Below are 57,671 nucleotides of genomic sequence, written 5' to 3'. Positions count from 1 at the left end.
TTTGTTCATCGCCTTTAAAACCTTTGGCGAATCCCAAATCATCTTCCATTTAAAATTTTTTCCTTTTTCGGCATAAGTAATTTTGTAAGACGATAATTCAAAAGAAGGCAAGTCTGGAAATTCTTTTTGTAGCAGTTGCAAAGCAACCCCATCAGAGGCTATGTAGGGTTGGTGGCCATAATCTAGTAAAGCGTGTATAATAGGAATGCATCTGGTGGCATGTCCTAATCCCCAATTTAAAGGTGCTACTAAAATTCGTTTTCCATTTTGCATAATTTACAAAGAAAGAAAAGCCAGTCTAGTGTTTGATTTCCTTAGTTTTGCCAAAACATTAATTTTTTGTTTTGGGTAGCAAGAATAAATTAAAACGATTTAAAGAGAACGAAACCTTTGGCAATGTAATACAACCTACCAGAGAAGAGGTGGTTGGCAATTTTGAGCATAAGGGCAAATGGAAAGATTTTTTTAAAAATGACAATCCAATAGTACTAGAGTTGGGTTGCGGAAAGGGAGAATATACCGTGGGCTTGGCCAAACGCTATCCAAACAAAAATTTTATTGGGATAGATATAAAGGGGGCTCGTTTTTGGCGTGGGGCAAAAACGGCTATAGAGGAGAACCTTAAAAACGTGGCGTTTTTACGTAGCCAGATAGAGCTGGTAGATTATCTTTTTGCAGCTCAAGAAGTTTCAGAGATTTGGATTACTTTTCCAGATCCACAAATTAAATACAAGCGTACCAAACATAGAATGACCAATGAGGCTTTTTTAGCGCGTTATGCCCAAATTTTAAAGTCAGACGGCATTATGCACTTAAAAACAGATAGCGAATTTATGCATGGGTATACCTTGGGTCTTTTACATGGTTTAGGATATCCCGTATTATACGCAAACCATAACGTATACACCAATGAAGGAGCGCCAGATGAAGTTACTAGTATCCAAACCTATTATGAAAATCAGTATCTTGAAATCGGAAAGGCTATAACCTATATCCAATTTCGACCAACCAACTAATGGAACATTTGCTGATTTTATTTTTTGCCACTTTTTCTGCGGCATTCATGGCTACAGTACCACCTGGGTTATTGAATATGAATGCAGCTAAAGCTAGTGTAGAAAAAGGAAAACTCAGCGGAGTAGTGTTTAGTTTGGGTGTTGCATTAATGGTGCTTATACAAGCCTACATAGCTGTTAATATCTCTCGCTTTCTCTACAATAATCCAATAGTCATAGATTATTTATTAAAAGCAGCCATCTTTGTTTTTGCCTTTTTTGCTATCTATTTTTTTGTAAGTGCTAAGCGCGAAAAAGAAAAATTAAATCAACTAAAAGAACCAGATGTTAAAAAACGAAATAGCTTTTTTCGTGGTACTCTTTTAGCAGGGCTCAATTTTTTAACCATTCCATATTACAGCAGTTTAAATGCTATGTGGAAACAAGCAGGGTGGATTAAATTTGAAGCTACAGATATCGCCATATTTGTGCTAGCAGCATCCCTAGGTACTTTTGCGGCGCTTTATCTTTATGTATTCTACTTTAATAAGTTAGAGATGAAAACAAAGACGTTTTCTAAAAATTCTAACTACATTATTAGTGGTTTAATGTTGGTATTGCTAATGATTACCTTAATTCGTATTTTCTATAAGTAATGGAAGAGGTTAGCTTTTTTGATAAGGTATATGATGTAGCACGATTAATACCCTATGGTAGGGTCACCTCCTATGGTGCAATTGCCAAGTATCTTGGAGCGGCTCGCAGTGCCAGAATGGTTGGTTGGGCTATGAATAATAGTCATACAAAAGATGTTCCCGCTCATAGAGTGGTTAATAGAGTGGGCGTTCTAACGGGTAAACATCATTTTGAGGGGACCAACCTTATGCAACAACTATTGGAAAACGAAGGGATTAAGGTAGAAGATAACCAGGTGGTCGACTTCAAAAACTTATTTTGGGATCCTGCTCAGGAATTAAGATAAGCAAAACAAATTAAGACATAAGTAAACCTGATACCAAAACTGCCCCTACTATACTGCACAATTTTTACGATTGCCGTATCTTTGTAATTTAGAATCAGTTTAAAAGACTGAATAGCCAAAAGATAGAGCATGAAATTGAACAAACAGGATATTTTAAAAGCGTTGGAGCTTATAACTGTACCAGGAGAAGGAAAAAACATGGTAGAAAGTGGTGCAGTGACCAATGTACAAGTATTCGGGGATGAGGTAGAGGTAGATATCACTATAAAAAATCCAAGTTTACAGGCCAAAAAGAAGACTGAAGTAGAGATACTAAAGGTGATACACAAAGAGGTGTATGAAAAGGCTAAAATAAAAGTAAACATAAAAGTAGAAGCTCCTACGCAACCCAAAGCGAACTTAATTAAGGGAGAGCCTATACCCGGCATACAAAACATAGTTGCCGTTGCCTCTGGTAAAGGTGGTGTAGGTAAATCTACCGTAACCGCTAATTTGGCAGTAACCTTAGCCAAAATGGGTTTTAAAGTAGGTTTGTTAGATACAGATATATATGGGCCATCCATGCCTATTATGTTTGATGTTGCTATGGAAAAACCTTTGGCAGTGAATGTAGAGGGCAAATCTAAAATGAAGCCTGTAGAAAATTACGGGGTTAAAATTCTTTCTATCGGGTTTTTTACCCAACCCAACCAAGCAGTTATTTGGAGAGGACCTATGGCAGCCAAAGCATTGAACCAAATGATTTTTGATGCGCATTGGGGAGAGTTAGATTTTCTATTGTTAGACCTGCCTCCAGGAACTGGGGACATCCATTTAAGTATTATGCAGTCATTGCCAGTAACAGGAGCCGTAGTGGTAAGTACACCCCAAGAAGTTGCCCTAGCAGACGCACGTAAGGGGGTGGCTATGTTTAACCAAGAGGCTATACAAGTACCTGTGTTAGGTATCGTAGAAAATATGGCGTATTTTACTCCTGCAGAACTGCCAGACAATAAATATTATATTTTTGGACAAGACGGAGCCAAGCATTTGGCAGAAGATTTAGAAATCCCGTTTTTGGGAGAAATCCCGCTAGTTCAAAGCATTCGCGAAGCTGGTGATGTTGGTAGACCGGCAGCACTACAAACGGCCTCACCAATAGAACAAGCTTTTGAGGACCTCACTAAAAATGTGGTGCAAGAAGTAGTAAAAAGAAACACAGATTTGCCCCCTACAGTGGCAATCAAAATAACAACAATGGCAGGTTGTTCCGCCGTAAAAAAGAAGTAAATGACATCCGAAGAAGTTAGGCAAAATGTAGAGAAAGCCCTGGAGGAAATCCGTCCGTTTTTACAAAGTGATGGTGGGGATATCTCTTTGGTATCTATAGATAATGATACCTCTGTAAAAGTTAGGTTAGAAGGCAATTGTATAGGATGTAGCGTTAATCAGATGACGTTGAAAAGTGGTGTGGAAATGACCATCAAAAAATATGTTCCACAAATAGAAGAGGTAGTTAATCTTAGTTGATAACACCTCTTACTGTGCCATTTCTGCAAGCAGCTAAATTGAGCAAACAAACTAATTTTTCATGATTAAGACCGATATTTTAATTATTGGAGCTGGCCCTACAGGATTATTCACTGTTTTTGAGGCTGGACTCTTAAAATTGAAATGCCATATCATTGATGCGCTACCACAAGCAGGTGGGCAGTGCTCAGAATTATACCCTAAAAAGCCCATTTATGATATTCCTGGTTTTCCAGAAGTATTGGCGGGCGATTTGGTGAGCAATTTAATGCAGCAGATAGCGCCTTTTCAACCCGGATTTACGTTGGGTGAGCGTGCAGATAGTATAGAGAAATTGGAAGACGGCACGTTTATAGTAACTACCAATAAAGGAACAAAGCACCAAGCGCCTGTTGTGGCCATTGCTGGGGGCTTAGGTAGTTTTGAACCTAGAAAACCCATACTGGACAACTTGTCTAAGTTTGAAGATAAGGGCGTTGCTTATATGATAAAGGACCCAGAGGTCTATCGTGATAAAAAAGTACTGATTGCTGGCGGAGGTGATTCAGCCCTAGACTGGTCTATCTTTTTGGCGGATATTGCCAAAGAAGTTACTCTTGTGCACCGTAGAAATGAGTTCAGAGGGGCTTTGGATTCCGTAGAAAAAGTACAGGAGTTAAAAGATAAAGGTAAAATAAACCTTATTACCCCTGCAGAAGTTGTTAGTTTAGAGGGCAAGGATGCACTAGAAGCGGTTATTGTGCGTAAAAACAACAATCCAAAAGAAGACCAAAAAATAATAGTAGACAATTTTATACCGCTATTTGGGTTAAGTCCAAAATTGGGACCCATTGCCAATTGGGGATTAGAGATAGAGAAGAATGCCATTAAGGTAGATAATGCGTTGGACTATCAAACCAATATTCCTGGTATTTACGCTATTGGAGACGTAAACACCTATCCTGGTAAGTTAAAATTGATACTTTGTGGTTTTCATGAAGCTACTTTAATGTGCCAGAGTGCTTACCAACGTATTTTTCCAGATAAAAAATACGTTATGAAATATACCACAGTAGGTGGCGTAACCGGTTTTGATGGTAGCAAAAGAGAAGCCCCAAAAGCGGTAGTAAAAGCTATTAATTAATTTTGCTAGTACCCTGCTGTCATTTCGTGAGTAAAAGCTGTTTCAAAGTAAAAAGTACCAAGTATTAAGTGTGGTCTTAGTTCGTTATGCTGAACTTGTTTCAGCATCTCACTCAATTCAAGTTTTAAGGTCATTGCATTCTTTGGTCATTTCGATAGGAAAAGCCGTGCTTTGACTGAGAAATCTCTTTTTATGTACAAATAGCAAAGTCAAAAATGAATTGTCCAATTAATTTTACTTGATTACCATCAACCATCAACTTCATTTATAAATAAAACATAAAATTCGCTTAGATTGATATTCTTACTAAGCTAGTGTAAGGTCTATGTGTTAATTTTGACCTTTTTTACACAGCACAAGCAAAACAGACATGAGCGATATTAAATTAAAGATTATCGATAGGGACGGGAAATTGCATGAGGTAGATGCCCCAACCGATATGAATATGAACCTAATGGAGGTAGTACGTTCTTATGAATTGGCTCCAGAAGGTACTATTGGTATTTGTGGTGGTATGGCCATGTGTGCTTCTTGTCAATGCTACGTGCAATCAGAGCACGACTTACCAGAAAAATCGGATGATGAAGAGGCAATGCTTGCAGAAGCGTTTAATGTAGAAGACAACAGCCGTTTGGGGTGCCAAATCCACATTACGCCAGAATTGGATGGCTTGCAGATAGAACTAGCGCCAGAGGAGCTATAATTTGCACTGTAAACTTGTTTTTAAATCCTAGCTTGGTAGGTAAATAGATTGTAATAACGGCCTTCTACCGCTATCAACTCATCATGCGTTCCGCGTTCTGCTATCTTACCATTTTCTATCACGAGTATTTGGTCTGCTTTACGTATAGTGCTTAAACGGTGCGCAATTACAAACGTAGTTCTGCCCTCGGTAAGGGTTGCCAAACTTTTCTGTATCAATGCTTCACTTTCTGTATCTAGATTGGAAGTAGCTTCGTCTAATATTAATATTTTTGGGTTGGCTAAAATGGCCCTGGCAATAGCAATGCGTTGACGTTGCCCACCGGAAAGTTTAACCCCACGTTCTCCTATTACGGTCTCCAATCCTTTTTCAAAACGGTCGCTGAACTCGTTCACATAGGCAGCATTTACGGCATGTTGCAACTCACTTTCTGTAGCATCTGGTTTAGGAAAAAGAATATTTTCTTTAATGGTCCCTTCAAAAAGAAAATCGTCTTGTAAAACAACCCCCAGAAATTGTCTAAAGCTCTTTAAGTCCACTTTGGCCATATCTAGACCATCAATAGTAATGGTGCCGCTATCGGGATGCAAAAAACTAGCGGCCAAACCAGCAATAGTAGATTTTCCAGAGCCTGAACTGCCCACTAAAGCAATAACCTCGCCCGCTTTAGCACTAAAACTAATACTATGTAGTACTTCTTTGTCTTCTTCGTACGCAAAAGAAACGGAATCAAAAACCATGGTGCCGGCAACATCTTCTAAAACTATGGTCCTGTTTTCATCATCGGCCTCTGCAGCTTTGTTCATTAATTCTTCGGTACGGTCAAGTCCAGCTAAAGCTTCGGTAAGCTGGCTACCAATATTACTCATTTGTACTATAGGCGCCACCATTAGGGCTAAGAGTGTGGTAAACTCAAAATATTCCCCCGTGGTCAAATCGCCCTGTATCATTAAATAACCACCATAACCCATCATAATCCCGGTAGTGGCCAAGCCTAATAAAAAGGTAGAAGAACTGGTCAAGGTTGCCTGTGCGGTTAAACTCTTTTTAACGTTGAGGAATAGCTTGTGTACGCCTTTTTCGAACACCAAAGATTCTTGCTCTTCGGCATTAAAACCTTTGATTACCCGTATACCGCCTAAGGTTTCGGTAAGTCTCCCTTTAACTTCGGCATTTAATTTACCACGTTCCCTAAACACGGGGCGTATAATTTTAAATGCTTTTAGCGCGATGATTGCAAAAAGAATCAAGGGCACAAAAGTAAGCAACGTCATAGTTGGGCTAATGCGAAGCAACAAAATAAGGGAAACTACGGCTGTAATGGAGCCGCCAACCAGTTGTACCAAGCCGGTACCAATAAGGTTACGCACGCCTTCTACATCACTCATTATGCGGCTTACCAAAGAACCAGATTTGGTATTGTCAAAAAACTGTATGGGCAGGGATAAAACCTGTTTTTGCACTTGTGCACGTAGTTCCGAAATCATGTATTGGGCTTGTATGCTCAAAACTTTGGTAAGCAAAAAAGACATGACAGCTTGTACTAAAAAAGACACAATCACTGCTATGACCAAAAGCTTTAACAGGGATACGTCTTTGTTGGGTACCACATCATCCATAAAATACCTCAGAGAAATGGGTGCAACAAAGCTTGCGCTCTTGCTTACGGCAATAAGAAAAAGGCCAATGAAAACGAGTTTTCTTCTGGGCCAAATAATAGTTTTAAATGCTTTTAATATGCTTACTTTTTTTTCTGCCATGCTGTTCCGTAAAATGGATTTGCAAGTTACCCCAAATCTTAGGAAAGCCAATTGTATTAACTAGGTTTTAGAATTTGATTAGCAGCTTAGGTTTAAAGCTATTATTTTTGAAAAGAGGACCATGCCAACCTAATTATGACTAGGAAAATATGTTTTGTACTACTTTTTGTTTCCTTTTTTGTGCGTTCTCAAGAGCAATACTTTCAATTGCGTGATTTTGTAACAGACAGTGCTGCAGTCTTTACGGTAAATGATAGCCAAAGTCTAAATCAACGATTGATAGAATTTGAACAGGAAACAACCAACCAAATAGTGGTGTTAACCATCCAGCGTTTAGGGTCAAATACCATAGAATCGTATGCCAATGCTGTTTTCAACGCTAATAAGATAGGTCAAGCAGAAAAAGATAACGGTATTCTCATCTTATTTTCCAAAGCAGATAGGGAAGTACGGATAGAGGTTGGTTACGGATTGGAACCTTACATAACCGATGCTGTTGCTTCTAGAATTATAAGAAACACTATGATTCCCTATTTTAAAGAAGCAGCGTATTATACTGGAGTTGAACAGGGTACGGAACAACTCATAACATTTTTAGAGGATCCAGAAGCCTTAGCGGAGTTTAAACAAGAGATTGAAGCCGAAAACAAAACGCCAGTTTGGGCTTATCTAATAATTGGGTTGCTCGGATTAGTTTTTGTAGGGTATGGAGGCTATATTTTTTATAAACAGTACAGCCAGGTTATCGAAATATGTAGAGGTTTACTTTTGGGAAAACTAGGCTTGCTTACAGGTATATTATTGTTGTTACCTATGGCGATTAGTAGTTTGTTAGGTTTGGTTTTTGCATTAATCCCTATGGTAATTTTAATGCAATTAGACCCGCAATTAGATAAACTTGTAGATTTAGATTTTAACTCGTTGGCTAACGTTTATTGGCTAGGGTTACTATTTCCTTTTTTTGGCTTAGCCTACTTCATTGCATTTATAAAACTTAAACGAGCAGGGAATACAGACTTTAAGTTGTCTTGGTATAAGAATGACAAAAAATACATGTCTAAGACTTTTTCATCTTTTGGAAGTGCTTCTGGCTCTAGTGGTTCTTATTCTGGAAGCAGCAGTAGTTCTTTTTCTAGTAGCAGTAGTTCCTTTTCCGGCGGTGGCGGTAGTTCTGGTGGCGGTGGTGCTAGCGGTAGTTGGTAAATTCTAGTTACATTTATAGAGTGAAGGGTCGTAATAAAACACACCCAAATACAAATTCTTTTTTGAGAAATACAGCAATCTTATGAATCACACAAAATTTCTTTCTTTTTTACTACTGGCATGGTTATTTATTTCTTGTTCCGATACAGTAAAGCCAACGACTGAAATAGATGAATGGAAAGCACAGGCGGAACGCGTTACCATAATTAGAGATGATTACGGCGTGCCACATATTTATGGTAAAACGGATGCAGACGCTGTTTTTGGATTGTTATATGCCCAATGCGAGGACGATTTTAATCGCGTTGAGCAAAACTACATTTGGGCAACAGGCCGTTTGGCAGAGGTAGATGGAGAAGATGCGTTGTATAGTGATTTGCGTGCCAACTTATTTATGACCCAAGAAGAGGCCATAGCCAAATACGAAGCGGCTCCTGGTTGGTTAAAAGAGTTGTGCCAAGCGTTTGCAGATGGTGTTAATTATTACCTGTATACCCATCCAGAAGTAAAACCTAAATTATTAACACGTTTTGAGCCTTGGATGCCTTTGTTTTTTAGTGAAGGTAGTATTGGGGGCGATATAGAGCGTATCTCTACCAAAAAGATAAAATCTTTTTATGAAGAAGGCATGGAGCTGCCCATAATGCAATTGCTACAAGAGCAGAAAGAAGAAGAATTGGCAGAACCACAAGGGTCTAATGGTATTGCTATATCTGGCGATTTAACCCAAAGCGGTAATGCCATGCTATTGATAAATCCGCATACCTCTTTTTATTTTAGGGGAGAAGTGCATGTAGTATCCGAAGAGGGTTTAAATGCATATGGAGCAGTTACTTGGGGGCAGTTTTTTGTCTATCAGGGTTTCAATGAAAAAACAGGTTGGATGCACACCAGCACTTATACGGATGTCATGGACGAGTTTAAAGAAACCATTGTATCTAACCAAGGTAAGTTATTGTACCAGTATGGCGAAGAATTACGCCCTGTAGATTCCTTAAAAATTAAACTGAAATACAAAGAAGGTGATGCGCTATTTGAAAAAGAATTTCCTATGTATAGAACGCATCACGGACCTGTAACGCATAAGGTTGATGGGCAATGGACGGCTTCTGCCATGATGTGGGAACCGGTAAAGGCATTAGAGCAAAGTTATATACGAACCAAGCAGAATGGATATGCTGGTTTTAGGGAGATGATGGACATCCGTACCAATTCGTCTAATAATACGGTGTATGCAGATGCAGACGGAACTATCGCTTATTTTCATGGTAATTTTGTTCCAAAAAGAGATACGATTTTTGACTACACTAAAGCTGTGGATGGTAGTAATCCAAAAACGGATTGGCAAGGGCTACATACGGTAGATGAAAATATTTTAATTAAGAATCCGGCAAACGGCTGGATACAAAATTGCAATTCAACCCCATATACCGCGGCTTTGGAGTATAGCCCAAAACGCAGTAATTACCCCAAATACATGTCTCGGGACCAAGAAAACTTTAGAGGCATACATGCCATTACCCTTTTAACGGATAGAAAAGGCTATACTTTAGATAGTCTAATCAGCTTGGCTCACGACCCCTATTTGCCTGCGTTTGATGCCTTACTGCCTAGTTTATTTACAGCATACGAAAATAAGCACGACAAAAACCCAAAACTAGCGGAACCTATTGCGGTATTAAAAGCATGGGATTTTAAAACTAGCAAAGAATCTGTGGCAATGACCTTGGCACATTATTATGGCATGTGTTATTACAGGGAAGGAAAATACCCAGAAGGATTGAATGCGATGGAGCGTATACAGCATTGGGGCTCCGTAGAAGGTGAACAATTGCAGCTTTTTGAAAAAACCATTGACCAATTGGTATCCGATTTTGGTACTTGGAAAATGCCTTGGGGAGAAGTAAATAGATATCAGCGGCTTAATGGAGACATTAGGCAAGCTTTTGACGATGCAAAACCGAGCATTCCTATTGGGTTTGCGAGCGGTACATGGGGTGCCTTGGCAGCCTATGGCGCTCGTTACCATAACAATACCAAAAAAATCTACGGTACACGAGGAAACAGTTTTGTAGCGGCAGTGGAATTTGGAGAAAAGGTAAAAGCAAAATCTATTTTAGCAGGTGGCCAGAGTGGTGACCCTAACTCGCCCCATTTTGATGATCAAATAGAAGGTTATGCCAATGGGCAATGGAAAAATATAGCCTTTTACAAAGAAGATGTGTTAAAGCGTGCCACGCGAACCTATCATCCAGGGGAATGATATTGTTTTAAAAGATTGCAAAAATTATATAAGGCTTTTTGTAGGTTTTCTTTACCATTTGCCATTGCAGTGGGCAAATCTACAACCTCTGTGAGTATGGCATTTATATAAGTTAAACCCAATTTTTGTTGTTGCTCTTTACTTAAACGTACCGCACCACAAAAAGCGGCTACCGGTATGTTTTGTTTTAAGGCCGATGCTAAAACGCCATTTATGGTTTTTCCAGAAAGGGTTTGTGCATCCAATTGTCCTTCTCCAGTGATAATCCAATCTGCATCGGTGATTTTTTCATCAAACTGTGCCATTTCTTTGAGTAGATTAACACCAGAGACCAATGTGGCATCTAAGAAAATGTGTGCTCCGCCGCCTATGCCGCCCCCGGCACCTGCACCCAGCAATTCTTGTACATCTGTCCCAAAAGTTTGTTTCAGAACGCTCGAAAAATGCTGTAATCCTTGATCTAGAAACGCTACATTTTCTGAAGTAGCCCCTTTTTGCGGTCCGTAAACAAAGGCGGCGCCATTTGGTCCATAAAAAGGGTTGTCTACATCACAAGCTACCTTAAACATGCATTTTTTTAGTAGCGGATTGCATTTAGAGGTGTCTATGTTGCTAACTTGGAAAAGATTTTTACCAATAGGATTTATAGGTTTGTTTTGTGCATCTAAAAATTGGTATCCTAGAGCTTGCGCCATACCCAAGCCGCCGTCATTAGTAGCGCTACCGCCAATACCTAAATATATAGTGGTGGCTCCCCGTTTCAAAGCATCTAAAATAAGTTCTCCTGTCCCTATAGAGGTAGTTTCCATACAATTTAGCTCCTCGGTAGATAGGAGATGGTGGCCAGAGGCTTCTGCCATTTCTATATATGCCGTTTGTATGCTTTCAGACCATATGTAGCTAGCACTAATGGGCCTGAATAAAGGGTCATTAACCTGGGCGATAATTCGTTCACCGCCTAAATAATGCTTAACAATTTCTATAGTACCGTCACCGCCATCTGCCAAGGGTAGTTTTAAAATAGCTGCTTTAGGGAAATGTTCTAGTAGGACCATTTCGGCTAGTTCACAGAATTCAAAACTGGATATAGAACCTTTAAATTTATCCGGAGCAATTACAAATTTCATCTTCTTAGTTTAGAAAACTCGGTAAGGCCAAACTAATACCAACTATGGCAATAAAATAAAGTAGTAAAAGTGTTACCTCTTTTTTACTACTACTGTATTGTATGGCTAGGCCTGGCTTGCTCTCTTTTTTAATGATTAAACTAGTAACGTAAGCAATACTCATGGTTACCAAACAACCTATAGCATTCCACCAAAACCAAAATATTTCGGGTACATACAACCACAAATAAATATTAAGGGCTACTCCTGCAACGATACCTATGTTAGCTCCAAGCGCATGAGTTTTCTTGGTCATGATTGCCAAAATAAATGCCGCTAAGATGGGCCCATAAAAAATCGACGATACTTTGTTGATAACCTCTATGACGGTACCCTCAATGCTGCCAGCAAAAAAAGCAAAGAATAAACAAACAACTCCCCAGAACAGCGATAACAACTTGGAGGCAGCCATATATTTTTTATTGCCCATGTCTGGCTTAAAGCGTTTCACAAAATCTTCCATTGTAACAGCAGATAAAGAGTTTACTGTAGAACTTAAAGAAGACATGGCGGCAGACATGATAGCGACAATTAAAATACCGATGACGCCGTTGGGTAAATAATTGATAATAAACACAGGAACCATCAAATCTGCCTTTTTGCCTTCTAAATAGGTAATATTGTTCTCATAAACATTCGCTAAGGTTTCTTGAAAGCCAGTATCTTGCAAAAACAATGTGCCTAGCACTAAACCCATAATACAATAGGTTAGGGTTATAGGAAAACGAAACAGACCATTGGCCAAAAGTAATTTTTTAATGGTTGGCAACCCATTAGCAGAGAGTAGCCGTTGGGATTGGGATTGGTCTGTGCCATAGTACGAAGCGTATAAAAAGAAACCACCAATTACCATAGGCCAAAATCCAAATTCATCTTGCTTGTCTGCATTGTTAAATCCCCATTTGCTAAAGTCTACCGTGGCAATGCGGTCTTTATCTACATGGGTCAAGAAATTTTCAAATCCGCCCAATTCGCTTAAGCCGTATACCAAACAGATAACAATACCTAAAAAGAGGATGGTCATTTGGATAACATCACCCCAAATCACAGCTTTCATACCGCCTTGGTAGGAATAGGCAAGTGTAATAACACCGATTAAAAGCACGGAAATCCAAAATTCTATATTTAATGTGGCCTGTAAAATAAGGGCCATCGTATAAACCATAACTCCAGTAGCTACAGACCTACTAATTTGAAAAACAAAACTGATTAGTAACCGAGAAGAGGCATCAAAACGTTTTTCTAAATATTCATACACACTTACGATTCCCGATTTGTATAGCGTAGGGATTAAAGCCAACATTAAAAAAGCCATGGCCAGGGGTACTCCAAACTCGTAGGTAAGCCATTGCAGTCCGCCACCTTGTTTTATACCTACAAAGGCTGGTGCAGAAATAAAACTTATGGCAGAAAGTTGGGTAGCCATGGTAGATAGGCTTAATGGTAGCCAGCCCATACTTCTACCGCCTAAAAAATAGTCGCCAGAATTTTTATTTTCCTTAAAAAAATACCCAAGGCTTAAAAAACCTACTAGGTAAACAACAATGATGATGTAATCTAAATAGTTCATGGGTAGTTATGTTAGTTGGTATGTGATGAATTGATAAGCTGGAATTAGCATGCTAACTCCAGCTCATGAGTATATATTTGCAACGCTTATTTTTCGTTGACAAAATCTAAAAATAGGGCGGCGCTCCAAGAAAAATTATCGCCTCCATAACCGCCAAAGGCATCATCTGGTACTTTTTTACGTGCATCAAAATACTCGTAAAAGCCATAACGCTCTAAAAGCGTTAAAGTGTCTGCCTTAATACGAGCTGCTAAGGCTGTTTTACCTGCTCGTTTTAAACCCAAATATAAAATCCAGTTCATGTTAATCCATACGGGTCCACGCCAGTATCTTTTTGGGTCGTACCTTTCACTCGATGGGTCAAATGAGGCACATAAATATAAGGATTCATCTCCAAATTTATGCTGTAACGTATTCACCAATATCTCAGCACGGTCTGCATCTACAATGGGAGCGTATAATGCCGCAAAAGAAGAAGAGCACACAAAGGGTATTTGTTGGTCTGCTTTTAAATCATAATGTACAAAAGCGCCCAACTCTTCATTAAACAATTTGCTATTAAAAGACGCTACGGACTGTTTTTGCCATGTTTCTAGTTGTTTAATTTTATCGGCATGCCCGCCTAATTTTTTATATAAGTTAATTAGGGATTCATTAGATTTTATAAGCATTGCATTAAACAATGGGTCTAACACCAAAAAAGGAGAGTGCTCCGCTATTTTAGCATCCTTGTAATTGTATTTTTTTGCAATATCTATCAAGTACAAATAGTGGTCATACTCTCTATTGCTCGGTCTTTGAGATGCATCTACATGGCTTGTGTCCTTTCTTTTAAATGTGTACTGTGGAGGGTTCATAGTTGCCCAAATATCATCCCAAATAGGCGAGTTATCCGTGCCAGATTCCCAATTGTGATAGATGTACACTAAGCCTTCGTTAGTAACATCTCGCTCCTTATAAAAATACTCATGGTTCCAAAAAACTTTGTCTATCTGTGTGCTTATAAATTGAAGCATAGCTTTTTTATCCTCAACCACGTTGAGCATGTGTTCTAACACAAAACCAAGTACGGGTGGTTGTACCATACCTGTGGAAGGATAATCTGGATTAGATTCTTTGCTGAGGTGCGATTGATGAAAATCGGGACCTGGAAAATAGGTGTCACTTTCTGTATGGAACACAATGTGCGGAATGAAACCGTTTTTCCATTGTGCGTTTAACAAGGTTTCTATTTCTTTTTTGGCCTTAACCACATCATAATGAGCAAAACCTATGGCGATAAACCCGGCATCCCATTTCCATTGAAACGGATATAGACCTTTACTTGGAATGGTGAATCCACCTGGTTGAAAATTAGTATCTAGGACCGTTTTAGCCTTTTGTATTAAATCGTTGTACATATTTATGTGTAAAAAATGCTTGGGGGCTGCGGGCTTGTAGCCCCCAAGGCTAATTAAACTAAACCAAACTATATGAAATTATTACACTAAAAGTTAAAAGTTGCTGTTAAAAACAGTCTTCTAGGCAATACAGGTCTACCCACAAAGAATTCGTTTTCTGCCTGGCCAGCAATACCTGCTCTAGGATTACCTTCTGTTAATCCTTGGCTATCAAATAAGTTGAATACAGAACATCCTAATCTTACAGAGTTTTCATTTTCTAAAGCAAAGGTGTATCCTGCTCCAATACGTGCTAACGTAATGGCATCTAATTCTATGTCATTAATGTCAGAAGTAAATTTTGCTCCGGTGTGGTTTAAGGTAAAGTTTGCATCAAACTTTCTGTCATCATAATTTAAACCAGCACTACCTAAAAAGTTAGGCTGTCTTTGCAGCTCATTACCTTCATTAACAGTAGTACTTTCTCCTGTAACTAAGTTTTGCTGTATGTTCTTAGTTATTTCATGGTCTTGGTAGGTTGCAGTACCGCTAAAACTTAAGGCATCTGTAAATCTATATTTCCATGTCGCTTCTAAGCCTATAGTAGAAGTATTTTGTTCTGTACGGGCCTGATCCACCAACTCGCCATTGCTTATAGCTTGGTCAATTCTAATACGATCACTTAAACCCACGTAATACCCTGCAAGGGAACCAGAAAATTTAGCAGTACCAAATTTAGCACCAGCTTCAAATTGAATAATGCTTTCTGCATTATAGTTGGTTTCTCTAATACCTGGTGTTGGTACAAAACCTCTCTGTTGCGGAAAAAAGAAACCTCTACTAAAGTTAGCATACAGGTTGGTTGCCTCAGTAAGTTCATACAAACCAGCTAAAGAAACAGCCCAATCTGTGGCATCAATTTCTGCTGTAGTAAAGCTACCATCTGCAAATCTAATGGTGTTTAAGGCGGTTGTAAGCGAAGCATCTTCATACACCTGAAAATCTTGCAATCCGCCATTTTGGAAGGTACCCTTGGTATTTTCTACACGAACGCCAACATCAAAACGCCATCTATCTAAAACCATTTCATCTGTCAAGTAAACCGCGGTTCTATTTTGTGATAAAAATCTATTGGCGGTCATACCTATTCTATCATACAAACCACCTGTAGCGTAGGTAACATCTGTTCCTGTTGCATCTGTGTAGCTAAGATTTACCAACCTTGGATTGTTGTTAAATTCTGATAAAACACGGTATTGGTAGTTTACATCTTCCGCTTCTGTTCTAGAAAGAAAAGTACCCAAAGTAAATGTATGTTTTCTATCTTTTGATTTTAAAATAAGATTAGCCTCTCCGGAATAGTCGGTCATAGGGCGTAAACGGTCTACATGAAGGTTTTCTACCACTAAATCTCCGCCATTAATCTGCGTGTCACCACCACCTTGATAAATGGCAAAAAAGCCTTGGTTGCCAGGCGCAACATTTGCAATGTACTCATTTAAAGCAATTGGATTGCCACTACCACCCACGTACAAAGCAAAGTTGTGCTTGTAATTGGCATATTTAATTTTTGAAGTAAATTTTAAATCTTCTGTAAGAAAATAGTTAAAATCTCCCATTACATAACCCCCTTGGGTAGACACCCCATCTTCTATAGGGCTATTGTAAACACCACCAGGTGTTAAGAAAGAGGTGTTGGCTAAATCTCCAGAAAGCAACTGTTCTACATCTTCCCCGTCATTACCTGCTAGGCGTTCTCTAGAACCACCAGCTAATGGTAATGGCAAATAAAATTGTGCATTATCATTAATAAACTGACCAGAAATGGTAAAAGAACCTTTGTCAAACTTCTTTTTAATATTACCTCTAAGCTGTGCCCCTTTTGTTGGTAAGCCTGTATCTATAGGACCATCATCTTTACGGATAAATCCGGTTAGGGCATAAAAAGTGTTACTATTTTCTTCACCCAACTTTCCTCCAGAGTAAAAGTCAGTTTTTAATCTGCCTCTAGTCCCATATTCCATGTTTATGATATTCCCAGGATTGGTATCGCCGGTTTTACTGGTATAGTTAATGATACCAGCAACAGACCCTGCGCCGTAAAGTACAGCCGCACCACCACGCACAAATTCTACACCTTTAAAGCCAATATCTGGTCTTGCGTACACATCATGTGCAGAAGAATTAAGCCCGAATGTGCTCATTAGGGGCATGCCATCATATTGTAGCGGATTAAAAACATATTGTCCGCCAGAGGGTAAACCTCTTACAAAGAGGTTGGTTGCTGTTTCACCACCACCACCTTCTGCAGTAATACCAGGAACATCTCTTAAAATATCTGCCTGGCTGTTAGCAGAGAGCTTAGTAATTTCTGCCATCTTTTTGGAGCTAATAGAAAGTGGCGCTTGCTTTTGAGACCTAAAAGTAGAAGAAGCTGTAATGACTACCTCGTCTAATTGCTGTCCGCTTTCTGCTAGTACAACTTTAAGATTATTTGCATTGGTCATGTCTACAGACACTTTTTTGGTCTCAAAACCTATAAAACTAAAGACCAAGGTTTGTGTCCCAGTCTTACTAGTAGTTAAAGTAAAGTTTCCGTCAAAATCTGTAGTGGTACCTTCTGTAGTCCCTTCTATAACCACGTTGGCGCCCAAGACAGGAACGCCACTGGTGTCCGATACGTTACCGGTAATATTTGTCTGTGCATACGTAAATACACCTACAAATAATGCCAATACCTTAAAAATCGACTTTTGCATTGGATTTAGTTTTTAATTAATTGAATAATTGCAGTATTGAGTTATTATTAAATATGAATCAATATTATTAGCAATTTCTTCAAATACAATTGGTATTTATGAGAAAATATTACGCAAACGTTTCCGCAATCGTTTGCAAATTGTATTTTTGTAATCACATTAGTTAATCAAAAATGAAAAAGAAACGAAATATTACCCTTAAAGATATTGCTAAAGAACTAAATCTTTCCGTTTCAACTGTTTCTAGGGCGTTAAATAATCACCCAGACATTAGTGAAATCACTAAAGTACAAGTCCAGGCTTTGGCTAAGCAATACAATTATGTGCCCAATCTATTTGCAAAAGGATTTAGAACTAAACATACCCATATAATTGGTGTTGTGGTGCCAAACATATCGCACTTTTTTACCACGACCATTTTAAAAGGAATTTTAGAACAGGGAGAAAAAATGGGATACCAGGTTATTGTAGCCGAATCTCAAAATGATGTAAATAAACAACTCGCCATGTTAAATACCATGATACAATTTGGAGTGGATGGTATTCTTTTAAGTATGGCAAGGAGAACATATGATGTTTCTAGTATTATAAAAATAAAGCAACGTGTACCCTTAGTTTTGTTTGATAAAGTGTCAAATAAGGTGCCATGCACACAAGTAGTTATAGATGAGGTAGATGCGGCATACGGGGCTGTTGAGCACCTAATTAACATCGGAAAAAAGCGAATTGCCATCATTAAAGAAACAGAGAATTCCTATAATTCAGAGATGCGCTTTAGAGGGTACCAAAAAGCTTTGGAAGACCATAATCTAGAGGTGGACCCAAAGTTAATAGTGAGTACAGAAGATATTTCTTTGGATAAAGGACGCATAATGGCTAGCGCTCTTTTAACCTTACGGAACAAACCAGATGCTATTTTTGCCATTACGGATGCAGCAGCTATTGGTGCTATTAAAGCATTAAAAAAATACAAGGTAAAAATACCAGAAGATATTGCCGTTATTGGTTTTAGTAATTCTGAACATGCTACTATCATTAGTCCGGCATTAACCACTGTAGACCAACCTGGAAATTTAATTGGCAGTACAGCTATTACCTATTTAATTAACGAAATTGAGAAGGAAGAAGAGTCCTTTTTAAAAACAGTAGAAGTAAAGACTCACTTGATAATACGGGATTCTACTTTTACTACGGTAAAGTAATTATTCTTGGGGTTCTGGCTCTTTTACCACAATTAACGTAGCGGTAGATCCAGTAGATAAATTCCAACGATTGTTGTGGAGCACTTTACCCTCAGCATCTGTAACTACAACTTGTGCGGTGTTTGGTCCAGAAGAACCTTGATTAAGGGCAACAAATTCTATTTTATTAAACCCTTCTACTAAATCTACGTTTACACCTTTAAAGGAGCCAGACAGTAAAAGATTGTATTCTACCACTTGGTCGTTTACTAGGACTTTTACGCGGTCTCCATCTATATATTCGTGGTCTCGTGCTACAATACCAACAAATTTTGTATTGGTTTTAAAATCACCCAAATACATATCACCAAAATAGGGTACAGAGCCTTTATGTTCTTTTTCGTTAATTCTTGGGCTAATTTTTAAATCGTGACCTGCTTGCACAAGCTGCCTATCTGGTAACATTTTTATAGGATTATCTTTACTAATTAAGTCCTTATCTAAAACCGATGGCATACGCAATACAGTACCTTGGTTGCTGGGTAGTGCATCCAAATTATTTTGCCTACCCACTTCTAAAGGTTTAGTAGTAGGTATATCTCCTTGAGCCCATAGCGTATGGCTTATAGCAATAGTAAAAAAGAAAAGTAAAAGTCTTTTCATAGCACATGAGTCGTTAGACAGTACTAAAGTTAACAAATACCTTGCCATCTATTTAATAACTAGACGTTAAAATCGATGTTTGGTTAATACAATGGATAAATCCGCATTGGTATCCTACAGGTTATGATATGCTTTAAGTTGTTCAGGACCTTCTAGCAGAACTCTTACAATTTGTAATGTGCCGTCTGGTTTGGTGCTAATGTGCCATTTAATCAGAGAAATTTCACCATTAACTATTTCTATCCCCGTTATACTCCTTGGGTGTACGCAGCTACCATCGTTAAAAAAGGGAATCTGCCCTGGTTCTGGAAATCTAGGTCTATGCGTATGCCCAACAATAGTGAGCTTTAACTGATTGTTTAAAATCCATTTTTTTATACGCTTTTCTATACGAATAAGTTCTTTGTAATTTTTTGCTGGGCTCGTAGGGTCTGCAATGCCCACTACTTGCAAGGGTTTCCAAAGAATACGAACTAAAAATCTACCTACCTTCCAAAAGTTATAATTCCACCAGTCTGCTTGATGGCCATGAGTACAAAACAATTCTTGTCCGGTATCCTTATGTTGTAGCACTAAAGCCTCATGATATGTAATTCCTACAAAGAGGGATTTGTCTTCCCCATCAATGGGCTCAAAATAGCTAGAGAGGTGTTTTTCCACATATTTTGGGTCTCTATACACCATGTCATGATTGCCCCAAACCATATGTAAGCGATTTTGTAAGTGAAATTGGCGCAATAACTGATATACGTTTTTGTGAGCTTCAAAAATGGATTCAAAATTTATATTTTCCCATAGTTCATCGCCATCGCCTAATTCACAATACTCAAAACCTTCCCTGTAATAATAATTAAGAGCATGAAAGTAGATGTTTCTATTGTTTGCAAAATCGTCTGCAAAGCTATTGTCACCCCTGTGGCAATCGCTAAAAATGACAAACTTACTTTTGTCATCAAAAGCTATTTTCTTGGCGTTTTTGTATGCTCTGTTAAGACGTTTAGTAGAAGACATGCTATGCTTTCCTTAAAGGCCTAAATATAGCCCACTTTTATATAAAGAATATGTTAACATTTAACAAGCTTCAATTTTGTAATTTTACTTATTAAAGTAAGACTAATAGGGATATGGAATCAATGTTTCCTTTAGAGAGCCCCATGAAGCAGCTTATTAGCTTTAACAAACTGTTAGGGTACTATGAGCAGCAGTTAAAGAACAAAGACGCTTCTTTGGCGCAACGGGCTAAGCATATTTTGGATGCTGTGGCACCTTATCCCGAGTTACGTGACGGTTTTGAGGATGTTGCAGTATTAGAAAAACATAGCGATATTATAGCACTGCTGTTGGCAGATGTGTTCCCTACTGTACTAACACAAAATGAGATTAAAGCAGCAGCAATTCCCTATTGTAACGTAGTCTTTAATCAATCTAAACGCTTTGAGCAATTAGTAAAAGATGCTGGTGATAACTTTTCTTTAGAAATAAGAAATATGCCAGATAAGATGCAGTACATTGTACAATGCTCTGTAATTCTCAATTTTTTCTATGGTTTTAATATAGATTTTAAACGTCCATTGTTTTACGATATTCCAGATAAAACCGGACTCATGAGGCATTATAGAATATTATATAATGCAGACTTCATGGAGATTACACCAACCGATAAGGCGTTGAAAAAGTTTACGCAAGACGATATAGATGAGTTGTTAGAGAATTTTGACGATTTGGAGTATTGGAAAACTAAGTTTCCGCCCAACAGTTTTGTAGTCAAAGGTTTTGTGATTGCTAACATGTTTGATGTTACTGCAGAACATTCAATATCGGAAATTAAGTCCACCTTAATCGGCAACAATAAGCGGGGTAGTGAAAACTACATGGAGGATTTTGAGAATACTTTTAAATCGCTTTTTAATAACAAAGACATACAAGTTGGTTTTTCTGGGTATGACCAAGATTCCAATAGATTTTTAAAAATTTACGGTAAAGGCATTGCAAGTTTTATCTTAAAAGATAGGGAAGATGAATCTTGTGATACCTTATTATGTGAGTCTTCTAAAGGAAAGTTGTTTAAAGAACAAAACTACTTTGCCGTCTCTAATATTAAAAAATACTACGAGAAATCTGGCCACAGCCAACCGTACAAAAACTTATACGACCAAGGTTTTAGAAGCTGTATTCTAGCACCTATTTCTGATGGTGATAAACTTTTGGGGGTACTAGAATTGGTGTCTCCTAACCAAAACGACTTAAATAGTATTAATGCTACTAAGTTGGTAGATGTAATGCCATTTATTGTTTCTGCCGTATTACGTTCTATAGAAGAAGAAAAGAATCTTATAGATGCTGTAATACAGCATGAGTGTACCACGGTGCACGACTCTGTGTATTGGAAATTTCAAGAAGAAGCAAAACGTTTTATTGCTAGAGAAGCGGTAGGCGGTCAGCCTTCCTTTAAAGAAATTGTTTTTAAAGACGTCTTTCCACTATATGGGCAAATAGACATTAAGGACTCTTCTACAGAAAGGAATTTAGCCATCCAGAGAGATTTAATGATTCAGCTCGCAGAAATAAGAGATATTCTGGTAGAAGCTTTCCGTCTACTGCAACTGCCTATTTATGAGGAGTTAATATTTAGGGTAGAAAGTAATTTAGACGAAATAAAAGAAACGCTACACACGAATAGCGAACAAGCGATTTTTGATTTTATTTTAGAACATGTTAACCCTGTACTGCATCATTTAAAAAGAGAAGACTCGCGTCTTGAAGCTTTAATACTTAAGTATGAGTCTAGCATAGACATGGGTACAGAATCGTATTATGACCATAGGCGTAATTACGATGAAAGTGTCACAGAAATTAACCGCAGATTAGCGGCAGTTTTAGATAAAAAACAGGAGCAAGCACAAGCTATGTTTCCGCATTATTTTGAGCGTTACAAGACAGATGGTATAGAACATAACATGTATATTGGTAGCGCTATTGCTCATGAACGCGAATTTAACTCTCTTTATTTGAGCAACTTAAGGTTATGGCAGTTACAGGTAATGTTAGAGATGGAAAACGCTTATTACGGATTTAAATCTCAATTACCAGTAAAATTAGATGTTGCATCGTTAATGTTAGTGTACAGTACTCCATTGTCTATTCGTTTTAGAATGGATGAAAAACGTTTTGATGTAGATGGCACTTACAATGCACGGTATGAGATTATTAAAAAAAGAATTGATAAATCTTATATCAAAGGCACCAATGAACGTCTTACCCAGAAAGGCAAATTAGCCATAGTCTATTCCCAGAAAAAAGATGAGAGGGAATATCTAAGGTATGTTCGTTTTTTAAAGAGCAAAGGGTATTTTACCAACAATATAGAAATTGTAGAGCTAGATGGTTTACAAGGAGTTACGGGGCTAAAGGCCATACGTGCAGAAATTCTATATCGTCATGAAAAGACTCCGGAAAAAACGTACACCTATAAAGATTTGATGCAAGAAATTTCCGGATAAATTTTTAGGACCACTAAGGGGTTGTTAACTGGTCTAGAACACGTTCTGGACCATAGAATTTTAGGGCTATAATAAAGGCAATTACTGAGAGTACCATGCCAATTGCAAATATGGTATACGTTAATCTTAGTAATTTGTATTTTTTCTGTAGAACAACTCCTAGATAATACAAATCTTTGGTAAGATTAGAGTAAACAAATGCCTTGTCTTTTATTAATTCTTGTATAGCCCACTCATAATCTGGCAAAGCCATTTTATGAAAGTTGCCAAAGAATAAAAGATTAACCTTTTTCTGTTCTACGTCTTCCTTACTAAACTCACCACTGGTTACATTGGGCCTTGTGGCTAGTATGGCAAATATCATACTCACAATACTGAACAGTAAAAATATAGAAGTTGGTATTATTAGATACTGGTTATACGGATTATCTAGTTTTGGAATAAGGTTGGCTAAAACCAGAGAAATAATAATAGCATTTACAGAAAGTAAGATGTTTGCCTTGGTATCTGCAATATCACTTAATTTTAGGTGGTTACGCATGGTAACGCGGAACATAGTTTGTATGCCACGTTCAGGACTTTCACTCTTAAATTTTGCTTTAAGCATTTCCTTTTTGGCAATATCCTTCTCGTTCTTTTTGCGCTTTACAAGTTTTTTAATGTTTTTATCCTTGCGGGCTTGCCAATTTTCTTTAGCGTAATCCGTATAATAAAAGTGGTCTGCACGGAACATTTTTATGTTTTCTTCTCGCCATTCAGACGGGGAGTACTCTGCAATACCCAGTTGGGACAACTCCATGCGGAGTAATTCTGTGGTATCTGGGTAGCTTTTTTGTCCTAAGTGGGATGCATCTGCATCTCTAATTATCTGTTCTTCTAAATTTTGTGGCTCGTATCCTTTTTCCGTGGCCATGATATAAGCGCAAATTTGTTCTATTTGGGCATGGTCTACTCCTTCTTTTTCCAGAAATTCGCGTGCTAGTATACAGCTGTTTTTCTCATGTTCCGTTACGGACTTGGTGTAACCAGTATCGTGAAACCAAGCAGCAAGCAGCAACGCTTCTTTGGTTTTTGCTTTAGGTTTATAATGTTCTAAAAGCTCTTCTAAACTCTCTACTACTCGCTGCGTATGTCTAAGATTATGGTAGAGAAAATTAGGGTCTAATTCATTGGTTAATAAATCAGTAACAAAAGATTCAGCTTTTTGAAGTATTTGCGACATAGTTGTATATTGAATAGACAAAGTACAAAAATTAAAGATAAAGGAACGCTATGAAAAAATTAATGCTAACGCTATCCATTTCTGTTTTACTAATTGGCTGTGCCACATACCGTTCCAAATATGCAACTGGCTACACAGATGCGCCAATAACTGTGGATAAAGAGGTTTCTCATACTTTTTTTCTAATTGGGGATGCAGGTTTGTCGCCCATGGGAGATATGAATAACACGTTGAAAGCGTTTAAAAATCGTCTAGATAATGCGCCAGAAAATAGTACGGCGTTGTTTTTAGGAGATAACATCTATCCTGCAGGTTTGCCAGATAAAAAAGATTCCACCATAGCTTGGCTCACAGCAAAAAATCATTTAGATGCCCAGTTGGCTACACTGAATAACTTTAAAGGCAATAAAATATTTATTCCTGGTAATCATGATTGGTATAACGAAGGACTAAAAGGATTGGAACGCCAAGAAGAATATATACAAGAGGTATTGGGGAGTAAAGATGTGTTTTTTCCAGAAAACGGCTGCCCTATAGAAGATATAGAAATTAATGAAGATGTTACCCTTATAACTATAGATTCAGAATGGTTTTTAGTCAATTGGGATAGACATCCAACTATTAATGATGATTGTGACATTAAAGATAGAGAACAATTTTTGTTGGAGCTAGAAGATAAAATAAAGGATAATAGAGATAAAACCACCATTATTGCATTACACCACCCTATGTTTACCTATGGTTCTCATGGCGGACAATTCTCGTTTAAGCAGCATTTAAAAGCAACCTCTAAAGTCCCACTTCCTATTTTTGGAACCTTGGTAAACGTACTACGTAGAACTTCTGGAGGATCTATAGAAGACCAAAGTAATAAGCGCTATAACGAATTGAAAAAGCGTATTGTAACCTTGGCGCAATACTCAGAAAAAGTGGTATTTGTCTCGGGTCACGAGCATACTTTACAATACATTGTAGAAGAAAATATACCGCAGATAGTAAGTGGTTCGGGTGCAAAAAAAGGATATACAAGATTGCTTAATGGTAGTAAGTTTACAACGGGTAGTCGTGGTTATGCTATAATGGAAGTTTATACAGACGGTTCTTCTAAAGTAGATTTCTACGGGGCAAATACTACTCAAGAACAACACCTTTTTAGTAGTTTGGTATTACCTCCAGACAGACAATATTTTAAATATGAGGGTGATTTAGACTTTCCTGAATACGTAAATGCATCGGTCTATACAGAAGAAGAGGTAGAGAAGACGGGTTTCTTTAAAACCTTGTGGGGCGAGCGTTACCGTAAGTACTATGCTACTCCAGTAAAGGCAAAAACAGTAGATTTAGATACCTTGTTTGGCGGATTAAAACCAGTGCGTAAAGGGGGAGGACATCAATCTAAATCCTTGCGTTTAGAGGCGAAAGATGGTAGGCAGTATGTTATGCGTGCCTTAAAAAAGAGTGCAGAGCTTTATTTACAAGCTTTAGCATTTAAAAATGAATATGTTATCGGGGAGTTTGAAAACACTAAAACAGAAGAAATTCTTGCCGATTTTTACACAGGCTCTCACCCATATGCTCCCTTTACTGTGGGCGAATTGTCTGACGCTGCAAATCTGTTCCATACAAACCCCAAACTGTATTATATCCCTAAGCAAAAGGCCTTAGAAGATTTTAATACCGATTTTGGGGACGAATTGTATATGATAGAGGAACATGTGTCAGAAGGGCATGATATACCCAGTTTTGGATACGCAGAAAAAATAGAAAGTACAGATAAGCTTTTTGAAAAATTAAGAAAAGACGAGGAATACAAGTTAGATGCGGATAGCTATGTCCGTGCACGTTTGTTTGATATGTTGATAGGTGATTGGGACCGCCATAATGATCAATGGCGCTGGGCGCAATTTAAGCAAGAAAATGGCGATAAAATTTTAAAGCCAATCCCAAGAGATAGAGACCAAGTGTATTCCATTATGGGCGATGGGGCTTTAATGTCTGTTGCAACCAAAATTATTCCTGGTTTACGCTTGTTCGAAGGTTTTAAAGAAGAAATAACCAGTGTTAAGGGTTTTAATTCTAGCCCTAAAACTTTTGCTTTAGATATGGCTTTATTGTCAGAAACTACGCTAGAGCAATGGGAGGAACAGGCTCGTTTTCTACAAAAGAACATTACAGAAGAGGTGATAAATCAAGGGTTGTCCAATTTTCCAGAAGAAGTAAAGGATGAGACTGTAGCAAAAATAAAACACACTTTATTAGAACGTAAAAAAGGGCTGTGGCATACAGCGAGAGACTATTTTAAAGTTTTAAATAAATACAGTGTAATTACGGGAACTGATAAGGATGATTATTTTGTAATACAATCCTTGCCAAATAATAAAGTAGACGTTAAGGTATATCGTAATAAAGGAGGTCAGAAGAAAGACTTGTTTTTTGATAAATTGTATGACCCTGAATACACCAAAGAGATTTGGGTTTATGGTTTAGATGATGATGATATTTTTGAAGTAAACGGAAAGGGAGGTAAAATTAAAATTAGGCTAGTAGGGGGTCAGAATAATGATATTTATAAAATTAATGAACAAGCTAAAGGCGTACATGTTTATGATTTTAAAACTAAGAAAAATACATACGATGAAGCCTTTGGTGGGCATATTAATAAAATAAATGATTATGATACCAATAGTTACCAATTCTTAAAAATAAAAGCAAGTACAAATCAATTATTACCTGCGGTTGGCTTTAATCCAGATGATGGTGTAAAAGTTGGCTTTACCAATACCTACACCTATAATGGTTTTAGGCAGAATCCATTTACCCAACAACACGTGTTAAATGGGGCATATTACTTTGCTACCAGTGGTTTTGAGCTAGGTTATAGAGGTGAATTTCAAAATGTACTAGAAAATGTAAATCTAGAAGTAAAAGCACAATTTACCAGCCCTAATTTTACCCAGAATTTCTTTGGTTTTGGTAACGAAACAGAAAATTTGGATGATGATTTAGGTTTAGACTATAATAGGGTAAAATTAAGAACCCTAGCAGTTTCACCCTCTTTTGTATGGAGAGGGCCATTGGGGTCTAAAGTACGCTTAGGGAGTAGTTTTGAAGATATTGAAGTAGAAGAATCTGAAGGCCGATTTGTAAACGAATTTTACGTGGCTAATGGAGAGGAGAATAAGTTGCAATTTTTAGGCATAGAAGGGGAGTATAGTTATGTCAATACAGATAATGAAGCCTACCCAACAATGGGTATGGCATTCAGTTTGGTTAGTGGTTATAAGGCTAATATAACGGAGTCCGAAAATACGTTTGGGTACATAATTCCCAAAATTGCGTTTGACCATAGAATATCTTCTAACGGGCAATTGGTTCTGGCTACAGAATTTAAAGGGCATTTTAATATAGGTAATGGTTACGAATTTTACCAAGGGGCAACCTTGGGTGCAAGCAATGGCTTAAGAGGCTATCGTTTTCAACGTTTTACGGGTAAGACTGCCTATTCTCAAAAAACAGATTTACGATTAAGTTTTAGAAAAAGGAGAACTAGTATTTTACCAGTAACGCCTGGCTTATTTGCCGGTTTTGATTATGGGCGAGTATGGCAACCTAATGATGCTTCTGGTCAATGGCATAATAGCTATGGAGGTGGATTTTTTCTAAATGGGTCCGATTTAATTTCTGCGAATGTGAGCTTATTTAATAGTACAGATGGTATGCGTTTTGCTTTTGGTATAGGCTTCGGGTTTTAATTTAAGCTAAAAGAATATAAATTACCGCCCATACCGTGGCTACGTTCATCTGAAAGAAGAAGTGTATTGTCGTCATAAAACACTACAGATTCTAACTGGCCGTTATACCCTAAATCAATTTTTTCAATATCACCTTGGGTAAAATCATCCAAGGTAAAATTGGTGATTAACCACAAATAACCATAGCTAATCAGCGCAATCTTAGAACCATCTTTAGAAATGGTTGCGCTAGTTATAGAGCATTTTTCTTGGTCGTCACAGGTATTCCACGTAGCTATCAAATCTGCTTTATAGTCACCGGGAGTATCCAGTACTTTAAAAACAAAGGTTTTACCATCGTATGGCCTTGCTCTATTTTTAGTGATAATGTAAAGACTATTGCCCCAGTGGAAAAAAGCTTCGGCATCAAAATGACGGTCTTTTTTTTTGGAAGGAATTTCTAGTTGGTTGGGGTAACTAAATTTAATCTTTTCCGCATCAATCTTATCCCCAGGTTCATCTTCTGGGTTAGGAAGTTTGTAAATCACTAAATCTTCTCTGTCGCTACTATTATTGCCAAAATCACCTATGTAAAGATTGCCAGAGTTATCTTGAGCTAGGTCTTCCCAATCTTTATTTTTTGCATTTTTCACCTCCAAATCCTTAAGAATTTCTCCTTTGAGGTTCATTTGGGTAATTTCATCTTTATTTCCACTATCTTCTATAAGCCAAAGATTATCACCATAAATAGCCAAACCAGAGTTCTCTTTTTGGCTCGATGGTAAGTCTGTTAATACCTTTAAATTACCGCTGTTTTGGCAATTAGCTAGGGTGATACTAAAAATAAGTAATAAAAAAAGCTGTTTAACCATTTAATAAATTTTGTTATTAAAGTTAAACAGCTTTAGTAAGAATGACTCTATAGTTGTTGTTAGAGTTTTTATAATCTTTATATTAATCTACCTTCATTTTAATATTATCTACAAGGAACTTACCTAAATTCCGTCCTTGTTTAACACCAACTTCAACTGCGGCTCGATAATGTATGCCGCCGTACATACGGCTTATAGCAGCTTCTTCTGCAGCAGAGTTGAAGGAAGTAAATGAGCGCACGGGCAAGCCATAGGGTATTTCTGTATCATCATCAAAAGCAAAATTGTCACCATAAATGCTTGTTAAAGCTGTGCTGGCAGCACCAGAAACCACACTGTGACCGCTTGTGTATTCTGGAAAAGGAGGGGTTTGTAAAACAGGCACCCAAGCTTCATCAAAATATTCGTTTATTAATGTTTCTGGTCTAATAAGGTTACTTCTATATTTCTCATCCCAACAACTGATAAAGGCATCAGCTATAGCTAAGGAAGTTTTGGTGTACGCATGCACGGTTTCTATTAAATTAGATTTGGTTTTTCTGGCAGCTATTTTAGTTATACCAATCCAATGAGCGCCCGGTGTAATTTTCTTTGTCGCAAACATAAGGTGTCCACGAGTTACAGAAACATACGGATTACAATCCCAAAATTTAGCAATGGCCACTTCTTCTGAATCGTCTCCTTTAGCAGTAATTTCATTGCTAATATCATAAACCTCTTTAACTTCTTTGTAAAAATCACTTCCTTCTTCCATGGAAAATGGCGGCGGTGGAATAGGTTTAAATTGCGCCGCGCTATCAATAACAAAAGGTCTAATCTTGTTCCAATGTGGTTCTATGCCGTCCATGTACGCTGGTGGAGTAGGTTGCCAACGGGTAGGGTCGTCAGAATCTACCGTAAATTTAGGCATGGTACGGGTTTGGTTGTAGTTGTCTTTATTCATCCAATCCGTGATATGTTTTGCAACACTAAGCCCGTATTCTTTAGAAGCAAAAAACTCCTTTTCGTTTTGGTTTTCCCATTGTGTGTAAAGACTATCAATCAAAACATCATATTTGGCTTCGGAAAAAATCAATTGTTTGCCTAATTGCATATGTGCAATTAAGGCGGCCAAATCATAATTAAGGTTTTCTTCGGAATTTGGTTCTGGTATGGCATTCAAATCAGTTAATTGCCCGGCCAGCGATAGGTAGCTAGAGTCGTTTTTGGCTAAAATCTCATAAGCAGCTATGTTGGGGTAGGTAAAAATACGGCTGGCTACTGGTGGTGAGAAGATATCATGAATCATAATTTCTGTTACCTTATCAACGGAAGTATGAAAATCTTCTGGAGAAATTGTTATGGGTTTCTTGTTTGTGTTACATGCGGATATCAAAGCCGCAACAAGCACAAATAGCTTTAATTTATTCATTCTGAAATTTATTGTTGTGGTCGTACTTAATACGAAACAAAAATAAGATAAGATAGCTAAATAGCGTTAGCGACGGTAAATAAGTATTTAGATATATCTGTTGTTTGTTAAATAATGCGTATTAAATTCCAACATTCTTAGAAAATTCTAATTCTTTTTCTGTTTTTTTTAAAGACCTGTATATTTACAAGAATATATTCAAAATAGACAATTAAATGCTTGGAATAATCTCTTTTGTTGGCTTCACCGGACTCGTGGCACTTATTGCCTATTTATCAACTAGGTCAACTAATGAAACTACCTCGGATGGCTACTTTTTAGGAGGTAGAAGCTTAACTGCAGGGGTAATAGCAGGCTCACTTTTATTAACCAATTTATCTACTGAACAAATAGTGGGTTTAAACGGTAGTGCTTATAAAGATGGATTATCCGTTATGGCTTGGGAAACGTTGGCAGCTATTGCAATGGTAGTGACAGCTATATTTCTATTACCAAGGTATCTTAAAAGTGGTTTAACTACGGTGCCTCAGTTTTTAGCAGACCGCTTTGATGTTTCTACCAAAACAATTACTTCAGGTCTGTTTTTAACAGGTTATGTAGTGGTATTATTACCTGTAATTTTATATTCTGGTTCAGTAGCGATAAGTGGAATGTTTAATATACCAGAAATGCTAGGTGTTTCCGATAAAACTGCATTAGTAATCTGTATATGGGGTATAGGTATTATTGGTTCTATTTATGCCGTATTTGGAGGTTTAAAAGCTGTTGCGGTTTCTGATAGTATTAATGCCATAGGTTTAATGATAGGAGGTATTTTAATACCGGTATTTGGTTTAATGACTATTGGCGATGGTAGTGTTTTTGGAGGTTTAGATACTTTAATGAATGCGAATCCCGAACGTTTTGATTCTACTGGGAATAGCGGACAAGAAGTACCTTTTTCTACAATTTTTACTGGGATGATGTTAGTTCAATTATTTTATTGGGGTACTAACCAACAAATTATACAGCGTGCACTTGGAGCCAAAAATTTAGCCGAAGGGCAGAAAGGACTTTTATTAGCTGCCTTTTTAAAGATCCTTGGTCCCTTAATTTTAGTGCTTCCGGGTATGATTGCCTTCTATTATTTTGAAGGAAATCTTGATAGTAGTGACATAGCATATCCAGAATTGGTAAGAGCGGTACTGCCTGATTATTTAGTTGGTTTTTTTGTGGCTGTTTTATTTGGAGCCATTTTAAGTTCTTTTAATAGTGTTTTAAATAGTTCTGTAACCTTATTTGGTATAGATATTTATAAACAACACATTAATAAAGATGCAGCGGAAACAACAGTGGTTAAATATGGAAAAATATTTGGGGTAGGTTTGGCACTATCCGCAATGTTTATAGCGCCATTAATTGCGAATGCAGGCAGTTTATTTAACTATTTGCAGGAGATTAATGGTATTTATAGTATACCAATTTTTACCATTATTGTGGTAGGCTATTTAACCAAAAGAGTCCCTGCAATCGCTGCCAAAATTGGAATAATTGCTGGAAGCGTAATGTATATTATAAGTCAGTTTATTGTAAAACCAAAATTAGTTGCCAATGCTCTTGATGAAGCAGCAAAAGCTGGAATTACAGATCCTGTGCAACTTAGCTTAATTGAATCAGAGGCTTATCCGCATTTTTTGCACGTATCAGCATCACTCTTCCTATTTAATGTGATTTTGATGTTAATAATAGGATATTTAAAGCCTAGAGAAACACCTTATATTCAAGAGTACAGTAAACAAGTAAATATTACGCCGTTTAAATATGTTAAGCAGTTTGGCGCAATAATCTGTATAATCGTAATTGCTATATATTGGTATTTTGCTAAGTAAATCTTGAAAGAAAAAAGTAAGCAAAGGGCTATCGATAAATATATCGATAGCCCTTTTTAATTTTAATTTCTTTGTTTTAATATATAACTACTGCCGTTGTTTACTAATACCAGATAATCTGTTTTATTTAGAGGGATAATCTTTCTCGCATTTATAAATGGGGGTAGTTCTAAGTTTTCTTTATGTTTTAAATCCAATGTAGTGGTATATTTGATAATACCGCCAGCATTGGCCTCAGTATTGCCGAGTTCATTTACAAAACCAGAGTAATTACCAACGTAAAGAATCTGCTTTTTTTCAAGGTCAATGGAAAAATCTTCAATGGTACTAAATTGCGCCTGTACAGGTAAAACGGTGCCGGTATATTTACCATTCTTTAAGTTGAATAACATAGACCTTAATTCTTTAATTTCCTTTATCTCCAAAACCGTTTCTTCTTTATTAGGAAATAAATCATTTAGACTATTTACGGACGCGAAAGAACTATAATCTGGAAATCTTTTTTTAAGACTAGGTATTTGGCTAGAAAGGTTGTCTTTGTTCGCGAATGGAACGTACGACCCAAAGAAGTCATAAAAAATAATTGGGTCTAATTGCGTATTCTTATCAAAATCATCTAGATAAAGTTTTACAGGTTTTTCTTTGGATGCTTTCCATTTATGGTTAAGGCCGGTGTTTCCTGCTAGTATTTCTAAATTTCCATCTTTATTTAAATCGATTACTTTTACTGTGTTCCACATTCCGTTGGTGTTCTCCAATCCAAAATCTTGAGTGGCATTTTCAAACTTGTTTTCCCCTTTATTCAGATAAATAGAAACTGGCATCCAATCGCCCACTACAACTAGGTCTGGAAGTCCATCTTGATTAATATCTGCCCATTGACTGTCAGTTACCATTCCCATTCTTAGTTTTGCTGCAACGTTGAATTGTCCTTTACCGTTACTTGCTAGAATGTAACTAGATGGTGATAGGCCGTAACCGCCTGGTATAGACCTATTGCCTATAAAGAGGTCTAAATGACCATCTTTATTAAAGTCTATGGTAGAAACACTCCCTCCATTGTTCTTAAGCATATCTAACGGTAAGCGTCTAAAATTGGCTGCACCATCATTGATGTATATTCTGTCTTCAAGATAATCGCTTCCTTCTGCATTATCATTGCCTCCGCTCATAACATAAAGGTCTAAATCTCCATCATTGTCAATATCCAAAGCAACAGCATCCGTGTCTTCATAAACCCCATCTTTTAATAGGCTTTCTACTTTTTTAAGCTCAAAATCACCATTGCCAGCGTTTATAAATAAGGAGGGAGATTGATATTTAGCACCACCAAGATATAAATCTGGAAGACTATCATTATTAAAATCCGCATAAACGACACAGGGGCCTTCTGTAGATAATTTTTCTGGAATTAAACTTTCTCTTTCATAATCTAAATAGTTGTTTTCTAAATGAACATAAGGGAAAGTAGTAAAAGTATGGCTAAGGGATTGTGGCGTACTTTGTTTCTTGGCTTTTAATGTCTTATTAAGTACGGTTGTTTGGTTTAAAGGAACGTTTAGAAATACATCTTCCGTACCATCTAGCCATTTAACCTTTACAGAATCTATCTTATTGCTTTTACCTAGACCAAAGCTTAAAATTCTAGTTGAGGTGCTCTGAAAACCTTTTACGGTAGATAAATCTTTTCGTTGTACTTTATTATTGGAATATAAATATACTTTAGCGCCATTAGTATTATGCAATAATTCATTGCCATCTAATTTTAAACTGGAGTAATTATAATTATCTCGTTCACTGGTATTTTCTAGAATACTAACTGGTTGGTTTATGTTATTTACCACAAGATCTAAGTCGCCGTCATTATCCAAGTCAGAATATGCTGCTCCATTAGAATGGGAGGGTTCTTGCCCCGCTTCTAGCGTAAAGGGTTCAAAATTTAAATTGCCATTATTTTTAAACACCGTATTGGGTAGTTTAATCGTAGGCATTTTTTCTATTAGCTCTTTCTTTATATTGGTGGTTTCCTCCTTTGTAAATGAAGAAAAATCTACATTACTTAAGTATTTAATATAGTCTAAATCGTTAGGGCGCTTATATATTCCATTGGTAATGTATATATCATTTAGGCCATCTAGGTCAAAATCTTGTAGCAAAACACTCCAGCTCCAATCCGTAGCAAAAGTATTGGTAAGCAATGCAACATCTGTGAAGTGGTCTCCTTGGTTTAGTTGAAAGGTATTACGTGCATACTGTTCTCCAAACCCATAATTCTCTTTTATTTTTGCAACCTTATCCGAGTCTTCACCGCCTGATTTCAAGAAGATTTCATTATTGTTGGGCATCATATCTAGCGTAAAAATATCTAGCTTGTTGTCCATATTCATATCCATTACATCTACCCCCATGGTAAAGCGTGTAGTATGCCCTAAATAGTCCTGACCTACCTCTTTAAACGTTTTATCACCTTGATTGAGATACAAATAGTCGTTCTCATGAAAATCATTCCCTACATATATATCAATATAGCCATCGTCATTTATATCCGAAGTATTCAAGGCTAATCCATATCCAAGAGGACTTGAATATATCCCAGATTTATCTGTAACATCCTTAAAAATTTGCTGGCCATCACTAAGAAGATTTTCATACAAGCGGTCACCTGAAATAGGGTCATTGGTATCTCTAGCGCTAATATTGTTGTAACTACGTGTTGTGTGGGTAGAATGGTTCATTAAATACATGTCCATATCACCATCATTATCCATATCAAAAAAAGAAGCTTGTGTAGATAATCCACTAAACGCTAAACCGTAGGTTTCAGCTTTTTCCGTGAAGGTGTTGTTTCCATTATTTATGTACAGTAAGTTTTTGGCGTCAAGGTCTTTATATTCGCCTACCTTACATACATAGATATCTAAAAAGCCGTCATTGTTTATATCTTCCATAGTAACACCGCTAGACCAAGTATTGTCTATTTTAAGACCGGCTTCTTTGGTAATTTCTTTAAATTTAAAACCACCAAGATTTAAATATAGTTTGTCCATAGATTGGTTGGCACTTAGGTAGATGTCATCCAAACCATCATTGTTTATATCGCCTAATGCAACACCGCCACCGTTGTAATAGTAGAGGTAATCTATAATGTTTAAACTATCTCTAAAAGTTAGGTTATTAATAAATTCTATTCCAGTTTTAGAGGCGTCCAAAGAATTAAAATAAATACGGGCGGGTTGTACTTTTACTTCTTTAGACGTGTTTTTTTTATCAGTACACGAAAAAAAAACGAGGATTACTAAAACAAACAGTGTGTATTTCTTAAGTCTAATCATTCGTTTTTAATTCAAATGTTAAAATAGTATCATTGTTTCTGGAGACCACCAAAATATTATTGATGATATGCATATCTCTAACTTCACCTTCTATTTTTAATCCAAGGCCTTCTTTGTGGGGAACAAATTTAAAATCTCCTTTGTTTTCCAACACTAGACCCTTTAGACCGTCATATTTGCCAACCTCTGGTTTTACCCCAAATAAATTACCTGCAACTATTAAATCTTGATCTCCGTCATGATCATAATCCAAATTTTGAATTGAAAAAATAGAGGTGAATTGAGCTTCTATGGGTAAAACAATTACTTCAAATTCGCCATTACCTTTGTTTTTTAAGATAACCGACTCCAAAATATTGGTTTCTATTTTCTTGGAAGAATTAACCAGATCAGGAGTAAACATTTGATCCATGCTTTTGTCCTTAAAACTATTGTAATCTGGGAATGTCTTCTTTAAAGGTTTTATTTGGTCTATTAAATCGTGCCGAAGTGCATACGGATAGTCTTTTCCATCTTTGCTTCTAAAGGCAAGGATTGGGTCTATGAACCCATTTGCATCATAATCATTGGTGTATAGCGTAATAGGTAGGTCCTTACTTGCTTTAAAACTACTATTTAAACCCTGATTGCCAAGAACAAAATCAGGAAGTTTATCATTATCTAAATCTACCTTCTTAATGGTATTCCACCAGCCTTTGTACTGATTTAGACTACTAGAATTATCTAAATTAAATTTTCCATCTTGATTTATGAATAAGCTAATACCCATAAACTCTCCAATAACAATTAAGTCTTGATCTCCATCATTATCAATATCAGAAAACTCGGCGTCAGTAATCATTCCCAAGTTTTTTAACTGGGGAGCAACAGATGTGGTTACGTCCGTAAAATTACCTTTACCGTCATTGGACAAGATAAATCCAGAACACGCTTGGCCAAACTGAAGAGGAACTAAGCGCTCTCCAACAAATAAATCCTGATTTCCATCTCCATCAATATCCGTGTTTTTTACAGTTGACGTGCTATAAAAACCCTTATTGTTTGGTAAAATATGTCTACTTAAGTTAAAGTTTCCTTTACCGTCATTAAAATAGAGCCGATCTTTAAAATCTTGGGAATTTCTTCCATATTCTATTCCTCCACTACAGACATAGAGGTCTAGGTCTCCATCATTATCTGCATCAAATAGGAGAACGTCTGTATCTTCTTGTCTAAGGCTAGCCTCAAAAAAATTGTTCTCTAAAGCTTTGTAATTTGAAGGGTTGCCCAAAAGTATGGTCGTAGTATTCCCTTTAGAACCACCAATTATTAAATCCTCAATACCATCACCATTGATGTCGCCACTATCCATTTTTGGTCCTTGGGTACTATAAAAATGATATAGTAACCTGTCTTTGTAAAAATCTACAAACTTATTTTCTTTATGCTTAAAGTCAGTAATATTAGTGTGCTCAAAAAAATAAGAATCAGATGTATTTAACTGGTCATGTTGTGTTTTAATGTCAGCATCTTTTTCTGAGAACTCATACGTTTTATTTGGTGCAAGATTGCTGAATTTGGTCTCCTTGCCAGATGGCCAAATAATGATGCCAGATACTGGATTATTGTTTTTTAATCCAAAATTAGGTCTTATATCTATACTTGATTGAAACCCCCTTGCTGGTTGGTTTTCTATAGCTTGTTTGTCTTCTAAAACTATCTTGGCTCCTATAGCAAAGAGGTTGTTTTTTTCGCCTTTTAAATCGAATTTAATGTAATGGCCATTTGTCTTTTCTACTGCTGTATTCTTATAAACAAACGCTTGCATATTAACGTTGTTCACGATTAAATCTAAATCGCCATCATTATCTAAATCTCCATAAGCTGATCCATTTGAAAAGCTAGGGGTCCATAGGCCACTATTTTCAAAATTTTCAAAAAGCAGACCACCAGAATTTTTATAGGCATGATTTGCCACTTTATTAGATGGGATAATTTCTATGAGCTTTTTATAATCCACGGTATTGTTATTTACAATGGATTTCATTATTTCTTCATTGGAAATATACTGTAGGTAATCTTGGTTAGTTATATCTCTGTAAATACCGTTGGCGATAAACAAATCTTTATACCCGTCATTGTCCATGTCGAACAGCAAAGCACCCCAACTCCAATCAGACGCATTAACACCACTTAACCTACTTATTTCACTAAAAGACCCATTGGCATTATTTAATTGAAAAGTATTGCGTGTAAATTGATGGTGATAATCATTATTAACTTTTAAACGATATCTATTCCAATCTTCAAATGTTGTGACTGTTTTTAGTCTTTCATATTCTGATGGAAGCATATCTGTTACAAAAATATCATTATACCCATCATTGTTAATGTCTGCCATATCTGCTCCCATTGAGGCTGCACTTGTACTAGAAATTTGATTTTCTAGGTCTTCTTTAAAGCTTCCATTTTGCTGGTTTATGTATAGATAATCTCGCTCAAAAAAATCATTTGAAATATAAATATCTTCCCAGCCATCATTATTTACGTCACCTACAGTAACACCCAGTCCAAAGCCAATGACACTACCATAAATACCAGCTTCTTGGCTAACATCAACAAATTTCCCATTGTCGTTTCTAAGTAACTTATCGCCTCCCAAAAGGTCTTTTTTGGGTCTTTCCACTCTTCTAAGGTCGAAGCTGCCAATAGCTTGATAAGAATTGTTCAAAATATAGGCATCTAAATCCCCGTCTTTATCATAGTCAAAGAAAGAAGCATGTGTAGAAAAACCTTTATCGTCCAGACCGTAGGCTGCAGCTTGTTCTATAAACGTACCATCGCCATTATTAATAAAAAGCTCGTTTTGTTTGTTTGTGCCATCTAAATTACCGGAATTACATACGTATATATCTAAGTTTCCATCGGCATTTATATCTACCATGGTTACACCAGTAGACCAGGGTTTGTTGCCAGCAACTTTGGCAGTTTTGGTAATATCTTCAAAAGTAAAATTACCTTTATTCAAAAATAATTTGTTTTCCTTTTGATTGGCTGTCATGTAAATGTCTAAAAGACCATCATTGTTAATATCCCCTAAAGCCACGCCACCACCGTTATAGAAGTTTCTGTATTTGTATACATTAAAATCATTGGTATAGGTTAACTCATTACTAAATGAAATACCGGTTGCTGTACTGTCTGTTAATACAAAAAGTGTATCTGGTTTTTTGTCAGATTTAGAACATGAAATGATGAGAATCAATAAACTTAAATATCCTGTATACTTCATCAATGTATTATTTTGTCTTTTGTTCATATCTTAAATCGTCTATTCTAACATCAATATCTTTGGTGTCTTTTAGCGGTTCAATTACGATTCTACGATTACCATCTACTTTAGTTAAAAATGTTTCGGAACTGTTTTTGCCCTTAACTTCGAAAAAATCGTTTCCTGGATACCATTTTAAAAGAGAATCTCTAACTTGAGGCAAGAGCTTTTCTGCCTGCAAATCCTTATTCCACATAGACCAACCACTATGGTAAAATTTAAAATCCATCCCTGTCATAATTTGGTCTTTATCAAAAATACCGTAGAAGAGCATTACAATACTAGATGTTGCGCTGTCTTTTGGAGATTTGGGCAGTATATATTGTACAAAACTGTTTTGTGGTCCCTGTGAAACTTTTTGCTGGTTGTTTAATTGCCAGCACTGATTAAAGAACTGTTGTTTTGTTTGTCCAAAAGTAAAGTCAAAAAAAAGACTGTCATAGATTTTACCAGTTGCTTTTTCCTCCAACACTACTTGTTCGTATTTGGATTTCTTATCGCAACTAACCAGAATTACAACAGATAATGTAAACATCAACAAGCTATTTCTTAACATCATAAAACATTACTTTTTGATTATTTAAAAAAACTGTCAAGCGATTTTTAATCCAAGCAAAATCTCTTATTTGCCCTTTAATTTGAAGAGATATAGGTTTGCCATCTAGATTACCGTTTTTAGTGCCAAATATAACCCAACCTCTAGAAGCATCATAACTACCAAATTGAGGTTTAACTAAAAATTGATTACCTCCAAAAATTAAGTCCTTTTCCCCATCTTCATCAATATCAATTGCCTTTATGGTATATATAGGACTTAATTGTAAGGGTTGCGGTAGTGTTTGGGCAGTAAATTTATCACCATCATTTATAAATAAAGTGCTTTCTAAGGTAGTAAGGCTTAGATTTCTTGCATTCTTTAATACCTCTGGACTAAAAAATTGACTTATATCTGTATTTGCGTAGTCCTTGTAGTATACAAATTTCTTTTTTAATGAGGGTATTTGTGCTATAAGCTCATCTTTATCTACAATGGGAAAGTATAAGCCATTTAATTCTTTGCATATAATTTGTTCTACAAATCCATTATGGTCAAAGTCTCCAACATACATTTTCATATCGTTGGAAAAAAAGTTGTTCGTGCCTATATTTCCGGCCAATAAATCTAAATCGCCGTCTTTGTCTACATCTTGCAGGAATAAGGATGTCCAAAGGCCATTCTGTTTAGCTAGGCCATAAGTACTCGTAGCGTCCTTATAAAATTCATTGGCGTAAAGGAATATTTTAGGAGACATCCATTCACCGGCGGCTACAATATCTAATTTTTGATCATCATTTATGTCTTGTAAAAGCAATGATGTAATCATCCCAATGTCTTTTAATTCTTTGGGTGATTCTACTGTAAATTGGCCATTACCGTTGTTTCTTAGAATGTAAATTGATCCTGGTAAGCCATAGGTGGCGGTAATAAAACGCTCACCTACCACTAGGTCTATATCACCATCGTTATCAATATCTCCTTTGGCAATAGCTCCTGTATTTATTTTTTTTGGAAACTTGGGTTGTAACTTACTTTTTGTAAAACTATTCTTGTCGTTTAGGTATAATACGTCATCTAGTTCAGTCGCTTGGTTAGCAAATGCTTTTCCACCGTGGCCCACGTACAAATCTTGGTCCCCATCATTATCTGCATCAATGAAAATGGCTTTAGTTACCTCTGATCTAATGTCGGACTCAAAAAAAGTAGTATTTTCCAAAAAGTCTTTTGCACCATTGGAAAGAAATAGGGAGGATGATTGAAATTTTGCCCCTCCAACGAATACGTCTGTAATACCATCTTGGTTTAAATCTGCAGTGGCTACACCCGGACCTTCATTGCTATACATTTGGGGTAATAACCTTTCTTTATTAAAGTCTGAAAATACATTTTCTTTGTGCTTAAACGCAAATAAAGAATCCGCGGGAATTAGAATGCGTTCTTTGTTGGTTGGTGGTAACTTGTTTATATCTAGAATGGTATGTTGCTCTTTTTGTATTGTGAGTTGTTTTAGGTCCCAATTTAAAGCATGAGCCGTTAAATCATTGTTTGGCCAAACAATATAAAGGCTATCTGCCAATTCTTCTTTTTTCGTGCTAACTAGTATGGTACTAGAAATACTACTTTGAAAACCTTTCGTAATATAATTGTCTTCTAGTTTAATAGTAGTGCCATTTTTTCGAAAATAAAATTGAGCTCCTATAGCTTGATTGTTGTCGCCATTCTGCTTTAACGAAAGCCTTAAGGTATTGTTATGATTTTTGCTAGTGTTTTCATAGACAAAAGAAGGCATGTTTACGTTATTAACTACCAAATCTAGGTCTCCATCATTGTCTAAATCAGAATAAACACTGCCATTGCTAAAGCTAGGTTTGTCTAATCCCCACTTTGTATTTACAGAAGTAAAATTCAATCCACCATTATTTTGAAACATTTGGTTAGGTACTGCTTGGCTAGGCATGGCATCAATTAATTTTTTGATAACATCTGGTTCTTTATTTCTTATTTTTTCTGAAATGGCTTGGTCATTTGCTTCAAATGAAAGGTAGTCTCTATCTAAAAGGTCTTTATAAATTCCATTTGATATAAATACATCTTTTAGGCCATCGTTATCGGCATCAAAAAAGAGTGCGCTCCAACTCCATTCTGTAGCGGCTATTCCAGTAGCCCTACTTATATCAACATAGTTTTTGTTGCCTAAATTGGTTTGTAAGGTGTTCCTGGAAAATTGGTTAAAGTATCCTTTTTTTACAGCTAGTTGCTGTTTATCCCAGTTTTCATAAATGGTCTTTGTTTTTCTTCGCTCTTCAGTTAAAGGTAGCATTTCTGTTACTACTAGCTCTGGTTTTAAGTCGTTATTCAAGTCAGCTAGGTCCGCACCCATGGAACCCATGGATATGGATGAAAAGTAGGTTTCTAATTGTTCGGAAAAAGTACCATCTTGTTTGTTGATATATAAGTAATCTCTTTCAAAAAAATCATTAGATATGAAAATGTCTGTCCAATGATCATCATTAAAATCTCCAAGGGTAATTCCTAATCCGAACCCTATGTTACTTGTGTAAATACCAACCTTTTCAGATGCTTCAATAAATTTGCCACCATCATTAATAAAAAATTTGTTTCCATTACCGGTTATATCCGGAATGGTTCTTTGGTCTTTTATAAGGTCGAAACCGCCCACCGCTTTTAATGAATTATTAAGTAAGTAGCAGTCAAGATCCCCATCTTTATCATAATCAAAAAATGAAGCTTGCACGGAAAGGCCTTTCACTGCTAAACCATATTTTTTAGCCTCCTCCTTAAAAGTTAGGTCTCCCTGGTTAATAAACAACTCGTTAGCGCGGTTTGTACCTCCTGGCGGTCCTGCTTTGCAAACATAGATATCTTGTAGTCCATCTCCGTTAACGTCTACAATGGTTGCACCTGTAGACCAAATATTATTACATGCTACACCTGCTTTTAGTGTGATATCTTGGAAAGTAAAGTTCCCTTTATTTAGATAGAGTTTGTTGCCTACTTGATTGCCGGTAAAATAAATATCATTTAAGCCATCATTATTTATATCGCCTATAGCAACGCCTCCACCATTATAGAAATTCCTGTATAGATAAGGATTGAAATCCTCCGTATAGGTTAACTTGTTATTAAAGTAAATACCAGTTACATTACTGTCCTTTAATATGAAAAGTGAATCTCCTTTAGTATGGTTTTGGTTTTCCTCTTTGTTGCAAGAAGTAAATAGTACTATTAAAAAGGATAATAATAAGAGTCTGCTCATTTATTGGAGTAAAAAAAGGGTTGTTCTATTGAACAACCCTTTAAAATTACTAATTAAGATTCTGTTTAGTAGCCTGGATTCTGTGTTAGGGTACCATTAGAAGCATTAATTTGATCTTGTGGAATAGGGAAAATCGTTTTACTAGCATCACTAGCACCTTTTTCCCACCAAGCTTCTCCGTATTTCCCAAAACGGATTAAGTCAGTTCTTCTAGCAGATTCTTGGAACATTTCGTGGCCTCTCTCTTCTAAGAATGTATCTGCATCCATAGTGGTGGCAGCAGGTAAACCTGCTCTTTCTCTTGTGATGTTCACATCTGGTAACGCCAAGCTCCAATCTCCTGCTGCTCTTGCTCTAGCTTCACCTCTAATAAGGTAGACTTGACCAAGACGGAAAAGAGGATAATCATTATTCATTTCTTGACGACCGAACAACTGTAGACTAAACTTAGCGGCTCTTACACCGCTCTGTCTAGGAGAGTTAGGTTCTAATTCACTGATTTCTGGAGTGTATTCTACAACAAGGGTTGGGTCATCAGAAGCATAATCTAATAACGCAGCACCATCAAAATCGGTTTGCGCTCCAGCTAAAAAGCTAGCTTGCTTTCTGGCATCAGCATCATCATAGCTATTATAAAACTCCTCTAATACTTGATAACCATTCCATGGCTGTTGGTCTAATGCGTAAGTAAGCTGAGTACTGTAGTGAAAGTTCATCTGGCTAAAGTTCATACCTGTAGCAGAAGTCTCATCATAGAAAATTGCCCAAATCAATTCTGGATTATATTGGTTGTTTGGTGCAAAAACAGCTGAGTATCCTTCTAAATTTTCTGGATCACTATCTACAGCTGGTCTTTTAGCTAAATTTGTCACCGTACAACCTTCGCCACATATTTGGTAAGGTCCATTATCTATTATATAAGATGCAGCCCAATCAGCTTCATTGTACATAGCAGTACCCGTGTAAACTTCAGCATTTAGGTATAATTTAGCTAATAAACCCAATGCAGCATACTGATTGATTATATACGGGTCAGCATCTGTACCTAGGGCACTTCCTGATAAATCCATGGAAGCTGTAACCGCAGTTATACCCAAGACATCTAGCAATTCGCTCTCTACAAAATCATAAACTTCTTGTCTGGTGGCTTGAGGAGCATCACCAGTAGATGAAGTAATTATTTTAACACGACCGAAAGTGTCTAGTAGCCTCCAATAAAATAATGCTCTGATTGTTCTAGCTTGTGCTTCTTCAGCAGCAGTTAGGCTACCCTCTAATGCTAAGTTTGCTTCAGAGATACCAGCATAAGTTTCTGTCCACATGTTATTTAATGGACCGTTGGCGGACCCATAGGTGTGTCTATGCATACGCAACCAAATACCACCATCAAACCAGTCACCACCTTTTTGGCCAATGGCCATTTCGTCAGAAGAAACGGTTTGTACGGAATAGTATCCTCCATGATTGGCAGAACCACCTCTTAATCTTCCATAAGCTGCTTGAAGCGCGGCAGGAACTTGTCCGCCACCTTCAGTAGCACCTTCTATTACTTGAACACCATTATCAGAGAATTCAGTGGTAAATTCATCTTCTAGTGTTTCATCTAAATCGGTACACGAAACTCCTAAAAGCAAGGCCCCGACAATATATGTTGATCTTATAATTCTTTTCATTGCTTTTTTTTTAGAAATTAATGTTTAATCCTAAGGTAAAAGTCGTACTTGTAAAGTAGTTATATCTACGGTCTACCCCAGGAGCAAGTACTTGTGGTGTACTTGTATCCAAAACAGCACCATTGTCTACTGGTCCAAAATCTTGTAATGAAGGCTCTGGATCTGTACCCGTATAATTGGTGATTGTCCATAGGTTTTGGCCAGCAATAGAAATTCTTGCTCCTTTTATGTAATCTAAACCTAAGTCTAAGTTGTAACCAATTGATAAGTTATCTAATCTAAAGAAACTTGCTTTTTCTACATAGTAAGAGCTAAATTGAGCTGTTCTAATATCATCTCTGGCTAGGTCTGTGTTGACAAAATTGTAAGAAGACTGAGACCCGATTCTTGGTTCGTAGAAAGCTCTAAAGGCATTCACCAAGCTGTGACCAAATGCTCCTCTCCAGAACATGTTTACATCCCAGTTGCCCATTTGAAATTGGTTAGTCCAACCTAGAGTAAAATCAGGTAAACCTTTACCCAGCACTTCAAAGTCGGCGTTTTCTGCTAAAGCATCTCCTTGGGCAGTAACCAATTCACCGTCACCATTTAAATCTACAAGAATTGGAGAACCGTTAGCGTCTACTTCTCCAGAAAATCTAGGACCCCAAATTTGACCAACTTCTTCACCTTCTTTAACTAAAATAACGTTGGTGTCATTTTGACCAGGAGCACCTAAATTTGCTATAGTTCTAGTACCTCCAGTGTTTTCTTCTAGTGTAGATTTATAGGTAGAGAAGATTAAACCAGAATTGTAAGACATATCATCGTTTTTGATAACGTCATAGTTTAGGCTTAATTCAATACCTTTTGTATTTAATTCACCACCGTTTTGGAATTGTGTACTGAAACCTTGGTTTGCTGCAGCATCTATATTTACTTCTGTAATGAAGTCTACAACATCTCTATTATATAGGTCTAAAGTTGCGGACATTCTATCCATGGCAAATTCGATACCGAAGTTAAGTTCTCTTTTTTCTTCCCATTTTAATCCAGGGTTTGGAGCTCTTGTTCCTAAACCTGTTGCCGCAGAACCAAATCCGTTAGGACCGTTGGCTACACTAAAGGTTGTTTGAGACAAACCAACGTTTCTTGGAGTTGCTCCTGTTACACCGTATCCAACACGAGCCTTTAACAGGTTTACGTTATCTAATTCTAAGTATTTGTTAAGGTCCGCACCTACAGCTATAGATGGGAAAAGACCCCATTGTTCATCTGCACCAAAACGGCTAGATCCTTCTCTTCTCAAAGACGCATTTAAAAATATAGCGTCGTCAAAAGTGGCATTAGCTCTTGCAAAGAAGGCGATAATTCTGTCATCATCATTTCTGTAGCTGTTTGCTTGAATACGCCCAGCCTCTAATAAATCTTGTGACACTTCAATAGCATTACTAAAATCAAAGTCAACGCCAGGAGGGAAATCTCCTATTTGTAAGTAGTAACCATTGCTATCAAACTCTTGGAAAGAGTATCCACCAGTAACTCCTAGTTTGAATTTTTCTGAGAATTGCTTATTAAAGTCAACGTAAAATTCTAAGGAACGGTTGTTGTTTTCAAATGTGGTAAAATCTGCTCTTCCTTTTCTAAATGGACTTACAGCGTTCCCGCGAAAGAAACTAGTTGTAGGGTAGTATTGTCTATTAGTACCATTGATTTTTTGTTCACCAGCCGTTAAGGTTGCGGTTAAGGCATCGCTAATGGTGTATTTAAAGTCAAGAGTATAATTTAATGTGTTAGTAACACCAGTATTCTTATTTTGTTCAATTAGAGAAACAGGGTTAAAGCTGTCAAAGAGACCCAAAGTTTCAAAATAACCTCCAAATTGTGGTGAATTGAAAGCGAAAGGGGCATCAGCTCCAAATACAGGGGCAGTAGGGTTATACACAACTGCATAACGTAATGCTTCATTAAATCCAAAATCACTCTCTCTGTTTGTTAGTGCAGAGTTGAAAGTAATCCTAAGTTTATCATTAAGAATTTTTCCAGTAAGCTTTGTTCTGGCATTAAATTGTTGAAATCCGCTATTCTTTAAAATACCTTCAGTATCTCTAAAGTTCAAAGAAACACGGTAATTGGCATCTTCAGAGCCCCCAGTAGCAGCAATATTATGTACTTGAGTGATAGCATTGCGGGTTACCTCGTCCCTCCAGTCAGTATCACTACCCAAATCTGTTCCTCCGGCTGCCAAAAATTCTTCACGGTTCATTAATTCGATTTGGTTAGCTGCAAACTGAGAGGAGAATTGGCCGTTGTAGTTAATTTTAAACGGTTGGTTTGCACCACCGGATTTTGTTGTAACTAGTATTACCCCAGCAGAACCACGTGTTCCATAAATTGCAGCAGCGGAACCATCTTTTAATACAGTAATATTTTCAATATCACTCGGATCAACATTTTGTAAAGATTGACCTAAAACTCCATCAATTACCACAAGTGGTTCAGCATTACCACCAACGGTAGAAATACCTCTAAGTCTAATTACAGGAGTATCATTTGGATTTCCACCTTTATTAACGATGTTTAAACCAGCAACTTTTCCTTGTAATAGTTGTGTTGGTTCATTAATAACACCTTGATTGAAATCTTCCGTACTTACACTGGTAACTGCAGTAGTAATTTCTTTTCTTACCTGCGTACCATAACCTACAATCACCACCTCATCTAACGCTTGAGCATCTTCTTGAAGGGTCACATTAATGGTAGACTGACCACCTACGGCAATTTCTTGGGAAGAAAACCCAATATAGCTGAACACTAAAGTGGCGCCGCTATCAACATTATTCAAGGTGTAATTACCATCAAAATCTGTTTGTGTACCGTTTGTAGTACCCTTTACCAAGACACTGGCACCGGGTAACGGTCCATTAGCATCCGACACTGTACCGGACACCGTCTGAGCCTGTATGGACCCAAAGCAAACGAATGCTCCAAGCAGTAACAAGCTTTTTAGTAGCGTAATCTTCATAGATAATTAATTTTTAAGTTTAGTTAATTTTAAGAGTTAAACATATATAAAATTTATGTTAATATGTGCACCATGGGCATGAAAAATCTTACGAAATCGGTTTCGTGTTGACAAATTGATCATATTTAAGGGTATTGCAATAATAAATCTCTTTAATTATGCATTTCATATAAGTTGAAGGCTCAATTTACGGTTTTATTAAAAATGAAGGTAAGAAATAGCTTACTTTTTTGCAATTTTATGTTGTTTTAAATTGTAATTCCTACACTTATTTTAAGCAGAGGCATATGTTAAATTTACAATTAGAACTATCTTTATAGGAATCTAAAAATTAGCACAAATTGAAGAAAAAAATAACCCTAAAGCATATTGCCAAAGAATTAGATGTTTCTATATCTACCGTTTCTAAAGCGCTAAAAAATAGTGAAGAAATAAGTAGAGATACTAAAGAGAAAATCCAAGCTTTTGCCAAATTATATAATTACAGGCCTAATAATATTGCGGTAAGCTTAAAAAATAAGCGAACTAAAAACATTGGTGTTATAATCCCAGATATTGTGCACCATTTTTTTGCAACGGTGATAAGCGGTGTAGAAAAGTACGCTAATAGTTTGGGCTATAATGTAATAGTTTGTCTTTCTGATGAATCTTTTGATAAAGAGGTGATTAACATGGAAATGCTTGCAAACGGTAGTATCGATGGTTTTATCATGTCGTTATCTTCAGAAACGCAACAAAAAGGAGATTATAATCATATCAAGGAGGTAACAGAACAGGGTATTCCCTTGGTATTGTTTGATAGGGTTACAAATTCGGTGCAGTGCGATAAGGTTATTATAGATGATCAATTAGGCGCTTACAAGGCTACCAAAAAGTTGTTAGATATGGGTAAAAGAAACATTGCTCTACTAACTACCGAAGATTATCTAAGTGTTGGCTCAGAAAGAACCAGAGGTTACTTGCGGGCCCATGCGGATAGTAATATTGCAGTTAACGATAAAAATATCTTTAAAATGCCGACCATGGAGATGGAGGAGGCGTTAATTCGTGATTTTATCGCAAACATCACTCTGGATGCCTTACTATGTGTAAACGAAATTTTTGCTGTTTTTGGTCTAAAAGTAGTCAAGGAATTGGGTATGAAGGTGCCAGAAGAAGTATCGGTTATAGGGTTTACAGATGGTTTGCTTTCTAAATATTCCAATCCTTCCTTAACTTCAATCGCACAACATGGGGAGAGTATGGGAGAAACGGCGGCAAAGATGTTAATAAAGCGTATAGAAGATGAATCCGAGGAGGAGGAATATTTTCAAACTAAAATTATAGAGCCCACGCTTATTGAGCGAGAGTCTACCTAAAAGAAAACTACTAACAACTACATAACTAGAATCATGAATCAAGATTACATTAAGGCCAATCCCTGGTCCATTATAGAGGAGGGTTTTGACAAGGAGCGCGTGCAATCTTCAGAAAGTTTATTCAGTATTGGTAACGGAGCTATGGGGCAACGTGCCAATTTTGAGGAGAATTATACGGGAGAAACTTTTCAGGGGAGTTACATAGCCGGAGTATATTATCCAGATAAGACCAAAGTTGGATGGTGGAAAAATGGTTATCCTGAGTATTTCGCCAAAGTATTAAACGCTCCTAATTGGATTGGGATAGGAATTTCGGTTGATGGAGAGGAGCTAGATTTAAATACATGTACCGATGTAAGTGGATTCAGAAGAGAATTGAATATGCAAGAAGGGTGGTACAAGCGTCAATTTAATGCTACTCTGGCCAATGGTATAGCAATTACTGTAACTACTACCCGTTTTCTAAGTTTAACTATGGATGAGGTTGGAGCTATTTCATATAATATCACCCTAAATAATAAGGATGCAAAGGTTGTCGTTTCTCCATATATAGATTCGGGTATAACCAATAGGGATACCAATTGGAACGACCAGTTTTGGAATACAACAAGTGTAAAGATTAAGGATAATAGAGCTTTTATAGAGGCACATACCTTAAAAACTAATTTTGCTACTTGTACTTTTATGCAAACCAATGTAGCAGTAGAGGGTGCGGAGGTAGTTTCAGAGGATTCTGAAAGCAAGGAAACGTCTGCTTCTCTTAGTTATATTGCAAATGCTAAAAAAGGAGAAACCGTATCCATTACTAAGTTTGGTGGGTACACAGTATCTACTAACCATAAGGCTTCTGCGTTGGTAGACGCAGCTAATTCGGTTTTAGATAGGGCTACAGAAATTGGTTTTGAACAACTACTAGAAGACCAAAAACAAGCGTGGGCCAAAATATGGAGTATGAGTGATATTACTATTGATGGCGATGTAAAGGCGCAACAAGGTATTCGCTTTAATATTTTCCAACTAAATCAGACCTATTTAGGTACGGATTCTAGGCTAAACATTGGACCAAAAGGTTTTACAGGCGAAAAGTATGGTGGTAGCACCTATTGGGACACGGAAGCTTACTGTTTGCCGTTTTACATGGCTACCAAAGACCAAACAGTTGCTCGTAAACTTTTAAAGTACCGTTACAACCAACTAGAGAAAGCTATTGAGAATGCAGAGAAATTAGGGTTTTCTAATGGAGCTGCATTGTACCCAATGGTAACTATGAATGGCGAAGAATGCCATAACGAGTGGGAGATAACCTTTGAGGAAATTCACAGAAATGGGGCGATAGCTTTTGCTATTTTTAATTATTACAGATATACAGGAGATTACAGTTACATTCCAGAAATGGGCTTAGAAGTACTCATAGGTATCTCAAGGTTTTGGCAACAGCGTGCTAACTACAGCGCACAAAAAAAGAAATATGTTATACTTGGAGTAACGGGGCCTAATGAATATGAGAACAACGTAAATAACAACTGGTATACCAACTACTTGGCAAAATGGTGCATAGATTATACGCTAGAACAGATTGCTAAAGTTAAGGAAGGATACCATGAGGACTATGAGCGTATCATGGGGCATACTAAACTTACGGACAACGAGCTAGACCAATGGAAAAAAGTGGCAAAAGACATGTATTTTCCGTTTGATGAGGATTTGCAAGTGTACCTACAACAAGATGGTTTCTTAGATAAAGAAATGGTTCAGGTAAAAGATTTACCGCGTTCAGAGAGGCCCATTAACCAAAAATGGAGTTGGGACCGTATTCTACGTTCACCTTACATAAAACAAGCAGATACCTTACAAGGCTTCTACTTTTTTGAGGACCAGTTTACCCAAGAAGAATTAGAAAGACACTTTGATTTTTATGAGCCATTTACGGTACATGAGTCTTCTCTGTCTCCATGTGTGCATAGTATACAAGCAGCCAAGCTAGGGCGTATGGACCAAGCATATACCTTTTACCTAAGAACATCTAGATTAGATTTAGACGATTATAATAAAGAGGTGGAAGAAGGATTGCATATCACCTCCATGGCTGGGACTTGGATGAGTATTGTAGAAGGTTTTGGTGGTATGCGCGTTATAGAAGATAAGCTATGCTTTACGCCACAAATACCAAAAGAGTGGGATGCCTATTCTTTTAAAATTAATTTTAGAGATAGAATTATTAAGGTGACCGTATCTAAGGAAGGTTCTTCTTATGAGCTTACAGGGGATGAAGAAATGTCTATCCGAGTACATGGTGAACGTGTAGTTTTACAACCGGGTAAAAATGTAGCGGTATAATGAAGTTGAGCCGAGTAGTATTGGTATTGCTTAGTCTTATTATGGTATCTTGTGTAGATAATAAAAAGAACACACAGGAGCCTTCTCCTAACACGTCTAAACGTATGAAGAAGAAAGTTGTTTATCAAGTTTTTACAAGATTGTTTGGTAATACCAATACTACTAATAAGCCCTGGGGCACCTTAGAAGAAAATGGCGTAGGTAAGTTCGCAGATTTTGATGCTACTGCTCTTAAAGCTATTAAAGACTTAGGAGTTACTCATATATGGTATACAGGGGTGCCTCACCATGCACTAATAAATGATTACACGGCTATTGGTATTTCTAATGACGACCCAGATGTAGTAAAGGGCAGAGCAGGTTCTCCCTATGCTGTGAAAGATTATTACAATGTAAATCCAGATTTAGCGGTAAATCCAGCAAATAGATTACAAGAGTTTGAGGCTTTAATTGAGCGTACGCACAAAGAGGGGCTTAAGGTATTAATAGACATAGTTCCCAATCATGTGGCTCGTAAATATGAAGGGCTAACTAATCCAGAAGGGATTGATAGTTTTGGAGCAAAAGACGATACGTCTGTTGCCTATGCACGTGATAATAACTTTTATTACTTGCCGGGGGAAGCTTTTAAAGTACCTGAATGGAAGAATAATTATGCCCCGTTAGGTGGGTCTAAGAATAAAAATTCTGACGGCGGTTTTGTAGAAGTCCCGGCTAAATGGACAGGCAATGGCTCTCGCTTGGCACAGCCAGATTTTAATGATTGGTATGAGACTGTTAAGGTAAATTATGGTATAAAACCAGACGGGACCAGAGATTTTGATTCCTTACCAGACGGTTATGCCAATATGGATTACAAAGCGCATTTTACCTTTTGGGAAAATAAGGACGTGCCAGATTCTTGGGTAAAATTTAAAGATATCGCTGTGTACTGGTTAGAAAAAGGTGTGGACGGATTTAGGTTTGATATGGCAGAGATGGTCCCCGTAGAGTTTTGGAGTTATATGAATAGTAGCATCAAAATGAAAAAACCAGACGCATTTTTATTGGCAGAAGTGTACAACCCTTCGTTATACAGAGAATACCTGTTTAAAGGAAAGATGGATTATTTGTATGATAAAGTAGAGCTGTACGATAGTCTTAAACATATTATAAAAGGTTACGGTTGGACGGATCATATACACACCGTGCAATCTGGTATGGCAGATATAGAACACCATATGCTTCGCTTTTTAGAAAATCATGACGAGCAGCGAATAGCAAGTCCAGAATTTGCAGGAGATGCCAATTTAGCGAAACCAGCCATGGTGGTTTCTGCTACCTTAAGTACTGCACCTACCATGATATATTTTGGTCAAGAAGTTGGAGAAGATGGTTCAGAAGATGCTGGTTTTGGCTCGCCCTCTAGAACATCAATCTTTGACTATATTGGTGTACCTGCACATCAACGTTGGATGAATAACAAAAAGTTTGATGGAGGCCTATCTACAGATAATGAAAAGCAGTTACGCGATTTTTACAGCAGACTTTTAAACTTCACCATTAATAGTGATGCTTTAATGGGCCAATACCAAGAAATACACTATTACAATAAAGAACATACCCCAAGTTATGACCATCGTATCTATAGTTTTGTGCGTTGGTCAGCAACAGAAAAGCTTATAATTGTTTCAAATTTTGATGCAGAAAAATCATACGACATCAACTTAAAGCTATCTCCAGATGTAGTTGAAAAGTGGGACTTAGATAATGGTGAAATAGCTTTAAAAGAGCAATTGTATGGTCAATTTAATCCTTCGCTTAAAATAGAAAATAGGGTTGGTTATATACCTTTACAAATAGCGCCACTACAATCCTTTATTTTTAAGTTGCCCTAAATAGGTTTCAAATTGTATTTTTAGGGACTGACTAAAACCTTATTATGAAACTAGTATTAGGTGGTATTGCTATGGCAATACTTTTGATTTCTTGTGATATGCAAACAACCAAACCATTAGTTATTGGGCACCGTGGTGCTATGGGCTACGAAACAGAAAACACCTTGGCCTCTGTACAAAAAGCAATGGACATGGGGGTGGATATGATTGAGATTGATGTTTTTAATATTAAAAGTGGCGAAACTGTTGTTTTTCATGATAAAAAGCTAGACCGTCTTGGTAATGCTGGGGGTAATATAGAGGAGTATAATCTGTACGATTTAAAGAAGGTTATTTTAGATGGTAATCATCGCATTCCTTTATTGCAAGATGTATTAAAACTGATAAACAATAAGGTGGCTTTGAACATAGAATTGAAAGGTGATGGTACTGCCAATAGAGTTAATTTTATTACAGATTACTACGTTAAAAATCGGGGTTGGGAGTGGAAAAATATAGTCATATCTAGCTTTAACTGGGAAGAACTACGCAGGTTGAGAAAATTAAATCCTGAAATTGCTATCGCGGTTTTAACGGAAGAAGACCCAGTGGCTGCAATTGCTGTGGCAAAGGAGTTAAACGCAGTCGCTATTAATCCCTATTTTGAGGAATTAACACAGGAGAAGGTAGACAAAATACAATCAGAAGGTTTTAAAGTATTTACGTGGACGGTGAATGAACCAGCAGCTATTAAAAAAATGCAGGAGTTTGGCGTGGATGGTATTATTACCAATTATCCAGACCGCGTAAACTAATGTTAGATGTTCTTATCGTTGGTGGTGGTGCTTCTGGCTACTATTGTGCCATTCAAACGGCATTAGTCAATCCGCATCTTAGTATTGCCATCTTAGAACGGGGTAAATCCGTACTTTCTAAGGTTAAAATTTCTGGTGGTGGTCGCTGCAATGTTACCCATGCTGAGTTTAATCCAAAAGAACTCACCAAAAATTATCCTAGGGGAGAAAAAGAACTTCTTGGGCCTTTCCATAGTTATATGACTGGTGATGTTATGCAGTTTTTTGAAGAACGCGGAGTTGCCTTAAAAATTGAATATGACGGTCGTATGTTTCCAGCTACCGATAGTTCGCAAACTATCATAGATTGTTTTGAGGCAGAAGTAGCTAGGTTGGGCATACAGGTACTCAAGAATAGTGCAGTGAGGCAATTAAAGCAATTAGATAGTGGCGAATGGCAGGTGCAAACCATGAATAAAGCATATCAAGCTAAAAAGATGGTTATTGCAACAGGCAGTAATCCTAAAATGTGGCAGTTAATAGGTCAGTTAGGGCATACTATTGTTGCTCCAGTTCCCTCACTTTTTACGTTCAACATAAAAGATGAACGTATTAAAAATCTTCAAGGTGTAGCTACTAATGCTCAAGTTTCAGTACGTGAAACAACCAGTCCAACAATAGAGATTAAAGGCTTAAAAAGTAAAAAAAAGAATAACAGTTTGTTGGAGGAAGAAGGGCCGGTCCTAATTGCGCATTGGGGACTAACTGGGCCAGCCGTATTGCGGCTTTCTGCTTGGGGTGCTAGACAATTAAATGCGTTAGATTATAGATTTACATTAGTAGTAAATTGGCTGCCAGAATACAGTACGGGTTCGCTTTTACAGTTTCTAATGCATTGTAAAGAACTAGAGCCTAAAAAAACGATACTAAAGTCAAAGGTGCTGCCCTTACCTAAAAGATTATGGAACAGTTTGGTCCATGCAGCTGGGATTTTACCTGCCGAAACGTGGGCAGATGTTAATAAACTGAAGTTAGAATTACTTAGTGAGCAAATAACAGCCTGTAACTTTAAAGTAGCGGGTAAAAGTACCTTTAAAGACGAGTTTGTAACAGCTGGCGGGGTTGATTTAAAAGAAGTAAATTTTAAAACTATGCAAAGTAAAATGGTCGATAATCTTTATTTTGTAGGCGAGGTATTGAATGTTGATGCCATCACAGGTGGATTCAACTTTCAGCATGCTTGGACAAGTGCTTATTTGGCCGCGCAAAGTATTGGTAAGTCATTTTAAGCGATTGTTTTAGGTTATTCACTTTGTCATTTACGGCAAGACATTACACGTCTTGCATTAAGAATAGCTATCTTCCGCTCAATAATCAATTTTATGAAAAAATATATTGTCTTTTTAAGAGGTATTAATGTCAGTGGGCAAAAGATGATAAAAATGGCTGATTTAAAATTGGCATTAGCACCAGAGTTTGAAACGGTCATTACTTATATACAGAGCGGGAACCTAGTGGTAGAAAGTGGATTGTCACCTTTAGAAATACAACAAAAAATAGGCGCTATAATTCAAAAAAAATATGCCTTTGAAGTTCCAGTAATCGTAATTTCTAGTAGTGATTTAAAAACTATTTTAGACAACAATCCTTTTAAGAATCAAGAAGAAAAAAATCTTTATTTCTGCTTACTAAAAGAAAAACCGGATTCGGATATAGAGAAAAGGTTTAAGCTGTTGGCCTTTGAAAATGAAGAGTTTTATATGACAGCTAAATGCATCTATTTAAATTGTTACAAAGGTTATGGTAGAGCCAAGCTCAACAACAATTACGTTGAACAGAAATTAAAAGTGGAAGCAACGACCCGTAATTTAAAAACAATGCTCAAGATGCTAGAATTGAGCGCTTAATTAAGCTCCCAAATCTTATAGTTTAGTAGCGTTGCAAAAAGTACCCAAGCAAAATAGGGTATAAGTAAATAGGCTGCTTTTTTAGACACTACTTTAAACCATTTAAAAGTTAAACCTATTAGCACGAGTAATCCTAAAATGATGGCTAAAGCCAGAGCTGGACTTTTTAATCCAAAAAAAACCATACTCCAAAGTGCATTAAGGAGTAGTTGAAAGCCAAAGTGATACAATGCCGTTTTTACCCATAAATGGTGAAAACCCTTACCCCAAACAATACCAGCGGCAACTCCCATAAGAATATATAGTATTGTCCAAACGGGTGCAAATAGCCAATTTGGTGGGTTAAAACTGGGCTTGTTTAAGGTCAAATACCAATCATTAACGGAAGATTGTGTAGCTACACTAGCTAAAAACCCTATAAACAAACATAAGATAACGGCAATCGCAATTTTAAGTATGCGTTTCTGCTTCATGAAAAGGTATTTGTACTAAAATAGTAATTTATTTCATTTGTAAAATAGGCTTCATTTTTACAACTAGTATATTTGCTAAAACGCTATTCGCATGACGGAAAAGGATTTTATTCCACAATCAAATATTAGCTATCCTAAAGAGGGTAGAATCGGCTATAAGGCACCCAGTAATATTGCTTTGGTAAAATATTGGGGTAAAAAAGAAAATCAAATTCCGGCGAATCCTTCTGTCAGTTTTACATTAGATGCCTGTGCCACAAGAACGGTAGTTACTTTTAAAGAAAAAACTCCTGCAGATGAATTTTCTTTTGATTTACTATTTGAAGGAAAACCAAAAGAAGATTTTAAACCAAAAATTGAAACTTTTTTTAATAGGGTAGCGGTCTATTTGCCTTATTTAAAAAAATATCATTTTACGATTGATACGTCTAATAGCTTTCCGCATAGTAGTGGTATTGCTTCTTCTGCGAGTGGTATGGCTGCTTTAGCACTATGTCTATTAGAAATTGAGAAGATGGCGGATGCAACAAAAGAAGATAGTTATTTTGATAAAAAAGCATCCTTCTTGGCTCGTTTAGGCTCTGGTAGTGCCTGTAGAAGTATTAAAGGAAGCTTAGTGCAATGGGGAAAGCATGGTGGTTTAGAAAGTAGTACGAACCTATTTGGAGTACCTTATCCGCATAAAGTGCATGAAGTTTTTAAAACCTATCATGATACAATTCTTTTAGTACACAAAGGACAAAAAACAGTAAGTAGCACGGTGGGGCATAATTTAATGAATGGGCATCCTTATGCAAACAGTAGATTTGTACATGCACATACTAATTTAGATGCTTTAGAAGCAGTTTTTGCAAGTGGCGACTTAGAAAAATTTATTGGGATTGTAGAAAGCGAGGCACTTACCTTGCACGCAATGATGATGAGTAGTACGCCTTATTTTATTTTAATGATGCCCAACACCTTGCAAATTATTAATGCTATTTGGGACTATAGAAAAACTACTGGGACACCAATTTGTTTCACCTTAGATGCAGGGGCTAATGTTCACGTACTTTATCCTGAGGATTACAAAGAGCAATCGATTGCATTTATTCAGGAGCAGTTGGTGCAATACTGTGAGAATGGACACTATATTTGTGATAAAGTGGGGCAAGGCGCAAAAAAGTTAGATTTGAAATAATTTTCTTACAGCTCTTTACGTTAAAGAGTTCGGAAAAAATGGGTTAGAAGTCATACTAAACCATAAAAACAATTATTTTTGTTTAACTTTAAAAGCATTTAGCTTTAACAGATAGCCGGTATGGCATTTAAAATTATGAAAGGACCATTATTTTATTCTAAGATTTTACTCTTTGGTGAGTACGGAATCATTAAGGATTCCAAAGGACTTTCTATTCCCTATAATTTTTACAAGGGGGCGTTAAAATCGGCAGTAGAATTGTCTGTAGAAGCTAAAAAATCTAATCAAAGTTTACAGCGTTTTGCGAATTATTTGGAGGAACTACAATCCGAAGATTTGGTAATTTTTGATATGGATTCCTTAAAAGCAGACATTGCTGCAGGCATGTATTTTGATAGCTCTATACCACAAGGTTATGGTGTTGGGAGTAGCGGTGCTTTAGTCGCGGCTATTTATGATAAATATGCACAAGATAAAATAACGGTTTTAGAGAATTTAACGAGAGAAAAATTACTGAAATTAAAGACCATTTTTGGTAAAATGGAGTCTTTTTTTCACGGTCAGAGTTCAGGCTTGGACCCTCTAAATAGCTACTTAAGTCTGCCCATACTAATTAACTCCAAAGATAATATTGAATCTACCAGTCTACCTACACAAAACAAAGAGGGTAAAGGAGCAGTTTTTTTACTAGATAGTGGAATGGTAGGCGAGACAGCTCCAATGGTTCAAATCTTTATGGAGCAAATGAAGAATGAAGGCTTTAGAACCATCA

Annotated in this window: 39 protein-coding genes (2 of these 39 running past the window's edge); 21 read left to right on the top strand and 18 right to left on the bottom strand. The window is 36.9% G+C overall.

From position 1 onward, the window contains the following. Positions 1-273: the beginning of a glycosyltransferase gene (locus HCO57_RS09195; protein ID WP_167988800.1), read on the bottom strand. 840 nt of this gene lie to the left of the window's left edge; the window shows 273 of its 1,113 coding nt (coding positions 1-273); the start codon lies at positions 271-273; the stop codon falls past the left edge of the window. Positions 274-344: 71 nt separating this feature from the next. Between HCO57_RS09195 and trmB the strand changes: the two genes are divergently transcribed. From trmB to HCO57_RS09160, 7 genes are all read left to right on the top strand, one after another. After that, on the top strand, positions 345-1,016 hold the full coding sequence (gene trmB, locus HCO57_RS09190) for a tRNA (guanosine(46)-N7)-methyltransferase TrmB (RefSeq protein WP_136950617.1): 672 nt from the start codon (positions 345-347) through the stop codon (positions 1,014-1,016). Next, a complete protein-coding gene (locus tag HCO57_RS09185) occupies positions 1,016-1,651 on the top strand; it encodes a LysE family transporter (protein WP_136950618.1) in 636 nt (211 codons plus the stop codon). Before trmB ends, HCO57_RS09185 begins: the two co-directional genes overlap by 1 nt. Beyond that, a complete protein-coding gene (locus HCO57_RS09180) occupies positions 1,651-1,977 on the top strand; it encodes an MGMT family protein (RefSeq protein ID WP_167988799.1) in 327 nt (108 codons plus the stop codon). Before HCO57_RS09185 ends, HCO57_RS09180 begins: the two co-directional genes overlap by 1 nt. Before the next feature lie 129 nt (positions 1,978-2,106). Next, positions 2,107-3,246: an Mrp/NBP35 family ATP-binding protein gene (locus tag HCO57_RS09175; protein WP_167988798.1), complete on the top strand. Its 1,140-nt coding sequence runs from the start codon at positions 2,107-2,109 to the stop codon at positions 3,244-3,246. Then, positions 3,247-3,486 carry a NifU family protein gene (locus HCO57_RS09170; protein WP_136950621.1) on the top strand — a complete coding sequence of 80 codons (240 nt, stop codon included), beginning with the start codon at positions 3,247-3,249 and terminating at the stop codon, positions 3,484-3,486. Between the two features lie 61 nt (positions 3,487-3,547). Next, a complete protein-coding gene (locus HCO57_RS09165; protein WP_167988797.1) occupies positions 3,548-4,609 on the top strand; it encodes an NAD(P)/FAD-dependent oxidoreductase in 1,062 nt (353 codons plus the stop codon). A gap of 370 nt (positions 4,610-4,979) precedes the next feature. Beyond that, on the top strand, positions 4,980-5,312 hold the full coding sequence (locus tag HCO57_RS09160) for a 2Fe-2S iron-sulfur cluster-binding protein (protein WP_167988796.1): 333 nt from the start codon (positions 4,980-4,982) through the stop codon (positions 5,310-5,312). A gap of 20 nt (positions 5,313-5,332) precedes the next feature. On the opposite strand, the gene HCO57_RS09155 is transcribed toward HCO57_RS09160, so the two are convergent. Then, entirely contained in the window at positions 5,333-7,072 is a 1,740-nt protein-coding gene (locus HCO57_RS09155; protein WP_167988795.1) for an ABC transporter ATP-binding protein, read from the bottom strand. A 135-nt stretch (positions 7,073-7,207) separates the two neighbouring features. Between HCO57_RS09155 and HCO57_RS09150 the strand changes: the two genes are divergently transcribed. Further along, positions 7,208-8,275 (top strand): TPM domain-containing protein, encoded by a 1,068-nt coding sequence (locus HCO57_RS09150; protein ID WP_167988794.1) that lies wholly within the window; start codon positions 7,208-7,210, stop codon positions 8,273-8,275. 82 nt (positions 8,276-8,357) lie between these two features. After that, entirely contained in the window at positions 8,358-10,538 is a 2,181-nt protein-coding gene (locus HCO57_RS09145) for an acylase (RefSeq protein ID WP_167988793.1), read from the top strand. On the opposite strand, the gene HCO57_RS09140 is transcribed toward HCO57_RS09145, so the two are convergent. The 4 genes from HCO57_RS09140 to HCO57_RS09125 all read right to left on the bottom strand — a co-directional run bounded on the left by HCO57_RS09140 (position 10,523) and on the right by HCO57_RS09125 (position 17,412). Then, positions 10,523-11,665: a glycerate kinase gene (locus HCO57_RS09140; protein WP_167988792.1), complete on the bottom strand. Its 1,143-nt coding sequence runs from the start codon at positions 11,663-11,665 to the stop codon at positions 10,523-10,525. The two genes, HCO57_RS09145 and HCO57_RS09140, sit on opposite strands and share 16 nt — an antisense overlap. Before the next feature lie 4 nt (positions 11,666-11,669). Continuing rightward, complete coding sequence (locus HCO57_RS09135) at positions 11,670-13,274, bottom strand: sodium:solute symporter (protein ID WP_167988791.1); 1,605 nt, start codon at positions 13,272-13,274, stop codon at positions 11,670-11,672. A gap of 86 nt (positions 13,275-13,360) precedes the next feature. Continuing rightward, complete coding sequence (locus HCO57_RS09130; protein WP_167988790.1) at positions 13,361-14,674, bottom strand: MGH1-like glycoside hydrolase domain-containing protein; 1,314 nt, start codon at positions 14,672-14,674, stop codon at positions 13,361-13,363. An 86-nt stretch (positions 14,675-14,760) separates the two neighbouring features. Then, the gene (locus HCO57_RS09125) at positions 14,761-17,412 is read right to left on the bottom strand and encodes a TonB-dependent receptor (RefSeq protein WP_167988789.1); all 2,652 of its coding nucleotides are present in this window, start codon (positions 17,410-17,412) and stop codon (positions 14,761-14,763) included. A gap of 173 nt (positions 17,413-17,585) precedes the next feature. On the opposite strand from HCO57_RS09125, the gene HCO57_RS09120 reads away from it, so the two are divergent. Next, positions 17,586-18,614, top strand: coding sequence for a LacI family DNA-binding transcriptional regulator (locus HCO57_RS09120; protein WP_167988788.1), 1,029 nt, complete (start codon positions 17,586-17,588; stop codon positions 18,612-18,614). On the opposite strand, the gene HCO57_RS09115 is transcribed toward HCO57_RS09120, so the two are convergent. Together HCO57_RS09115 and HCO57_RS09110 are read right to left on the bottom strand one after the other, a co-directional pair. After that, positions 18,615-19,256: a hypothetical protein gene (locus HCO57_RS09115; RefSeq protein WP_136950632.1), complete on the bottom strand. Its 642-nt coding sequence runs from the start codon at positions 19,254-19,256 to the stop codon at positions 18,615-18,617. A 114-nt stretch (positions 19,257-19,370) separates the two neighbouring features. Further along, positions 19,371-20,267 carry a metallophosphoesterase gene (locus tag HCO57_RS09110; RefSeq protein WP_167988787.1) on the bottom strand — a complete coding sequence of 299 codons (897 nt, stop codon included), beginning with the start codon at positions 20,265-20,267 and terminating at the stop codon, positions 19,371-19,373. A 113-nt stretch (positions 20,268-20,380) separates the two neighbouring features. Here HCO57_RS09110 and HCO57_RS09105 point away from each other — a divergent pair, with 113 nt between their 5' ends. Beyond that, on the top strand, positions 20,381-22,756 hold the full coding sequence (locus tag HCO57_RS09105; RefSeq protein ID WP_167988786.1) for a GAF domain-containing protein: 2,376 nt from the start codon (positions 20,381-20,383) through the stop codon (positions 22,754-22,756). A 13-nt stretch (positions 22,757-22,769) separates the two neighbouring features. On the opposite strand, the gene HCO57_RS09100 is transcribed toward HCO57_RS09105, so the two are convergent. After that, positions 22,770-23,978 carry a Pycsar system effector family protein gene (locus HCO57_RS09100; RefSeq protein WP_136950635.1) on the bottom strand — a complete coding sequence of 403 codons (1,209 nt, stop codon included), beginning with the start codon at positions 23,976-23,978 and terminating at the stop codon, positions 22,770-22,772. 50 nt (positions 23,979-24,028) lie between these two features. Here HCO57_RS09100 and HCO57_RS09095 point away from each other — a divergent pair, with 50 nt between their 5' ends. Beyond that, complete coding sequence (locus HCO57_RS09095; RefSeq protein WP_167988785.1) at positions 24,029-27,730, top strand: metallophosphoesterase; 3,702 nt, start codon at positions 24,029-24,031, stop codon at positions 27,728-27,730. Here HCO57_RS09095 and HCO57_RS09090 read toward each other — a convergent pair. Both HCO57_RS09090 and HCO57_RS09085 read right to left on the bottom strand, forming a co-directional pair. Then, the gene (locus tag HCO57_RS09090; protein WP_167988784.1) at positions 27,727-28,581 is read right to left on the bottom strand and encodes a hypothetical protein; all 855 of its coding nucleotides are present in this window, start codon (positions 28,579-28,581) and stop codon (positions 27,727-27,729) included. The genes HCO57_RS09095 and HCO57_RS09090 overlap by 4 nt on opposite strands. 82 nt (positions 28,582-28,663) lie before the next feature. Beyond that, complete coding sequence (locus HCO57_RS09085; RefSeq protein ID WP_167988783.1) at positions 28,664-29,992, bottom strand: vanadium-dependent haloperoxidase; 1,329 nt, start codon at positions 29,990-29,992, stop codon at positions 28,664-28,666. A 215-nt stretch (positions 29,993-30,207) separates the two neighbouring features. On the opposite strand from HCO57_RS09085, the gene HCO57_RS09080 reads away from it, so the two are divergent. Further along, positions 30,208-31,860 carry a solute:sodium symporter family transporter gene (locus HCO57_RS09080; protein ID WP_167988782.1) on the top strand — a complete coding sequence of 551 codons (1,653 nt, stop codon included), beginning with the start codon at positions 30,208-30,210 and terminating at the stop codon, positions 31,858-31,860. Positions 31,861-31,922: 62 nt separating this feature from the next. Here the strand turns inward: HCO57_RS09080 and HCO57_RS09075 are convergent, their stop codons facing one another. From HCO57_RS09075 to HCO57_RS09050, 6 genes are all read right to left on the bottom strand, one after another. Continuing rightward, positions 31,923-35,192 carry a VCBS repeat-containing protein gene (locus HCO57_RS09075; RefSeq protein ID WP_167988781.1) on the bottom strand — a complete coding sequence of 1,090 codons (3,270 nt, stop codon included), beginning with the start codon at positions 35,190-35,192 and terminating at the stop codon, positions 31,923-31,925. Then, complete coding sequence (locus HCO57_RS09070) at positions 35,185-38,463, bottom strand: VCBS repeat-containing protein (RefSeq protein ID WP_245167575.1); 3,279 nt, start codon at positions 38,461-38,463, stop codon at positions 35,185-35,187. The genes HCO57_RS09075 and HCO57_RS09070 overlap by 8 nt, the downstream gene beginning before the upstream one ends. Positions 38,464-38,470: 7 nt before the next feature. Beyond that, entirely contained in the window at positions 38,471-39,061 is a 591-nt protein-coding gene (locus tag HCO57_RS09065) for a hypothetical protein (protein ID WP_080319252.1), read from the bottom strand. Beyond that, positions 39,045-42,317 carry an FG-GAP repeat domain-containing protein gene (locus HCO57_RS09060; RefSeq protein WP_167988779.1) on the bottom strand — a complete coding sequence of 1,091 codons (3,273 nt, stop codon included), beginning with the start codon at positions 42,315-42,317 and terminating at the stop codon, positions 39,045-39,047. Before HCO57_RS09060 ends, HCO57_RS09065 begins: the two co-directional genes overlap by 17 nt. Positions 42,318-42,382: 65 nt before the next feature. Further along, entirely contained in the window at positions 42,383-43,990 is a 1,608-nt protein-coding gene (locus tag HCO57_RS09055; protein ID WP_136950644.1) for a RagB/SusD family nutrient uptake outer membrane protein, read from the bottom strand. A 10-nt stretch (positions 43,991-44,000) separates the two neighbouring features. After that, positions 44,001-46,994, bottom strand: a complete 2,994-nt coding sequence (locus HCO57_RS09050; RefSeq protein WP_167988778.1) for a SusC/RagA family TonB-linked outer membrane protein — start codon at positions 46,992-46,994, stop codon at positions 44,001-44,003. A gap of 341 nt (positions 46,995-47,335) precedes the next feature. Here HCO57_RS09050 and HCO57_RS09045 point away from each other — a divergent pair, with 341 nt between their 5' ends. The 6 genes from HCO57_RS09045 to HCO57_RS09020 all read left to right on the top strand — a co-directional run bounded on the left by HCO57_RS09045 (position 47,336) and on the right by HCO57_RS09020 (position 55,246). Next, positions 47,336-48,352 carry a LacI family DNA-binding transcriptional regulator gene (locus tag HCO57_RS09045; RefSeq protein ID WP_136950646.1) on the top strand — a complete coding sequence of 339 codons (1,017 nt, stop codon included), beginning with the start codon at positions 47,336-47,338 and terminating at the stop codon, positions 48,350-48,352. A 33-nt stretch (positions 48,353-48,385) separates the two neighbouring features. Then, on the top strand, positions 48,386-50,689 hold the full coding sequence (locus HCO57_RS09040) for a glycoside hydrolase family 65 protein (protein ID WP_167988777.1): 2,304 nt from the start codon (positions 48,386-48,388) through the stop codon (positions 50,687-50,689). Next, positions 50,689-52,566 (top strand): alpha-amylase family protein, encoded by a 1,878-nt coding sequence (locus HCO57_RS09035; RefSeq protein ID WP_167988776.1) that lies wholly within the window; start codon positions 50,689-50,691, stop codon positions 52,564-52,566. Before HCO57_RS09040 ends, HCO57_RS09035 begins: the two co-directional genes overlap by 1 nt. A gap of 44 nt (positions 52,567-52,610) precedes the next feature. Continuing rightward, positions 52,611-53,360, top strand: a complete 750-nt coding sequence (locus HCO57_RS09030; protein WP_245167574.1) for a glycerophosphodiester phosphodiesterase — start codon at positions 52,611-52,613, stop codon at positions 53,358-53,360. After that, positions 53,360-54,628 (top strand): NAD(P)/FAD-dependent oxidoreductase, encoded by a 1,269-nt coding sequence (locus HCO57_RS09025; protein WP_167988775.1) that lies wholly within the window; start codon positions 53,360-53,362, stop codon positions 54,626-54,628. Before HCO57_RS09030 ends, HCO57_RS09025 begins: the two co-directional genes overlap by 1 nt. 93 nt (positions 54,629-54,721) lie before the next feature. Then, positions 54,722-55,246, top strand: a complete 525-nt coding sequence (locus HCO57_RS09020) for a DUF1697 domain-containing protein (protein WP_167988774.1) — start codon at positions 54,722-54,724, stop codon at positions 55,244-55,246. Here HCO57_RS09020 and HCO57_RS09015 read toward each other — a convergent pair. Next, entirely contained in the window at positions 55,243-55,719 is a 477-nt protein-coding gene (locus tag HCO57_RS09015; protein WP_167988773.1) for a TspO/MBR family protein, read from the bottom strand. The genes HCO57_RS09020 and HCO57_RS09015 overlap by 4 nt on opposite strands. A 91-nt stretch (positions 55,720-55,810) precedes the next feature. Here HCO57_RS09015 and HCO57_RS09010 point away from each other — a divergent pair, with 91 nt between their 5' ends. Beyond that, on the top strand, positions 55,811-56,899 hold the full coding sequence (locus HCO57_RS09010; protein ID WP_167988772.1) for a diphosphomevalonate/mevalonate 3,5-bisphosphate decarboxylase family protein: 1,089 nt from the start codon (positions 55,811-55,813) through the stop codon (positions 56,897-56,899). 135 nt (positions 56,900-57,034) lie between these two features. Further along, positions 57,035-57,671 carry the 5' portion of a mevalonate kinase gene (locus tag HCO57_RS09005; RefSeq protein WP_167989102.1) on the top strand. 296 nt of this gene lie beyond the right edge of the window, so 637 of the gene's 933 nt are visible here — the first part of the coding sequence; the start codon lies at positions 57,035-57,037; the stop codon falls past the right edge of the window.

Source organism: Croceivirga sp. JEA036, assembly GCF_011882165.1.
Lineage (GTDB): Bacteria > Bacteroidota > Bacteroidia > Flavobacteriales > Flavobacteriaceae > Croceivirga.
This window is presented reverse-complemented; position numbering and strand designations above follow the sequence as displayed.

What these genes read in the sequence shown, in the direction of transcription:
- HCO57_RS09185 (WP_136950618.1), top strand. Translation starts at nt 1,016, where the DNA reads ATGGAACATTTGCTGATTTTATTTTTTGCCACTTTTTCTGCGGCATTC.
- HCO57_RS09180 (WP_167988799.1), top strand. Translation starts at nt 1,651, where the DNA reads ATGGAAGAGGTTAGCTTTTTTGATAAGGTATATGATGTAGCACGATTA.
- HCO57_RS09175 (WP_167988798.1), top strand. Translation starts at nt 2,107, where the DNA reads ATGAAATTGAACAAACAGGATATTTTAAAAGCGTTGGAGCTTATAACT.
- HCO57_RS09170 (WP_136950621.1), top strand. Translation starts at nt 3,247, where the DNA reads ATGACATCCGAAGAAGTTAGGCAAAATGTAGAGAAAGCCCTGGAGGAA.
- HCO57_RS09165 (WP_167988797.1), top strand. Translation starts at nt 3,548, where the DNA reads ATGATTAAGACCGATATTTTAATTATTGGAGCTGGCCCTACAGGATTA.
- HCO57_RS09160 (WP_167988796.1), top strand. Translation starts at nt 4,980, where the DNA reads ATGAGCGATATTAAATTAAAGATTATCGATAGGGACGGGAAATTGCAT.
- HCO57_RS09155 (WP_167988795.1), bottom strand. Translation starts at nt 7,072, where the DNA reads ATGGCAGAAAAAAAAGTAAGCATATTAAAAGCATTTAAAACTATTATT.
- HCO57_RS09150 (WP_167988794.1), top strand. Translation starts at nt 7,208, where the DNA reads ATGACTAGGAAAATATGTTTTGTACTACTTTTTGTTTCCTTTTTTGTG.
- HCO57_RS09145 (WP_167988793.1), top strand. Translation starts at nt 8,358, where the DNA reads ATGAATCACACAAAATTTCTTTCTTTTTTACTACTGGCATGGTTATTT.
- HCO57_RS09140 (WP_167988792.1), bottom strand. Translation starts at nt 11,665, where the DNA reads ATGAAATTTGTAATTGCTCCGGATAAATTTAAAGGTTCTATATCCAGT.
- HCO57_RS09135 (WP_167988791.1), bottom strand. Translation starts at nt 13,274, where the DNA reads ATGAACTATTTAGATTACATCATCATTGTTGTTTACCTAGTAGGTTTT.
- HCO57_RS09130 (WP_167988790.1), bottom strand. Translation starts at nt 14,674, where the DNA reads ATGTACAACGATTTAATACAAAAGGCTAAAACGGTCCTAGATACTAAT.
- HCO57_RS09125 (WP_167988789.1), bottom strand. Translation starts at nt 17,412, where the DNA reads ATGCAAAAGTCGATTTTTAAGGTATTGGCATTATTTGTAGGTGTATTT.
- HCO57_RS09120 (WP_167988788.1), top strand. Translation starts at nt 17,586, where the DNA reads ATGAAAAAGAAACGAAATATTACCCTTAAAGATATTGCTAAAGAACTA.
- HCO57_RS09115 (WP_136950632.1), bottom strand. Translation starts at nt 19,256, where the DNA reads ATGAAAAGACTTTTACTTTTCTTTTTTACTATTGCTATAAGCCATACG.
- HCO57_RS09110 (WP_167988787.1), bottom strand. Translation starts at nt 20,267, where the DNA reads ATGTCTTCTACTAAACGTCTTAACAGAGCATACAAAAACGCCAAGAAA.
- HCO57_RS09105 (WP_167988786.1), top strand. Translation starts at nt 20,381, where the DNA reads ATGGAATCAATGTTTCCTTTAGAGAGCCCCATGAAGCAGCTTATTAGC.
- HCO57_RS09100 (WP_136950635.1), bottom strand. Translation starts at nt 23,978, where the DNA reads ATGTCGCAAATACTTCAAAAAGCTGAATCTTTTGTTACTGATTTATTA.
- HCO57_RS09095 (WP_167988785.1), top strand. Translation starts at nt 24,029, where the DNA reads ATGAAAAAATTAATGCTAACGCTATCCATTTCTGTTTTACTAATTGGC.
- HCO57_RS09090 (WP_167988784.1), bottom strand. Translation starts at nt 28,581, where the DNA reads ATGGTTAAACAGCTTTTTTTATTACTTATTTTTAGTATCACCCTAGCT.
- HCO57_RS09085 (WP_167988783.1), bottom strand. Translation starts at nt 29,992, where the DNA reads ATGAATAAATTAAAGCTATTTGTGCTTGTTGCGGCTTTGATATCCGCA.
- HCO57_RS09080 (WP_167988782.1), top strand. Translation starts at nt 30,208, where the DNA reads ATGCTTGGAATAATCTCTTTTGTTGGCTTCACCGGACTCGTGGCACTT.
- HCO57_RS09075 (WP_167988781.1), bottom strand. Translation starts at nt 35,192, where the DNA reads ATGATTAGACTTAAGAAATACACACTGTTTGTTTTAGTAATCCTCGTT.
- HCO57_RS09070 (WP_245167575.1), bottom strand. Translation starts at nt 38,463, where the DNA reads ATGAAGTATACAGGATATTTAAGTTTATTGATTCTCATCATTTCATGT.
- HCO57_RS09065 (WP_080319252.1), bottom strand. Translation starts at nt 39,061, where the DNA reads ATGATGTTAAGAAATAGCTTGTTGATGTTTACATTATCTGTTGTAATT.
- HCO57_RS09060 (WP_167988779.1), bottom strand. Translation starts at nt 42,317, where the DNA reads ATGAGCAGACTCTTATTATTATCCTTTTTAATAGTACTATTTACTTCT.
- HCO57_RS09055 (WP_136950644.1), bottom strand. Translation starts at nt 43,990, where the DNA reads ATGAAAAGAATTATAAGATCAACATATATTGTCGGGGCCTTGCTTTTA.
- HCO57_RS09050 (WP_167988778.1), bottom strand. Translation starts at nt 46,994, where the DNA reads ATGAAGATTACGCTACTAAAAAGCTTGTTACTGCTTGGAGCATTCGTT.
- HCO57_RS09040 (WP_167988777.1), top strand. Translation starts at nt 48,386, where the DNA reads ATGAATCAAGATTACATTAAGGCCAATCCCTGGTCCATTATAGAGGAG.
- HCO57_RS09035 (WP_167988776.1), top strand. Translation starts at nt 50,689, where the DNA reads ATGAAGTTGAGCCGAGTAGTATTGGTATTGCTTAGTCTTATTATGGTA.
- HCO57_RS09030 (WP_245167574.1), top strand. Translation starts at nt 52,611, where the DNA reads ATGAAACTAGTATTAGGTGGTATTGCTATGGCAATACTTTTGATTTCT.
- HCO57_RS09025 (WP_167988775.1), top strand. Translation starts at nt 53,360, where the DNA reads ATGTTAGATGTTCTTATCGTTGGTGGTGGTGCTTCTGGCTACTATTGT.
- HCO57_RS09020 (WP_167988774.1), top strand. Translation starts at nt 54,722, where the DNA reads ATGAAAAAATATATTGTCTTTTTAAGAGGTATTAATGTCAGTGGGCAA.
- HCO57_RS09015 (WP_167988773.1), bottom strand. Translation starts at nt 55,719, where the DNA reads ATGAAGCAGAAACGCATACTTAAAATTGCGATTGCCGTTATCTTATGT.
- HCO57_RS09010 (WP_167988772.1), top strand. Translation starts at nt 55,811, where the DNA reads ATGACGGAAAAGGATTTTATTCCACAATCAAATATTAGCTATCCTAAA.